Annotated in this window: 45 protein-coding genes; 18 read left to right on the forward strand and 27 right to left on the reverse strand. The window is 72.3% G+C overall.

The annotated features are described in order from the left end of the window. The 4 genes from AC27LF_RS09875 to AC27LF_RS09890 all read left to right on the forward strand — a co-directional run. The coding region (locus AC27LF_RS09875) for a gamma-glutamyltransferase family protein (protein ID WP_479665152.1) at nucleotides 1-1,405 on the forward strand (1,405 nt) is incomplete at its 5' end. Between the two features lie 17 nt (nucleotides 1,406-1,422). Continuing rightward, the gene (locus AC27LF_RS09880; protein ID WP_479665151.1) at nucleotides 1,423-2,403 is read left to right on the forward strand and encodes an amidohydrolase family protein; all 981 of its coding nucleotides are present in this window, start codon (nucleotides 1,423-1,425) and stop codon (nucleotides 2,401-2,403) included. Between the two features lie 10 nt (nucleotides 2,404-2,413). Continuing rightward, complete coding sequence (locus AC27LF_RS09885; protein WP_479665150.1) at nucleotides 2,414-3,004, forward strand: RraA family protein; 591 nt, start codon at nucleotides 2,414-2,416, stop codon at nucleotides 3,002-3,004. Beyond that, on the forward strand, nucleotides 3,001-3,888 hold the full coding sequence (locus AC27LF_RS09890; RefSeq protein WP_479665149.1) for an NAD(P)-dependent oxidoreductase: 888 nt from the start codon (nucleotides 3,001-3,003) through the stop codon (nucleotides 3,886-3,888). The genes AC27LF_RS09885 and AC27LF_RS09890 overlap by 4 nt, the downstream gene beginning before the upstream one ends. Nucleotides 3,889-3,911: 23 nt before the next feature. On the opposite strand, the gene AC27LF_RS09895 is transcribed toward AC27LF_RS09890, so the two are convergent. The 9 genes from AC27LF_RS09895 to AC27LF_RS09935 all read right to left on the reverse strand — a co-directional run bounded on the left by AC27LF_RS09895 (nucleotide 3,912) and on the right by AC27LF_RS09935 (nucleotide 23,280). Then, a complete protein-coding gene (locus AC27LF_RS09895) occupies nucleotides 3,912-5,006 on the reverse strand; it encodes an alpha/beta hydrolase (RefSeq protein ID WP_479665148.1) in 1,095 nt (364 codons plus the stop codon). After that, nucleotides 5,003-5,956, reverse strand: coding sequence for a MurR/RpiR family transcriptional regulator (locus AC27LF_RS09900; protein WP_487227796.1), 954 nt, complete (start codon nucleotides 5,954-5,956; stop codon nucleotides 5,003-5,005). Before AC27LF_RS09900 ends, AC27LF_RS09895 begins: the two co-directional genes overlap by 4 nt. A 198-nt stretch (nucleotides 5,957-6,154) precedes the next feature. Then, nucleotides 6,155-7,360, reverse strand: a complete 1,206-nt coding sequence (locus AC27LF_RS09905) for a Cmx/CmrA family chloramphenicol efflux MFS transporter (RefSeq protein WP_479664307.1) — start codon at nucleotides 7,358-7,360, stop codon at nucleotides 6,155-6,157. 271 nt (nucleotides 7,361-7,631) lie between these two features. Next, entirely contained in the window at nucleotides 7,632-8,714 is a 1,083-nt protein-coding gene (locus AC27LF_RS09910; protein WP_479664308.1) for a class I SAM-dependent methyltransferase, read from the reverse strand. Then, a complete protein-coding gene (locus tag AC27LF_RS09915) occupies nucleotides 8,711-9,949 on the reverse strand; it encodes a glycosyltransferase (protein ID WP_479664309.1) in 1,239 nt (412 codons plus the stop codon). Before AC27LF_RS09915 ends, AC27LF_RS09910 begins: the two co-directional genes overlap by 4 nt. After that, a complete protein-coding gene (locus tag AC27LF_RS09920; protein WP_479664310.1) occupies nucleotides 9,946-10,854 on the reverse strand; it encodes an alpha/beta fold hydrolase in 909 nt (302 codons plus the stop codon). The genes AC27LF_RS09915 and AC27LF_RS09920 overlap by 4 nt, the downstream gene beginning before the upstream one ends. 3 nt (nucleotides 10,855-10,857) lie before the next feature. Continuing rightward, nucleotides 10,858-11,112: an acyl carrier protein gene (locus tag AC27LF_RS09925; protein ID WP_479664351.1), complete on the reverse strand. Its 255-nt coding sequence runs from the start codon at nucleotides 11,110-11,112 to the stop codon at nucleotides 10,858-10,860. Nucleotides 11,113-11,273: 161 nt separating this feature from the next. After that, on the reverse strand, nucleotides 11,274-16,199 hold the full coding sequence (locus AC27LF_RS09930; RefSeq protein ID WP_479664311.1) for a type I polyketide synthase: 4,926 nt from the start codon (nucleotides 16,197-16,199) through the stop codon (nucleotides 11,274-11,276). 10 nt (nucleotides 16,200-16,209) lie between these two features. Beyond that, nucleotides 16,210-23,280, reverse strand: a complete 7,071-nt coding sequence (locus AC27LF_RS09935; RefSeq protein WP_479664312.1) for an SDR family oxidoreductase — start codon at nucleotides 23,278-23,280, stop codon at nucleotides 16,210-16,212. 766 nt (nucleotides 23,281-24,046) lie between these two features. Here AC27LF_RS09935 and AC27LF_RS09940 point away from each other — a divergent pair. From AC27LF_RS09940 to AC27LF_RS09960, 5 genes are all read left to right on the forward strand, one after another. After that, nucleotides 24,047-24,232, forward strand: coding sequence for a hypothetical protein (locus tag AC27LF_RS09940; RefSeq protein ID WP_470008856.1), 186 nt, complete (start codon nucleotides 24,047-24,049; stop codon nucleotides 24,230-24,232). A gap of 133 nt (nucleotides 24,233-24,365) precedes the next feature. Continuing rightward, the gene (locus AC27LF_RS09945; protein ID WP_479664313.1) at nucleotides 24,366-24,947 is read left to right on the forward strand and encodes a MauE/DoxX family redox-associated membrane protein; all 582 of its coding nucleotides are present in this window, start codon (nucleotides 24,366-24,368) and stop codon (nucleotides 24,945-24,947) included. A 51-nt stretch (nucleotides 24,948-24,998) separates the two neighbouring features. Further along, a complete protein-coding gene (locus tag AC27LF_RS09950; RefSeq protein WP_479664314.1) occupies nucleotides 24,999-25,553 on the forward strand; it encodes a thioredoxin domain-containing protein in 555 nt (184 codons plus the stop codon). 146 nt (nucleotides 25,554-25,699) lie between these two features. Next, entirely contained in the window at nucleotides 25,700-27,520 is a 1,821-nt protein-coding gene (locus tag AC27LF_RS09955) for an ABC transporter ATP-binding protein (RefSeq protein WP_479664352.1), read from the forward strand. A 54-nt stretch (nucleotides 27,521-27,574) separates the two neighbouring features. Then, the gene (locus tag AC27LF_RS09960) at nucleotides 27,575-28,252 is read left to right on the forward strand and encodes a S26 family signal peptidase (protein ID WP_479664315.1); all 678 of its coding nucleotides are present in this window, start codon (nucleotides 27,575-27,577) and stop codon (nucleotides 28,250-28,252) included. Here AC27LF_RS09960 and AC27LF_RS09965 read toward each other — a convergent pair. The 4 genes from AC27LF_RS09965 to AC27LF_RS09980 all read right to left on the reverse strand — a co-directional run bounded on the left by AC27LF_RS09965 (nucleotide 28,222) and on the right by AC27LF_RS09980 (nucleotide 32,226). Continuing rightward, nucleotides 28,222-29,310 (reverse strand): helix-turn-helix domain-containing protein, encoded by a 1,089-nt coding sequence (locus tag AC27LF_RS09965; RefSeq protein WP_479664316.1) that lies wholly within the window; start codon nucleotides 29,308-29,310, stop codon nucleotides 28,222-28,224. The genes AC27LF_RS09960 and AC27LF_RS09965 overlap by 31 nt on opposite strands. Before the next feature lie 134 nt (nucleotides 29,311-29,444). Beyond that, on the reverse strand, nucleotides 29,445-30,464 hold the full coding sequence (gene dmpG / locus AC27LF_RS09970) for a 4-hydroxy-2-oxovalerate aldolase (protein WP_479664317.1): 1,020 nt from the start codon (nucleotides 30,462-30,464) through the stop codon (nucleotides 29,445-29,447). Then, complete coding sequence (locus AC27LF_RS09975; RefSeq protein ID WP_479664318.1) at nucleotides 30,461-31,408, reverse strand: acetaldehyde dehydrogenase (acetylating); 948 nt, start codon at nucleotides 31,406-31,408, stop codon at nucleotides 30,461-30,463. The genes dmpG and AC27LF_RS09975 overlap by 4 nt, the downstream gene beginning before the upstream one ends. After that, nucleotides 31,405-32,226 (reverse strand): 2-keto-4-pentenoate hydratase, encoded by an 822-nt coding sequence (locus AC27LF_RS09980; RefSeq protein WP_479664319.1) that lies wholly within the window; start codon nucleotides 32,224-32,226, stop codon nucleotides 31,405-31,407. Before AC27LF_RS09980 ends, AC27LF_RS09975 begins: the two co-directional genes overlap by 4 nt. Before the next feature lie 188 nt (nucleotides 32,227-32,414). Between AC27LF_RS09980 and AC27LF_RS09985 the strand changes: the two genes are divergently transcribed. Further along, nucleotides 32,415-33,137 carry an IclR family transcriptional regulator gene (locus AC27LF_RS09985; protein ID WP_479664353.1) on the forward strand — a complete coding sequence of 241 codons (723 nt, stop codon included), beginning with the start codon at nucleotides 32,415-32,417 and terminating at the stop codon, nucleotides 33,135-33,137. Between the two features lie 164 nt (nucleotides 33,138-33,301). Here the strand turns inward: AC27LF_RS09985 and AC27LF_RS09990 are convergent, their stop codons facing one another. From AC27LF_RS09990 to AC27LF_RS10045, 12 genes are all read right to left on the reverse strand, one after another. Next, nucleotides 33,302-34,630, reverse strand: coding sequence for an MmgE/PrpD family protein (locus AC27LF_RS09990; protein WP_479664320.1), 1,329 nt, complete (start codon nucleotides 34,628-34,630; stop codon nucleotides 33,302-33,304). Further along, on the reverse strand, nucleotides 34,627-35,676 hold the full coding sequence (locus AC27LF_RS09995; RefSeq protein WP_479664321.1) for an LLM class flavin-dependent oxidoreductase: 1,050 nt from the start codon (nucleotides 35,674-35,676) through the stop codon (nucleotides 34,627-34,629). Before AC27LF_RS09995 ends, AC27LF_RS09990 begins: the two co-directional genes overlap by 4 nt. Next, complete coding sequence (locus AC27LF_RS10000; RefSeq protein ID WP_479664322.1) at nucleotides 35,673-36,530, reverse strand: alpha/beta fold hydrolase; 858 nt, start codon at nucleotides 36,528-36,530, stop codon at nucleotides 35,673-35,675. The genes AC27LF_RS09995 and AC27LF_RS10000 overlap by 4 nt, the downstream gene beginning before the upstream one ends. Nucleotides 36,531-36,583: 53 nt before the next feature. Further along, a complete protein-coding gene (locus AC27LF_RS10005; protein ID WP_479664323.1) occupies nucleotides 36,584-37,519 on the reverse strand; it encodes a DODA-type extradiol aromatic ring-opening family dioxygenase in 936 nt (311 codons plus the stop codon). Further along, nucleotides 37,516-38,868, reverse strand: a complete 1,353-nt coding sequence (locus AC27LF_RS10010; protein WP_479664324.1) for a M20 family metallopeptidase — start codon at nucleotides 38,866-38,868, stop codon at nucleotides 37,516-37,518. The genes AC27LF_RS10005 and AC27LF_RS10010 overlap by 4 nt, the downstream gene beginning before the upstream one ends. Continuing rightward, nucleotides 38,858-39,028 (reverse strand): hypothetical protein, encoded by a 171-nt coding sequence (locus tag AC27LF_RS10015; protein ID WP_351727503.1) that lies wholly within the window; start codon nucleotides 39,026-39,028, stop codon nucleotides 38,858-38,860. Before AC27LF_RS10015 ends, AC27LF_RS10010 begins: the two co-directional genes overlap by 11 nt. 40 nt (nucleotides 39,029-39,068) lie before the next feature. Then, nucleotides 39,069-39,938 carry an alpha/beta fold hydrolase gene (locus AC27LF_RS10020; protein ID WP_479664325.1) on the reverse strand — a complete coding sequence of 290 codons (870 nt, stop codon included), beginning with the start codon at nucleotides 39,936-39,938 and terminating at the stop codon, nucleotides 39,069-39,071. Beyond that, nucleotides 39,928-41,184: a Rieske 2Fe-2S domain-containing protein gene (locus AC27LF_RS10025; RefSeq protein WP_479664326.1), complete on the reverse strand. Its 1,257-nt coding sequence runs from the start codon at nucleotides 41,182-41,184 to the stop codon at nucleotides 39,928-39,930. The genes AC27LF_RS10020 and AC27LF_RS10025 overlap by 11 nt, the downstream gene beginning before the upstream one ends. A 67-nt stretch (nucleotides 41,185-41,251) precedes the next feature. Beyond that, nucleotides 41,252-42,217: a PDR/VanB family oxidoreductase gene (locus AC27LF_RS10030; RefSeq protein ID WP_479664327.1), complete on the reverse strand. Its 966-nt coding sequence runs from the start codon at nucleotides 42,215-42,217 to the stop codon at nucleotides 41,252-41,254. 120 nt (nucleotides 42,218-42,337) lie between these two features. Continuing rightward, a complete protein-coding gene (locus AC27LF_RS10035) occupies nucleotides 42,338-43,411 on the reverse strand; it encodes an asparaginase (RefSeq protein ID WP_479664328.1) in 1,074 nt (357 codons plus the stop codon). Beyond that, entirely contained in the window at nucleotides 43,408-44,760 is a 1,353-nt protein-coding gene (locus AC27LF_RS10040) for an MFS transporter (protein WP_479664329.1), read from the reverse strand. The genes AC27LF_RS10035 and AC27LF_RS10040 overlap by 4 nt, the downstream gene beginning before the upstream one ends. A 336-nt stretch (nucleotides 44,761-45,096) precedes the next feature. After that, nucleotides 45,097-45,801, reverse strand: a complete 705-nt coding sequence (locus tag AC27LF_RS10045; RefSeq protein ID WP_479664330.1) for a TetR/AcrR family transcriptional regulator — start codon at nucleotides 45,799-45,801, stop codon at nucleotides 45,097-45,099. Between the two features lie 377 nt (nucleotides 45,802-46,178). Between AC27LF_RS10045 and AC27LF_RS10050 the strand changes: the two genes are divergently transcribed. The 7 genes from AC27LF_RS10050 (at nucleotide 46,179) to AC27LF_RS10080 (ending at nucleotide 55,508) form a co-directional block, all read left to right on the forward strand. After that, the gene (locus tag AC27LF_RS10050) at nucleotides 46,179-46,976 is read left to right on the forward strand and encodes an alpha/beta fold hydrolase (RefSeq protein ID WP_479664331.1); all 798 of its coding nucleotides are present in this window, start codon (nucleotides 46,179-46,181) and stop codon (nucleotides 46,974-46,976) included. Nucleotides 46,977-47,209: 233 nt separating this feature from the next. Continuing rightward, the gene (locus AC27LF_RS10055; protein ID WP_479664332.1) at nucleotides 47,210-48,172 is read left to right on the forward strand and encodes an ABC transporter permease; all 963 of its coding nucleotides are present in this window, start codon (nucleotides 47,210-47,212) and stop codon (nucleotides 48,170-48,172) included. Continuing rightward, on the forward strand, nucleotides 48,169-49,059 hold the full coding sequence (locus AC27LF_RS10060) for an ABC transporter permease (protein WP_479664333.1): 891 nt from the start codon (nucleotides 48,169-48,171) through the stop codon (nucleotides 49,057-49,059). Before AC27LF_RS10055 ends, AC27LF_RS10060 begins: the two co-directional genes overlap by 4 nt. Before the next feature lie 70 nt (nucleotides 49,060-49,129). Continuing rightward, the gene (locus tag AC27LF_RS10065; protein ID WP_479664334.1) at nucleotides 49,130-50,710 is read left to right on the forward strand and encodes an ABC transporter substrate-binding protein; all 1,581 of its coding nucleotides are present in this window, start codon (nucleotides 49,130-49,132) and stop codon (nucleotides 50,708-50,710) included. Nucleotides 50,711-50,720: 10 nt separating this feature from the next. Further along, entirely contained in the window at nucleotides 50,721-52,652 is a 1,932-nt protein-coding gene (locus AC27LF_RS10070; protein WP_479664335.1) for a dipeptide ABC transporter ATP-binding protein, read from the forward strand. Beyond that, nucleotides 52,649-54,073 carry an amidase gene (locus AC27LF_RS10075; protein ID WP_479664336.1) on the forward strand — a complete coding sequence of 475 codons (1,425 nt, stop codon included), beginning with the start codon at nucleotides 52,649-52,651 and terminating at the stop codon, nucleotides 54,071-54,073. Before AC27LF_RS10070 ends, AC27LF_RS10075 begins: the two co-directional genes overlap by 4 nt. A 124-nt stretch (nucleotides 54,074-54,197) precedes the next feature. Further along, entirely contained in the window at nucleotides 54,198-55,508 is a 1,311-nt protein-coding gene (locus tag AC27LF_RS10080; protein ID WP_479664337.1) for a metal-dependent hydrolase family protein, read from the forward strand. Between the two features lie 54 nt (nucleotides 55,509-55,562). Here the strand turns inward: AC27LF_RS10080 and AC27LF_RS10085 are convergent, their stop codons facing one another. Both AC27LF_RS10085 and AC27LF_RS10090 read right to left on the reverse strand, forming a co-directional pair. After that, nucleotides 55,563-55,877, reverse strand: coding sequence for a hypothetical protein (locus AC27LF_RS10085; RefSeq protein ID WP_479664338.1), 315 nt, complete (start codon nucleotides 55,875-55,877; stop codon nucleotides 55,563-55,565). A gap of 38 nt (nucleotides 55,878-55,915) precedes the next feature. After that, the gene (locus tag AC27LF_RS10090) at nucleotides 55,916-56,773 is read right to left on the reverse strand and encodes a sulfite exporter TauE/SafE family protein (protein WP_487227795.1); all 858 of its coding nucleotides are present in this window, start codon (nucleotides 56,771-56,773) and stop codon (nucleotides 55,916-55,918) included. Nucleotides 56,774-56,804: 31 nt separating this feature from the next. Here AC27LF_RS10090 and AC27LF_RS10095 point away from each other — a divergent pair, with 31 nt between their 5' ends. Further along, a complete protein-coding gene (locus AC27LF_RS10095) occupies nucleotides 56,805-57,605 on the forward strand; it encodes an AraC family transcriptional regulator (RefSeq protein WP_479664340.1) in 801 nt (266 codons plus the stop codon). The last annotated feature ends 66 nt before the right edge of the window (nucleotides 57,606-57,671 follow it).

The raw sequence follows: 57,671 nt of genomic DNA on the forward strand, positions 1-57,671 counted from the left end.
CCATGAGCCGGCACCCGCGGTCCTCGACTTCGTCGGACCGGCACCGGACGCCGCACACCCCGACCGGTTCACCGCTCCCGGCAGCAAGGACGCCGGGATTCTCTCGGCGATGGTTCCCGGCGCGGCAGCGGGCTGGTCCGCCGCCCTGGAACGCTACGGGACCATGGACCTCGCCACGGTGCTGGCACCGGCCATCGCCTACGCCGAGCAGGGTTTCCCGGTCTCCCACTATCTCCACCACTACCTCGCGGCGGCCCGTCCCCGCCTCGAACTCGCCGCCACCAGCAGAGAGATCTTCCTCCCGAACGGACGTGTCCCGCGCCCGGGTGAACTCCTCGTCCAGAAGAACGCCGCCGACACCCTGCGGCTCATCGCCGAAGCCGGCGCCGAAGCCCTGTACCGGGGTCCCGTCGCCGAGGAGATCGTCCAGTACTGCGCCGACCACGGCGGCCTGCTCGCGGCGCCCGACCTGGCCGGCTTCACGCCCCGCTGGCAGAGCCCGATCTCCAGCACATATCGGGGGCTGACCGTCTACTGCCCGCCCGCGCCGAGCGCCGCGCTGGAATACCTCGTGAGCCTGCGCATGCTCGGTGAGTTCCCGCTCTCCACGATGGCGCCGGACAGCGACACATATCTGCACCTGCTGTCCGAGGTCTTCAAGGTGGCGATCGAGGAACGCAAAGCCCACCTGTTGGATCCGTCACCCCCGTACCAGGACCTGCTGTCCGGCGCACACATCACAGCGGCGACGAAGCGGCTGGACCTGCGGCGGGCAACCGCGTTCCCAGGGGAGCGTCACGAGTACAACCCCGCGCTGGAGTGGACCCGGGCCGTGTTCAACGGCCCGGAGAACACGACGCACTTCGTCACCGCCGACGCACAGGGCCATGTGGTGTCCTGCACCCAGACCCTGGGGGGCGCGTTCGGGTCAGGTGTGGTGGCCGGCACCACCGGACTGCTGCTGAACAGCTTCGCCTCCTGGTTCGACACCGATCCCACAAGTCCCAACGCGATCGGCCCCGGCAAGAAAGTGGAGGTCTGCCTGGCTCCCTCACAGATCTGGTCGGACGGCGAACCGTTCCTGGTCGTCGGCACACCCGGATCGCACGGCATCCTGCAGACCACACCCCAGATGATCATCAACGTCGTCGACCACCGCATGGGCATCCAGGAGGCGATCGAGGCGCCTCGGATCCGTGTCGGGCACGGCACCCTTCTGGGCGCCGAGAGCAGGATCAGCAGGGAAACCCTGGCCCGGCTGCGTGGCCGTGGACACCAGGTGCACGACCTGGGCGCCTGGAGCCGCGTGGTCGGCGGCGGACACGGCGTGGTCTTCGATCCGGACACCTCGACCATGTGGGGCGGGGCCGATCCCCGACGCGACGGCTTCGCGTTCGCCTGGTGAACGAGAGCCCGCCGGCTGTGAACCGACACGGCGGCATCGACGTTCACGCACACTTCCTGCCCAAGCGGTACCGGACGGCGTACCAACGCCTCGGCACACCTGGCCCGGACGGCCTGGCGGCATGGCCGGACTGGTCTGCCGGCCAGGCCCTCGCCACGATGGACGAACTCGACGTCGAGCTCGCCATCCTGTCCGTCTCGTCGCCGGGCGTCCACTTCGGCGACGACCGCGCGGCGACGGTGCTCGCTCGCGGCGTCAACGAGGACGGGGCAACGCTGGCCGCCCGGCACCCGGACCGGTTCGGGTTCTTCGCCTCCCTGCCGCTGCCCGACGTGGACAGCGCGCTGGACGAGATCGCGTACGCACTCGACCAGCTCGGCGCGGACGGCGTGGTCCTGCTGAGCAACTACCACGGGACATATCTCTTCGATCCGAGGTTCCGCCCGGTCTTCGACGAACTCGACCGCCGGGGCGCCGTGGTCTTCCTGCACCCCACGTCGCCACCGTGCTGGGAGCAGACCGCGTTCGGACAGCCCCGCAGCCTCATCGAGTTCCCCTTCGAGACCACCCGGGCGGTCACCGGTCTGCTGCTGACCGGTGCGCTGAACAGGTACCCGCGGCTGAGCGTCATCCTCCCCCACGGCGGTGGCGCCCTGCCCTCACTCGCCGACCGGATCCACACGCTCGGGCAACTGACAGCCGAGCGGCGCGGCGCCGACCCCGTCGACGCTCTGGCGCTCCTGCGTCGGCTCCACTACGACCTGGCGGGGTTCCCGCTCGACACCCAACTGCCCTCGTTGCTGCGGCTGGTGCCGCCGAGCCGGCTGCTGTACGGGACCGACTGGCCGTTCACTCCCCGAGCCCAGATCGCCGAGTCCGCCCGGCGCATCGCGCACACTCGCCTGCTGTCCGGCGACGACCGCCACATGATCCGGCACCGCAACGCGCGCCGCCTCTTCAAGCGCTTCACACCCTCCGGCACACCCGACCCTTCCTGAAGGAGTTCCCATGGCTACACCCCACGCCGACGACCTCGACCGCTGGCACGGGCTGACCAGCAGCACCGTCTGCGACTGCCTCAACCGGTTCCAGGCCATGCACGCGGCCATCCGGCCGGTCGCGGGCGGCACACTGCTGGGACGCGCATGGACCGCCCGGAGCATGCCGGGCGAGAACAACACCCTGCTGCGCGCCATCGAGACGGCACCGGCCGGCAGCGTTCTCGTCGTCGACGCCGGCGGCTTCGTGGACCGGGCCGTCTGGGGCGAGGTCCGCACCATGGAGGCCGTCCGGGCCGGTCTGATCGGCCTGGTCGTCGACGGCGCGGTCCGCGACGTCGAAGCGATCCGCCGGCGGGGCTTCACCGTCTACGCGCGCGGCATCTGCGCCGCCGGGCCGAACAAGGGATGGGACGGCGATGTCGGCGGCCAGATCCAGTGCGCGGGCGTCGTCGTCAACCCGGGCGACCTGGTGGTGGCCGACACCGACGGAGTCGTCGTGGTCCCCCGCGACCGGGAGGAACAGGTGCTCCTCGACGCTCGTCGACGTCAGCAGGAAGACGCCGACCTCATCGCCCAGGCCGCCAAGAGTCCCCGATGACCATCGGATTCGTCGGTCTGGGCATCATGGGCCTGCCCATGGCCGCCGCCCTGCTCGACGCCGGTCACCAGGTGATCGGATACAACCGGAGCACCGCCCGGACGGACGAACTCGTCCGCCGCGGCGGTGCCGCGGCCGGCGACCTCACCGAGGTGGCACGCCGCTGCGAGGTGGTGATCACCATGCTTCCGGACACCCCCGATGTCGAGGCGGTCGCCCTCGCTTCCGACGGGCTCCTCGCCACCATGCGTCCCGGGAGCCTGCTCATCGACATGAGCACCGTCCATCCGGACACCGCCCGCCGGATCGCGCAGGCCGGTCGCGAGCGCGGTGTGGACGCCCTCGACGCCCCGGTGTCGGGCGGCGAACAGGGCGCGATCGACCGGGTCCTGTCCATCATGGTCGGCGGTGAGGCGGCCGCCCTGGAACGGGCACTCCCCTGCCTGCGCGCCATGGGCCGCACCGTCGTGCATGTCGGCCCGGCCGGTTCCGGTCAGACCGTCAAGGCCGCCAACCAGCTGATCGTCGCCGGGAACCTCGCCGTCCTCGCTGAGGCGCTGGTGCTTGTCGACGCTGCCGGAGTGCCACTGCCGAGGGCGCTTGAGGTGCTGGGCGGCGGTCTGGCGGGCAGCCGAGTCCTCAGCCAGAAGGGCGCGAGCATGAGTGAGGGGGCATTCACGCCGGGATTCCGCGTCGCCCTGCACCACAAGGACCTCGGGATCGCGCTGGAGACCGCCCGGGGGCACGGTGTCGCGCTACCCGTTGGCTCGGTCGCCGCACAGCAGATGGCAAGCCTGGTCGCCATGGGCGCGGGTGCGCTCGACCACGCGGCCGTCGTCACTCTGGTCCGCCTGCTGTCCGGCGTCGACGCCGGACAGCGGTGACTCGCGGGCATATGTCCGACGCCTCATGGGACGTCATGGGGCGTCAGCGCACCGGAGACGACGAGGTGAAGATCCTCGGCGGCCAGCCACAGCTCCTCGATATGGCGTGCCGTGCGGCGGGCACCGGCGGCGCCGAGGAAGAAGAAGTGGTTGCCGGGCATGAAACGGACCAGGTCCGTGGACAACCGCCGGCTGTACGCTGTCAGGCCCGCCCAGGTGCCGGCCGGCAGGGCCGTCGCATCCGACAGGCGCCATCCCAGTGAGTAGGCGGTGATCGCCGGCCAGGTGAGGTGATCGCACAGGGCGTGCCGGGCGTCCTGTGCGCCCTCCGGGACGATGGCCGCGCAGAGGGGGAACTCCGCCCACCGCCCCACCCCGGTCTCCCGGATCGCGGCCTCGGCGTCATGGGTGTCGGCCTGCCCGTCCCAGTGCTGCGCCTCACCCCGCAGAGCGACCGAGTGCCGGCACAGGTAGTGCCGTACGTACTCGTCCCGCGACATGATCGGCCTGCCGTGTTCCGCCTGAGCGGAGATCTGCCCGTACCAGTTGTCCAGGCGCGTCGGCGGCTGCCCCAGGGCGGCTTCCCACAGACCGTCGGGGGTCAAGGGCTGCCCTGCCGGGGGGACCGGTACGAGGCCGGGCAGCGGAGCCGAAGCGGCGAGCGACACGAAGCACCGCAGATCGAGGCCGATGCGCCGGGCGGTCCTGGCGAACGGCAGGACGGATCGGCCGGCCATGCTCCAGCCGCACAGGATGGCTCCGGCCCCGAGCCGGTGCTCGGCGACGATCCGCTGGGTGAGCACCGCTGCCGCGGCACCCCACCGGTCGACGGTCAGCTCCGGGTGCGCCGCGGGAAGGGCCGGATGGTCCGACGGATACGACAGTGCGAGCACCGTGAACCCGCGTGCCGCCAGCCAATGCGCGAGAAAGTCGTCCGGGCGGCCGTCCGGGTGCCCGTAACTGATGCGGGCCAGGTGGCCGCCGCCCGGCAGGAACACGACGAGGGGCCGACCGGGGTCGCCCACCCGCAGATAGGTCAGGAGCGGGATCCCCTCGCTGTACTCGACGGACTCACCGCTGTAGGGAAGGGCCTCACCACGGCCCAGGTCTTCCCTCACAGCATGTGCTCGGCGTGGACGTCCGCGATCGCGTTCAGGTACGCCCTGGACCGATCCGGATCGCGCAGGGCGAGTCCGACGAACAGCGCGTCGGTGATCGCCAGGTGTGCCAGTCGGCTGGCCGTGGCCTCCAGCCGGAAGCCCTGCCCCGGGCTGCCCGCGATGAGCGGCGCGTCCGCGATGTCGGCCAGCGGGGAGCCGTGAAAGCTCGTCACCGCGATGACGTAGGCGCCGCCCGCCTTCGCGGTCTCCGCGGCCAGCACCGTCTCGCGTGTCGCGCCGCTGTGGCTCATCGCCAGGCAGACGCCGCTTTCGCCCAACTGCCGGGCGGCGATGTGCTGTGTGATCGCGTCCATCGGCGCTGCCGTGGCCAGCCCCAGCATCCGCATGCGGTGTGCCGCGTCTCGGACGGGTGTGGTCGACTGGCCGTTGCCGACGAAGAACACCTTCTGGCGGGTGCGCAGGGCGCTCAACGCACCGGCGAACGCGACCGGGTCGACCGTGCTGATCGCATCGGACAGCGCACGGCTGCTGGCCGCGAGGATGGTGTGCAGCACCGTATCCGGAGGCGAGTCGGTGTCCAGCTCGTCGGCGAACACCAGTTGGTCGGCGCCGCGCAGGGCCAGGTCACGGACCAGGGCCAGCTTCAGGTCCTGGAAACCCTTGAACCCGGCTTGCTGGCAGGCTCTGACCACGGTCGACGCCGCCGTGTCGGCGCGCGCGGCGAGGTCCGCGGCGGAGTACCGGGTGGCTGCCTCGGGGTCGGCGATGATCACCTCCATGGCCCGCCGCGCACTGGGCACGAGCGACGGCGCCGCGGCCTGAATCTGCGCGAGGACCGCGCCGCTGGTCAGCGGGCCGGTCGACCGCCCGGACGGGGGGGTGTGAGGACCCGAGTCCTGTGCGCCGTCCCCCTCGGCTCCCTGACGTCGGGCTGCCTTGGCCGTCATCCCCGCCCCTTCCTCCATCCAGGGAATGTTGTTGCGGCGCCAGTGTACCGCAGGGAACAACGTCTCCCGTGCAACGCTCGTGCCTCAATTTAACCGCGGTACGGAATACAATTCCACCTGAGCCACATGTTCCGTCTTCGCTGCGGCCGGACCACGGTCCCGCGGTCCGGCCTCGCCGTATGGGGCGTACCGGTTGTCTCACTTGGGCGGATGCGCGCGACACGTTGCGGATGCCGCCTTGGTGTTGCGGCCGGCCGCGACCACAGTGCGCAGGGGAAACGCGATGAGCAGGGTGATCGCGATGAGCAGGCCGCTTGCCCACAGCGGCCCGAGGTCTCCTGCCGCGGTACTCAGGGCGGTCGCGGCGATGAGGGAACCGACGGTGGCGCCGATGTTGAGTGCCGCGGTCGCATACGCCCCGGCCATGGTGGGGGCTCCCGCGGCCTCGTAGAGGATCCGTGTGATCAGTGTGCTGCCCACCGCGAACGACAGCGTGCCCTGCACGAACACGAGGGTGAACAGGGCGACCGGCTCGTCGGCCAGCGCCGCGAGGGCCGGCCAGCCGATGAGCAGCAGCGGGCCACCGACTGCGATGACCGGACCGGGACGCCGGTCGGACAGCCGGCCGGCGACGGTGACCCCGGTGAAGGAACCCGCGCCGAAGAGCACCAGGACGACAGAGATCCACAGCTCGCCCAGTCCCGCGGTGTCGGTCACGACGGGGGCGAGGAAGGTGAAGCTTGCGAACGTCGCCGCGTTCACCAGGGCGCCGAGCAGCATCACCAGGATCAGTGGCGGCCTGGTGAGCTGGGCAAGCTCCGCGCGCAAGGCCGGACCGCCGGCCGTCTCCTGCCTCGGACATGCCGTTGGGATGCCCTTCAGGATGCCGAGGGCCGCAGGCAGGCACAGAGCGGCGACGGCCCAGAATGTGGCTCGCCAGCCGAGCAACGTGCCGAGCACGGACCCGCCGGGGACGCCGGCGATCGTGGCCGTCGTGGTGCCTGACAGCAGCACGGCCAGCGCACGTCCCTTCTTGTCCGGCGAGACCAGTGTGGCGGCGGTCGTCAGGGCGACGGCGAGGAACCCCGCGTTCGCGAGCGCGGCGACGATCCGGGTGGCGAACAGGACCGGGAAGTCGGTGGTGCCGGCGCCCACGGCATGAGCTGCCGCGAAGGCGAGAACGAAGCCGAGAAGGCCGGCGCGCCTGGGCCAGTTGCGGGCGAGTACGGCCACAAGGGGGGCGCCGACGGCCATGCCGACCGCGAAGGCCGAGGTGAGCATGCCTGCCGTCCCGACGGTGACGTCGAGATCCGTGGCGATGTCCGGCACGAGGCCGGCGAGCATGAATTCCGAGGTGCCCATGGCGAAGACGGCCAGGGCAAGCAGGTACAGCGGGAGAGGCATCGGGTGGCTCCGGGGTGAGGAGAAGCACGAGGAGGTCGTCTCGTCACCGCGGCCAGCCCCAGCACACCCTCGTCGCACCTCACAGTGCGGTGTGACGACAGGGCTGTGTTCAGTGGGTCAGGGGGCTGACGGCGTGACCGAAAGCCCCCACCTCGCTCGCTTCAGGGCTCACCATGATCCGCACGCTACGTGGCCGAGGTGCGCTGGTGCAACCGGCTTTGCCGGCGGCCCTCGACGTACGCCGTGGGTGTGTCACCGGGCGCCGGTGGCGTCAGTCGCGGCGGGCCACGATGCGGTAGGCGTTGGACAGACGCCACCGGTGGGCGAACGGCTTGATCGCGAACCGGTCCAGCAGGGTGGCCAGCAGGAAGACGGGGACGCCGGCCAGCAGCAGCCCGGTGCGCAGGGCACGGCGCAAGGCGCCCGGTGGCCGCGGCAGCCAGGGAAGGTCCTCGCGCGGGGCCACGGCGTCGAGCGCCAGCCAGACGGCGGCGAGCAGGTCGACCGGGTCGTGCGGGCCGGCGTGCTGTTCCGCCACGACCGTGAAGCCACGCTCCGTCAGTCTGCGCCGCAGATTGGCGGCCGGCATGAGGTGGAGGTGCTGCGGCTGGAGCCAGGGCAGCCACCAGCGGCCGAGGAGGCGGGCGTAGCGGCTGTCGGGGTCGGGGACCTCGATCAGCAGATGACCGCCCGGGCGCAACGCCTGGTGCGCTGCGGCCAGTTCGCGGTCGGGCCGTGTGCAGTGCTCCAGGTAGTGGAACATGCTGACGACGTCGTAGTGGCCGGGCAGTCGGGGGGCGAGATCGGGCAGGCTCCCCCGGTAGCCGCGCTCCACCCGCCCTGCTCGCTCGGCGAGTTCGGCGCCGTCGGTGAAGTCCAGGCCGTCGAAGGCCGTACCGGGCAGGACGGCGCGGGCCGCCTCGCAGAAGTGGCCGTGGCCGGTGCCGACGTCCAGCCACCTCTTGGGGTCCGGCGCGTACGGCAGCAGGGACTGGGCGCGCCGCCGGTACATCCTCGTGCGCCCGGCGAAGGCCGTACCGCGGTCCTTCTCGCCGAGGCCGTCGTAGAAGTCGCGGTAGTAGAACTCAAGTCCGGCCGCGGTCAGCCGCGGGTTCTGGAAGACGTGCCGGCAGTCCTGGCACCGGTCGAGCAGGAAGCGGCCCGGTTTGTGCTGGAGCAGATCGGTGGTGCTCAGCCGTCTGGTCAGCCGGTCGGAGCCGCACCAGGGGCAGTGGGTACGGCGGGGTTCGAAGAACCGCTCCGTGCCCTGGTCGAGGCAGGCGCGGTAGTGGGGGCGCAGTGCGGCGACCCGCCGGCTGCGCGGTGGCGCCGGAGGCCGGGTCTTGTCGCTCATCGGGGCTCCTTCGCGGGCGGGCCGGCGGCGAGTTGTTCGAGGTGCGAGGCGGCTGCTCGGGCGCCGCCCGCGGCCCGGAACGCGGCGCCGATCCGTTCGGCGGCGGCCCGGTGGCCCGGCTCGTGGAGCACGGAGTCGAGCGCGTGGCCCAGCCCGGTGGCGGTGACGCGGCCGAACCGGACCCGGATGCCCGCTCCCGCCGCGGTCACCTGCCCGGCGATCACGGGCTGGTCGTCGCGGATGGGCGCCACCACGAGGGGGACGCCGTGCCACAGCGCCTCGCAGACGGTGTTGTGCCCGGAGTGGCAGATCACCGCGTCGACCCGTTCGAGGAGCGGGAGTTGGGGGACGGAGGGGACGATCAGCACGTCCTTGTCGAGTGTGTTGTCCAAGGGGCGGCCCGTACCCGGCGGGCCCGGTTCGTCCGGCTCTTCCAGCACGCCGCCCGGGTCCACGATCACCGCCTGGAGCCGGTCCGTTCGGCGGCGCACCGCCGTCAGGCACGCGGTGAGGAAGCGGGACCCGACATCGGTGTTGGCCGTGCCGAGGGTCACGAGCACGGTGGCCCGGCCGGGGTCGAGCCAGTCCCAGGGGAATCCGGAGCCGGTGGGGCGAGCCGCGATGGACGGACCGATGTAGCGGATGTGCTCGCCCTTGCGGGCCGTGGGACCGACGAGTTCAGGAGTGCTGAACGCCAGCGTCAGGTACGGGGAGAACCGCGGGTCCAGGATGCCCGACGGATCGCCGATGCGGGCGCGCAGTCGGCGCAGCAGTCCGTCCATCCAGTGGGAGATCCCTGGTGTGCCGTCGAGCGCGTCGGTGAACTCGGCGGAGGTGGTGGCCGAGGTGGCCCAGGGCAGCCGTAGCCGCTCGGCGACCAGCCCGCCGGCGAACGCCTGTTGGTCGGCCACGACCACGTCGGGCCCGAACTCCCGGGCCGCCGTGGCCACTCCGGGCGCCATCGCCTCGGCGAGCGGCACAAGGAAGTCCTCCCACAGGAACTTCAGCGCCGCCGGGCCCCGCAGGTCCGATGGGCGCGCCGTGGCCGCCTCATCGAGCAGCGGCCCGGCGCACGGGAACACCGTGGCGTCGTCTGCGGTGAGCCGTCGTACGAACGCGGGGTCGACGGACGCCCAGGCCACCCGGTGTCCCCGCGAGGTCAGTTCGGCCGCGACCCCGACGGTGGGATTGATGTGGCCGACCAGCGGCGGCACGACGAAGAGGAATCGGCTCACCCTGCCTCGCCTCCCGACAGGCGTGACACGGCCGCGGTTGCGGGCCCCGGGACAGGTGACTTTCCGGTTTCAGCGGTGGGTTCGCGGCCTTCGAAGCCGGTGAGGTCGGTGGTCCGGGCCGCTGTCTCGTGGATCAGGGCCAGGATGTGGGCGCCGACCGTGTGCGGCGCCTCCACCAGGACGGAGTGTTCGTGTCCGGGCACCACCACGGTCCGGCAGTCGGGCAGCAGCGACTCCAGCCATGGTGCCTGTTCGGTGAGCGCCGAGTCACCACCGTAGACGACGAGCACCGGGCAGCGTACGGAGCGGATCTGCTCGTCGGTCAGGACGCTGCTCGCGGGGATGTCGCGGGCGACGGTGGTGGCCCGTACGAGGCGGGCCGCGCTCTTCGCCAGCCGGGCGGTGTTGTGGCCGCGGTGGGCGCTGATCCATGCCAGCGCCTCGGTCTCGTGCCGCGCCAGTTCGTCCGTCGCGCGCCGCAGGACGCCGCCCATGGTCGCCGCCCAGGCCGCGGTCGCCGGGCCGGATTCGATCACACTGACGCTCGCGGCGCGCTCGGGGTGGCGTTCGGCGTAGCCGAAGGCGACGGTGCCGCCGTAGGAGTTGCCGACCAGGTGGACCGGGCCGGTGACCTCCAGCCGGTCGAGCAGCGCCGTCAGGTCGTCGAGGGTGTCGTCGAGTGTGTAGCCGTCGGCCGGACGCTCGCTGCGGCCGTGGCCCCGCTGGTCGTACATGACGACGTCGATCCCGGACGCCGTGAACGAAGGCGCCACGGTGAGGTAGTAGCTGGCCAGGCTGTCGGTGAGCAGACCGTGGACGAGGACCGCGGTGGCCTTGACGCGGCCGTCTGTGGGCCTCAGCCGCTGGACGTGCAGCCGGACGGCGCCGATGTCGACCATCGCCATGCGTCAGCCCGCCTCAGCGGCCTTGAGGCTCTGTACGACATGCTCGACGAGCCGGCCGACGGTCAGTTCGATGATCTCGTCGAACTCCATGCCCGCCACGAACTCCGCGAAGTTGATCCGCCTGCCGTACCGCTCGTCCAGCAGGCCCGCCAGGGTGACCAGGTCGATGCTCTCCAGCTCCAGATCCCGGTTGAACGTGGTCGTCATGCCGATTTCCACGTCGTCCTCGCCGTACTCGTCGAGGATCGTCGCGAGCATGCCGGCGATCACGGCGAGCACCGCTTCTTCGGTCACGGCGTCATCGGTCACTTCGTTTTCGGCCACGGCGTCATCGGCCACTTCGTTTTCGGTCACCGGCTCTTCGGTCACCGGTGCGTGCTTCTGCGGCTCTTCGGCCGGGGCCGTCGAAGGGTTCGGGGTCATCGGTCGTTCTCCTCTTCGTCCGTCATCGGTGCCGTCGTGGGTGCCGTCGTGGGTGCCGTCGACCGGGCCGTGTCAGGGGTGTTGCCGGGGCGTCGCCCATGGCGGTTCGAGGGGGTCGTCCGCGGCCCCGTCGTCCAGGCCACGACGTACTGCCGGTCCGGGAGGCGGGGTGGGTTGCCGACCCGCTCGCAGTGCACGGTGTAGGCGGGCGCGAGGCGTCCGGAGACCAGCAGCCGGCCGGGGTCCGCCGCCTCCAGGACGGCGAAGTCGCGCGGGCGTCCGCCCAATCCGGTGCCCTCCGCCTTGGCGACCGCCTCCTTCGCGGCCCAGAAACGTGTGAACCACAGCGCCTCGGGCTCACCGGTGGCGGCGCACCGGGCGCGCAGCAGACTCGACTCGTCCTCGCCGAGCGCGACGGCGAGGGTTTCCGGGGAGCGGTCGACGACCTCTTCGATGTCGATGCCCGGTCCGGGGCCCGGGGTGCGCGGCCGTACGATCGCGACCGCGGCCTCCGCGCGGTGGGCCGACGAGACGTCGAGCGGGGGCAGGCTGCGGCCGTGCAGCCCGGTGACGTACGGGCGGCCGTGCTCATCGTTGTGCACCCGGATCTCCGCGGGGAAGACCGGGCCTTCGCCGTGGTCCCAGAGCCATTGCCGTACGGCGTCCTTGACCGCGATACGGCCGAGCAGCCACTGCCGTCGGCCGCGCGGGGGATGCCGCGCGTACTGGGTGCGTTCCGCACCGCTCAGGGAGTTGCGCATGATCAGTTCGCGGGAGGCGAGGTCCGGCCACCGTTCGTGCAGCAGTGACCAGCCGCCGGGCCGGGTCCGGGAGAGGGTGTTGCGTTCGGGGAACCGCTCCGCGGGCCTGGTCTGCGGGTCGTTGTCGAAGCGGCGGTCCTGCCAGCCGGTCAGCTCCGCCCAGACCTCGCCGGCGACGGCGAGTTGGACGTCGGCTTCGAGCAGGGTGTCCGTGAGGGAGCCGATCCGGACCAGGCACTCGACCCGCGTTCCGGGACGAGGGTGCGGTCCGTAGAAACTCATCTTGCGCATCTGGACGGGGAACACGACGGTCCGCTCACTGCGGGTGGCCATGATCCAGTAGCCGAGGAGCTGGCCCACGTTGTCCAGCAGCGCGCCGGGCGCCGGTGGTGTGGTGATGACACCGCGTACGTGGTGGTCGCCGATCGCGGTGAGTTCGGTGACGCCTTGGTACTGCGGGCCGTGGAACATCCAGCGTTCTTCGTAGAGTTGCGTGGCGATGTGGGCGGGGGCGCTCTCCGACGCGGTGTCGGTGCGCCAGCGGGCGGGCCTGGGGGTCGGGTAGGCGTCGGCGAGTTCGACCACGGCGCGGGCCCGGGCGCCGAAGGACACCTTGAGGCGTCCGGGCCCGTCCGGTGTCGCGGTGACCGTGACGTGGACGGGCGGCACGGCGGTCAGCCACTCGTCGAACCGGGCACCGTGCACGGCGACGGCCTTCGGCCCACAGCCGGTCCGCGGTCGCGTGCCGGCCTGCGTCCTGCGGGCGGTCGGCGACTCCAGGGCCGCCTGCTGGGCCGCCTCCATGAGGTGGTGGACGATCGTGGTGGCCGGTACGACGGGCCAGCGGTCGCCGATGTCGGGCCAGCCGGGCCGCTGCGGGAAGAAGCAGTGGTCCAGCAGGTACGGCATGGTGTCCGGGGAGACGTGGACGACGGTCTGCCACTGCCGGGTGCCGGGTGCCACGCCGGCCGGTGCCTCGGGCGTCCGGTCCTGCGCGGTCGACGGAATCGAGGGGGCTGATGGGGTCGCCGCGGCCGGTGGGAGCGTGGCCGGTGAGGGCGTGGCCAGGGAGGACGTGACCGGTGGGAGGGGTGGCCTCGGCCGGGTGCGGGCCGCGGTGAGCAGTGCGGCGGCGGTGTCCGCGGTGTCGCGCAGCAGTGCGCTCAGTTCGGCCGCGACCGGGAAGCGCGCGACGAGCGCGTCCAGTTGCGACGAAGCCCCCGTGGCGGCGTCGCCCCCGACGGCCGCCGGCGGCCTCACGGTGGCAGGGACCGCACGGGGTTCGGTACGGGGTCCGGCGGAAGGTCGGGCACGCAGTTCGGCGCGGAGTTCGTCCAGGACCGGACCGGCGAGCGACACCAGCGCACCGCCCAGGTCGAGCCGGACCGGGGGCCGCCCGGCCCGCCCGGCGCCGGAATTCCGGGCGGGCACGGCGGCGGTGGCCGCTTCCCGGGGCGGCCGCGGCAGCGCGGGCGCCACCGGTGCACCCGCCGTCCACAGCGCCGTCGCCACCCGGCGCAGCTGTGCCAGACCGGAGCGGTGCGGCGAGTTGGCGGCCACGGCCAGGTGGTCGCGGCCGCCCAGGATGTCGCCGATGAGCGAACCGAGCCGGCCCGTGCCGACCTGGACGAAGACACGGTGGCCCGCGGCGTACAGGGCTTCGACGAGTTGCCGGAAGCGGACGGGTTCCAGCAGGTGCCGGACGAACAGGTCACGCACCGCCGACTCGTCCTCGGGGAACGGTGCCGCGGTGGTCCCGGACCATACGGGCACACTCGGCGGACGCAGCCGGAACCGGCCCGCCGCCTCCTTGATGGGCGTGAGGTAGGGCTCCAGCATCGGAGTGTGGAATCCGGAACGGAACGGCAGGACCTGACCGATCACTCCGCGTTCCCGGAAGGAGCGGACGAACCGGTCGACGGAGGCGTCCGGGCCGCACACCATCGACTGGCCCGGCGCGTTGTCGTGCGAGAGCACGAGCCCGGCCCCGGCCCATTCCTGATCGGCAAGGGCGGCCAGGACCCGTTCGGCGGGCGCGCCGACGGCGCCGAAGGCGAGGCCCGCAACGGTCACCGTGTCGGGGTCGAACGACTCCATGAAGGCGTTCACCTCGTCCGCGGCGTACAGACCGGCCGCCGCCATGGCGGTCCACTCCCCCACGCTGTGCCCGGCCACCGCGTCCGGGACGAGCCCGATGCGACGCAACGCGCCGTCGAGCAGCAGGCCGACGCCGACGACACCGAATCCGTGCCGGCCCACGTCCGAGACGCTGACGCGTTCGCCGCAGGGGTGGGGGCTCGCAACGGCGGGCAGGGCGAAGTGCGCGGCGACGTCGTCCACGCGGGGCTCGAAGTCGCCTTCCAGGCCGGGGAAGACGAAGGCGAGTCTCCCGGGGTCCGGGGCCCCGTGCCCCAGGAGCGGTCCGGGGCGGAACCAGACGTCGCCCCGTCCGTGCCAGGGGCGCTGCCTGGCGACCGCACGGCGGGCCAGGGCGAGCCGTTTGGCGGTCGGGTCGATGAGGCCGAGCCGGGCCGGGCCCGCGTGCGAAGGGGGCTGCCGGGCGTTGAGCCCCGAGCCGAGCAGGGTGGCGTCGTCCGCCTCCAGCAGGGCGGCGAGTTGTCCGGGGCCGTCGGCGGCGAGCAGCAGAATCCGCTCCGGTTCGGCGACGACGGTGGCGCGGGCGACCGCCGGTGGGGGCGGGGAGTGGGCCGCCGAAGTGGCCGTGCGCCGGGCCGGTGCCTGTTCCAGTACGACATGGGCGTTGATGCCGCCGAAGCCGAAGGCGTTGACCGCGGCCCGGCGGATCGGCTGGGCGGGAGTGGTCCGCCAGGGTGCCGCCCGGTCCAGTGGGCGAAAGCGGGTGGCGGCGAGCGCGGGATGCGGGTCGTCGCAGTGCAGGGTCGGCAGGAGCGTGCCGTGGTGGACGGCGAGGGCGGCCTTGATCAGACCGGCGATGCCGGCGGCGGGCATGGTGTGGCCGATCATCGACTTCACCGAACCGATCACCGCGTGGCCGGTGCCGTCGCCGTGTCGTGCCTCGTCGGGCCCGAAGACCTCGGTGAGGGTGGCGAGTTCGGCGGCGTCCCCGGCCGGGGTCGCGGTGCCATGGGCCTCCAGGAGGCCGACCGATCCCGGCCGCGCGGGGTCGAGACCGGCGGCCTGCCATGCCTGGCGCACGGCGTGTGCCTGGCCGGCGGGGTCGGGGTTGACGAGGCCGGCGGCGCGGCCGTCGCCGGCCACGCCGGTGCCGCGGATGACGGCGTAGATCCGGTCCCCGTCGCGTTCGGCGTCGGCCAGTCGTTTGAGGACGACGACGCCGGTGCCCTCACCGATCAGGATGCCGTCGGCGTCGCGGTGGAAGGGACGGATCCGCTGGCTCGGGGAGAGCGCGCGGAGTTGGGAGAAGACGCTCCACAGGGTGATGTCGTGGCAGTGGTGGACGCCTCCGGCGAGCATCATGTCGCAGCGCCCGGCGGTGAGTTCGCCGACGGCCTGGTCGACGGCGACCAGCGACGAGGCGCAGGCGGCGTCCACCGTGTAGGCGGGGCCGCGCAGATCGAGCCGGTTGGCGACGCGTGAGGCGGCCAGGTTGGGCACGAGTCCGATCGCGGAATCCGGGCTGTCGGAGCCCAGCCGCTCGGTGAACGCCGCTCGCACACGCTCTAGTTGACCCTCCGTCAGTTCGGGCAGGAGTTCGCCCAGGGTGCGCACGAGCTGCCCGGCGGTGCGGACCCGCTGGTCGAGCCGGGCCAGTCCGGGGGTGAGATAGCCGCCCCGGCCGAGGACGACGCCGACGCGGGGCCGGTCCGGCAGCCGTTCGGTGCCGCCCGCGTCGGCGAGGGCGGCGGCGGCCACGTGCAACGCGATGAGCTGGTCGGGCTCGGTGCCGGCGACGGAGTTCGGCATGATCCCGAACCGGGTGACCTCCACCTCGGCCAGGGTGTCGACGAACCCGCCACGCCGGCAGTACACCCGGTCGGCGGCGGCCGGGCCCGCCGCCGCCTCCGGACGGTAGTAGTCGGCGTCCCACCGCCCTTCGGGTACGTCGGTGATGGCGTCGGTTCCGTCGAGCAGGTTCCGCCAGTACGCGTCCAGGTCCCCGGACCCGGGCAGCAGCACGGCCATGCCCACGATGGCCACCGGTGTCTGACGCCTCGTCATGGCGTTCATGTCACCAGCCCGAGGCGGTGTAGACGACGGCGCGGGTGGACTCGTCGCCCCAGGCGAGTTCGCGCAGCAGGGCCGCGGTGCCCTCCTCGGGATCGATCAGCGTGATTCCGCGCCGCGCGTACTCGCGGGCGAGTTCCGGGCTCACCATGCCGGTGTGGCCGCCGGTCGGTGCCCAGGGACCCCAGTGGACGGTCAGCGCGCGCCGTCCGGTACGGGCGGCCCAGGCGGACCCGATGCTCTCCAACGCGTCGTTGCCGGCCGCGTAGTCGGCCTGGCCGCGGTTGCCCAGGACGGCGGAGACACTGCCGAACAGCACGGCGAGACCGGGGCCGTTCGGCAGTTCCTCGACGGCGGTGAGCAGTGCCGCGGCGCCGTCCGTCTTCGTGCCGTAGACCCGCTGGAAGGACTCGGGGGTCTTGTCCGCGATCAGCTGGTCCTCGATGACGCCGGCCGCGTGGACGACGGCGTCGAGGCGGCCGTGTTCGGCGTGGATCTCCTTCACCGCCTGGCGTACCGCGTCCTGTTCGCGCAGATCCACGCAGCGGTAGCGGGCCTGGCTGCCGAGCGCTGCGAGTTCTTCGAGTGTGGCGGTGATCTCCCGTTGCGCCAGCAGGAGTTCCGCCTTGCGGTTGAGTTCGGCGGGGGTGGAGCCGCCGTCCGCGCGCAGGGCGAGGGCCGTGCGCAGTTCGGCGCGGGTGCGGGCGCCGGCCGTCTCGGGGTCCTCGGGGCCGGCGGGTGCGGGGGTGCGGCCGAGCAGTTCGACACGGCACCGGGAGGCGGCGGCGAGCGCGGCGGCCACCTTGGCGGTGATGCCGCGTGCCCCGCCGGCCAGGAGGACCACGCTGTCGCGGTCCAGGCCGAGGGCGGCGGCCTCGGCGGCTCCGTCACCGGCCGGTCCTGCGCCGGTGGTGCCGAGTGCGCCGAGCGGCGTTTCCACGAGGTCCAGCCGGTGCCGGCCGGCCGCCGTGCGCACCACGACCGGGGCCGGTCCGGCGGTGAGGAGTTCGGCGAGCAGTGCCTCGGCCACCGCATCGGGTGCCATGTCGTCGAGGTCCACGATCCGGGTGACGGTCTGCGGGTACTCGCGCGCGACGGTGCGGAAGAATCCGTGCAGCCCGGCCGACCGCACATGCGGTACGGGTCCGTCGGCGGGCCGGGCGGCGAGCAGCCAGGCCGGGCGCGGTCGCAGGGCGGCCCGGAGCACCGGGAAGGCGTCGGGCAGCACCGGCTGCCGGGCCGGCGCGAGGGCGTCGAGGTAGAGCACGCCGTCCACGGGCCCGTCGGCCTCGGTGAGCAGGTGTTCCGCGGGACGGACCACGACGTGGGCGCCGTACTGGACGAGCCGGGCCGCGAGGTGGTGGGCCACGCCCTGGTGGGCCGCGTCCGCGCCGCCGCCGCCGGGACCGCCGCCCTCGCCGCCGTCCCCGTCCCGGCCTCGGTCCCCGTCTCCGTCGTCTCCGTCCCAGTCTCCGTCTCCGTCTCCGAGGACGACGAACCGCTTCTGGGAGAGCAGGGACGCGGGGTCGGCCGCGTCACCGGCCGGTTCCAGGAGCGTGGGCCTGAGCTGGTACCGCTTCGGGGCCCGGCCGGGCGTCGGCGGCTCCGCCACCGGCTCGGGCCCGCTCGTCCGGGCGGCCGGTGCGGTCAGTCGCGCGGCGAGCCAGTCGGCGACGGAAGCGGCCGTACGCGCCTTGGCCAGCTCCTCCAGCTCCCCGTCGCCGAGCCCCGTGGGCCCGCCGTCGCCCCTGGCCCCCAGGCGTCGCGCCAACTCGCCCGCGATCTCGGCCCGTTTGATCGAGTCGATGCTGAGATCCGCCTCCAGATCCAGGTCCGGCTCCACCATCTCCGCCGGATATCCGGTCCGTTCGCTGACGATCTCCACCACCAACCGCAGCACGTCACCCCGTGACACCGCCGCGGCGGGATCCGCGGACGGCGCGTCCTGTTCGGGCATCGGCTGCCGGGGCGCCTCCGGGACGGCAGGCCGCGGCACCGATACGGCGGGTGCGACGGGTGCGACGATCGCCTCCCCCGTCGCCGTACCGAAATGGGTGAGGAGCACGTCGCGTTGGGCGGCGACCATCTCCCGGCTGGTGCGCAGGAATTCGGCGATCAGCGCGTCCCGTCCGGCCAGGTGACCCGGGTCGCCGTCAGGGTGGTTCGTCGTCACAGTCGTCTCCACGACGCGTCGGGCCGGTGCCAGAGCACCGGGCAGAAGGTCTCCGGCGGCGGTGCGGACCAGGTGTCCGTCGACCGTCCAGCCGGGTGGGCGGGGTGCCGTCGTACGGCAGGCGTCCACGGCGTCGCGCCCGTGCAGCAGCCATCCGGTGCGCACCGGCCGGCCGGCGACGGCGATCCGGGCCAGGGCGTCGAGCCAGCCCCGCAGTCCGCTGTCGGGGCGCGGTTCACAGGCGATGACGCGGTGCGGGCGGTCTTCGAGGATCTGCCCGACGAGCCGGGTCAGCACGGTGCCGGGGCCCGCCTCGACGAAGATCCTCGCCCCGGCCTCGTACATCGCCTCGATCTGCGTGACGAAGCCGACCTGGGCGCCTATCTGGGCGGCCAGTTCGGCGCGGACCGCGTCGGGGTCGGCGTCGTACGGGGTGGCCGTCCGGTTGCTCCACACCGGGAACTCGGGCGGCCGCACCCTGCGGCGGGCGAGTGCCGTGGCGAACCGGTCGGCGGCGTCCGCGACCAGCGGGCTGTGGAAGGCGCAGGCCACCGGGAGGAGTCGGGCGCCGAGTCCGGCCGCGCGCAGCATCCGGACGGCGCCGGTGACCTCCTCGGTCGGGCCGGATATCACGGTCTGCCGGGGCGCGTTGTGGTTGGCGACGACGACCGTGGCTGGTGCGCCCGCGCCGTGCAGGGCCCGCCGTACCTCATCGGGGTCGGCCCCGACGGCGGCCATGGTCCCGGGGTCCGTACCGGCGGCCGGGAGGATCGCCTCCGCCCGCTCGGTGCTCAGCTCCAGCAGGGTCTCCGGGTCGATCGCACCGGCCGCGCACAGGGCGACGAGTTCCCCGTAGCTGTGTCCTGCGGCCATGTCCGGGCGGATGCCGGCGCCGGTGAGCAGGGTGTGGGCGGCGAGCCCGGTGAGGCCGAGGGCCGGCTGGGCGACCCGGGTGTCGGTGAGCGCGGCCCGCTGCCGCTCGCGTACCTCGTCGTCGAAGGCAGCGGGCGGGAACAGCGTGTCGACGTGGTCGCGGCCGAGTTCCAGGTAGTAGCGCAGCTCGGGGAAGGCGATGAACACGTCCGCGAGCATTCCGGGGCGTTGGCTGCCCTGCCCCGGGAAGAGGAACGCGACCTTCCCGCCGGTCACCGTGTCGGCATCGGTCCCGGGCGCGGACTCTTCGCTGCCGTCGGCGAGATGGATGCCGGCCGCCGGATCGTGCTCGCCCGCGAGCACCCGGCGCAGCTGTCGGATCAGTTCCGCCACGTCCGTGGCCACGACGGCCGCCTGGACCGGTTCGTGGGAGGTGTCGGAGCGGCGGGCCGCGCCCAGCGCGAGGTCGCGCAGCCGCCACGGGCGGCCGTCGGCCTCGGCGGCGGTCAGCACCTCCTCGACGGCGTGCCAGGCCGCCGCCCGGTCCCGGCCGCGGAACGTGAACAGTTCGGCGGGCCAGGCGTCCTGGGCGGGGGCCGGCGCCGTGGCGTCCGCGTGGCCGCTCAGCACCACATGGAAGTTGGTCCCGCCGAAGCCGAACGCGCTCACCCCGGCGATCCTTCGGTGTGCCGGTGCCGCCCAGGGCCGGGCCCGGGTGTGGAAGGCGAACGGGCTCTTCCCCTCCTGCCAGGCCGCGTTCGGCCGCTCCAGGTGCAGGGTGGGCGGTCGTACCCCGGTGTGGACGGCGAGGGTCGTCTTGATCAGTCCGGCCAGCCCGGCGGCGCACTTGGTGTGCCCGATCTGCGACTTGACCGAACCGAGCACGCAGCCGCCCGGTGCGGCGCCGGACTCGGTGAACACCTCGCTCAGGACGGTCAGTTCGGTGCGGTCACCGACCACGGTCCCGGTGCCGTGTGCCTCGATGAGGCCGATGTCGGCGGGTGAGAGGTGAGCGTTGCGGTAGGCCCGCTCCAGCGCGGCACGTTGTCCCTCGGGGCGGGGTGCCGTCAGGCCGAGCGAGCGGCCGTCGCTTGAGCTGCCGATCCCCTGGATCACGGCATAGATCCGGTCGCCGTCGCGTTCGGCGTCGGCGAGTCGTTTGAGGACGACACAGGCGACGCCCTCGCCCAGGGCGATGCCGTCGGCCGATGCGTCGAATGCCCGCGACCGGCCGGTCGGGGACAAGGCGTGCACCGAGGAGAAGAGCACGTAGTCGTTGATGCCGTTGTGCAGATCGGCGCCCCCGCACAGAACGATGTCGCTGGTGCCGCCGACGAGTTCCTTGCAGGCGACGTCGAGCGCGGCCAGTGAGGATGCGCAGGCCGCGTCGACGGTGTAGTTGGCGCCGCCGAGGTCGAGCCGGTTGGCGATCCGGCCGGAGATCACATTGGCGAGCATGCCGGGGAAGGAGTCCTCGGTGAGCCGGGGCAGTTGGTCGTCCAGGCCGTCGGGCAGCTTGGCGACGTACGAGGGGAGCACCGCGCGTAGAGTCGCGGCATGGGAGAGGTCGCTGCCCGCCTCGGCGCCGAAGACGACGGAGGTGCGCGCGCGGTCGAAGCCCCGGCCCGACTCGCCGTACCCCGCGTCCTCAAGGGCACGCCGGGCGGCTTCCAGGGCCAGCAGCTGTACGGGTTCGACGCTGCCGAGCGAGGCGGGCGGGATGCCGTAGCGCAGCGGGTCGAAGGGGATCGGCGGCAGGAAGCCGCCCCACTTGGAGGCGGTGGATCCCTCGCCGTCGTCGCTGTAGTGCACGGCGGGGTCCCAGCGTTCCGGCGGTACCTCGCCGACCGCGTCGTGGGCGCCGACGACGTTGGCCCAGAAGGCGGCGAGGTCGGGTGCCTGCGGGAACATGCAGGCCATGCCGACGACGGCGATGCCGAGCGGTGCGGGCGCCGTGGGGGCCGCGGCCGGCTCCGGGCCTGCGCCGCCCAGGCGGTCCTGGAGCGCTGCCGCGCGCTCGGTGAGGAAGGCGGCGCCGCCGTGGGTGACGCTGTGGTGCAGCGCGCCGATCGTGGTGGTGGCGGAGCGCAGCGCGGCGACCTGCCCGGCCATGAACAGGCCGTCGGTCAGCTGGCGTTCCTCGCCGAGCGCGGTGAGGGCACCGGCGGTGTCCCGTTCGACGCCCTTGCTGGCGATCCGCAGCCGTCCGACGTTGAGCCGTTCCAGTTCCTCCCAGATCCGCCGGTCCGCCGCGCCCCCGGCGCGCAGCCGTGCCTCGTGCGCGCGGAAGTCCCGGGTGAAGGGGCTGGGCAGGCACCGGGTGGCGTGGCCGGGCGCCGTCTCCAGCAGCGTGGTCCGTGACGCGGCGACGACCTGCCGTTGGAACAGCGGCCGGATCGCGCCGTGTTCCACCGCTTCCTCGGTGAACAGGTAGGCGGTGCCCATGAGGAGGCCGACGGCGACGCCCCGCGCGGTCAGTGGGGCGGCGAGGGCGGCGACCATCGCCGCGGAGCGCTCGTCGTGGACGCCGCCCGCGAAGAACACCTCGACGCTCGCCGCGGTCCCGTCCTCCGCGTTCGCCAGGAAGTCCTGCAGAACCGCGAGTTGGGCCTCCCACAGGGGAAAGCTGCCGCGGGGCCCGACATGGCCGCCGCACTCGGAACCCTCGAAGACGAACCTGCGGGCCCCGTTGTCCAGGAACTGCCGGAGCAACCCGGGCGACGGCACATGGAGAAAGGTACGGATCCCGGCCCGTTCCAGCGCCTCGGCCTGGGACGGCCGTCCGCCCGCGATGACCGCGTGGCTGGGCCGTAGCTCTCGTACGGCGTCGAGCTGGGCGTTTCTGACGTCCTCGGGGGCGAAGCCGAGCACACCGACGCCCCAGGGCCGTCCGGCCACCGCCTCGCGGGTCTCGGTGAGCAGGGCGCGGGTCTGTTCGCCGTTCGCGAGGGCCAGGGCGAGGAACGGCAGGCCGCCGTCGGCGGCGACGGCGGCGGCGAACCCCGCCTGGTCGCTGACTCTGGTCATCGGCCCCTGGGCGACGGGCAGCCGGGTGCCGAGCGCCCTGCTCATCGGGGAGCCCTCGCGCAGCGCCCGCGCGGGCCCGTCGTCGCCCGCGGCGTCCCGTACGACGTCTGTGATCGCGTCGGTCAGGGCGTTGACGGTGCGGCCGACGTCACCCCAGCGTTCGGCGAACCGGGCGGCGAGGAAGCCGTCCTGGCCCACCGGCAGGAGTTGGGTGCGCGGGTCGTCGGCGCCGAGCAGCGCCGACAGCGCCGCCGGATCACCGACCGGCGCGCGTGGGGCGTCCGGGCCCCGGCGGTGCAGCACCCGGTGGCCGGCGACGACGACGGTCTCCGAGCCGTCCATGGAGCGCAGGACGGCGGCCGTGGCTTCGGGCAGCCGGGATTCGGCGAGCAGCGCCAGTTGGCTGTCGAGGACGACACCGGCCGCCCCGCCGGCCACGGCCGCCGCCGCGGTGCGCGGGCCGATGCCGCCGCAGGCCCAGACGGGAAGGCGTGCGCCGAAGGCGCGCAACAGGTGCTGGAGCAGCACGAAGGTGTTCAGTTCGCCGGTCCGGCCGCCGCTCTCGCCGCCCCGGGCGATCAGCCCGTGGGCTCCGGCGGCAACCGCTTGTTCGGCCTGCTCCAGGTCCGTGACCTCGGCCAGGACCCGGTGGTGTGCGGTGATCTCCTCGATGCGCCAGGGCGCGTCGGGGGCGAGCACGACGGTGCCGGGCCCGCCGCCGTCGCCGTCCCGCGCACGCACGCCGGGCACTGCCCGAGGCGCACCGTCCGGCGCGAGGTCCGCGGGGTCCATGCGGCAGGATCCGCCGACCCGGACCCCGTACGAGACCGGCGCCAGGTGCCGTATCCGTGCCAGCGCCTCGTGGGCTCTTCGGTCGCCGGCGCCCAGGTCGAGCACCCCGAGTCCGCCGGCGCGACCGACCGCGGCGGCGAGTGCGGGGTCTGGTTCACCGAACGGGGTCACTCCAATGATCAGATCGACGGCGCGCAGGGCATGCGTCATGTCTCTCCGCCTCGTGAGGGAGATTGCACGGTGGGGGAACGCGGCAGGCACGGCCCGTCGATACGCGGGCAGGCTGTCGGCCTGGAATGCCGCCGTAAAGTCTTGCGCGAAACCACCGGGAAGCTAGCGCTCTGGTTACTGACGGGTCAATGCGGCCGGGTCATTCCCTCATCCCATTCACGCCGATCCGGTCGGCTCCCAGCTCCGGGCTCAAAAGCCGAAAAAACGAGCAATCCGCCGTGAGTCGCGGTGCCCCCCGGGCCGCGCCGCGGGACGACTCCGCGCGACGGAACCGTCGTACCCAGTGGCCTCACTCACGCCGCACGCTGGGGAAACATGGCGAGCGGCGCGCTACGGAGCTGATGAACGGCATGTCCATGCCATGATGGCCGGATCGCTTCCAAGCCCGGTCCCATCGAGGCCCATAACCTCCTTCGGCCCCGCCGACGGATCTGATTCCTTTCTTTTCCTTTCATTGCCAGGGGTTTACCCGAATTCTTGAAGAGGCAATTACTGACCTCGGTTCAACATGGGTCGTTTTCAAAGGTCTATGTTTTTGAAACGGCGGATGGGACAAGGGCAGAGTGTCCCGGACTGTCCGGGACGCGTCCCGGACGGCGGGACGCTGGAGCAACCGGTCCTGGCCTCCCTAGGATCCTCAGACGTCGCCAGCCGAACACGGCGAGAACCAACGGCTGTTCGCCGCTCCCGTGGAGCGGTTCGCGCGACGTTTTCCCGACGCACTCATCCCACGAGGAGGAGAACCATGTCCAAGGTGCTGGAAACCATGGGCGGCAGGCTGCTCGGCCTGTTCGTGCCCAAGGTGGAGGCCGCCGCTTCCGCCCAGGCGTGCCAGTGCTTCAACGAATGCTGGCAGTGCGCGCGCAGCGCGTGCTGCGTCAACACCTACTGCGGCTCCATCAACTGCTGGCGCAGCTGTCCGGGTTGCTGATCCCGTGACGTGACGGGGAACCGGCCGGGGGCACCGGCGTTGGGCACCGGGCGGACCGCCGTGCCGTCGTCCACCGGTGTCCCCGGCTCCCGGTTCCCGGTTCGTTCCCGGTTCCCGCTCGCAGGAGGTCCCCGTGCAGTACCTCGAATTCGGCATCCGCTGCCTGATCGGCACGGTGTTCCTGGCCGCCGCGGCCGGCAAGGCGGCGCGGGGGCGTTCGTTCGCCGCGTTCACCTCGTCCCTCAGCGACCTGGGGCTGGTGCCGCTTTGGGCCGTCCGCCCGGTGGCGGTGGCCGTCGTCACGGGCGAGGGGCTGGTCTGCCTGCTGCTCGCCGCGCCGTGGGCGCGTCTGCCGGCGCTCGGTCTGGCCGGGGCGGCGGTCCTGCTGCTGGCCTTCGCGGTGGCCATCGCCTGTGCCGTGGCCCGGGGCACCCACGCGGTGTGCCGGTGCTTCGGGGGGACGTCCGCCAGCCCGCTCGGCGTGCGCCACATCGTACGCAACGTCCTGCTCGCCGGGCTTGCCCTGGCCGCGGCCGGAACCATGCTGCGCCAGGACCTCGGCCCCGCACGGCCGGCCGGGCTGCTCGTGGCGGCGCTCGCCGGGCTGCTCGTCGGCGGCTGCGTCGCCGCGCTCGACACCATCGCGGGTCTCTTCCGGCCCATGAACCCCGTACCTGCCTCCCGGTCCCGGCACCCCGTCCGCCCGGGACGGTGACCCGGGCCCCGCGCCATCCCCTGCCCCCCGCACAGAAAACGGAGACCCACCGTGCCCATCGTCATCGCCGCCCTTGTCCTCGTCGGGCTGCTGTGCCTCCTCGATCTGGTGCTCACCGTCGGCGTCGTCAAGCGGCTGCGGGAACACACCGAACTGCTCGCCACCCGGGGCGGCGGCCGGCTCTCCCTGGGAACCGGGGACGAGGTCGGGGAGTTCTCCGGAGCCACCGTGGACGGTGAGCGGGTACACGACGGCATGATCCACAGTGAGACCGTCGTCGCCTTCTTCTCCCCGACCTGCGGCCCGTGCAAGGAGAAGCTGCCGAAGTTCGCCGAGTACGCCAGGAGCGTGCCGCGCGGACGCGAACAGGTCCTCGCCGCGGTGATCGCCGACAGCCCGGAGGAGGCGGAGGCCGCGGCCCCGATGCTGACCGCGCTGCGCCCGGTGGCGCGCGTACTGACCGGCCGGGACGCCGACGCCGTCGCCGAGGCGTGCAAGGTGCAGGGTTTTCCCGTCGTCCTCAAGGTCAACCGGAGCACGGACGGCCGGCTCCTGGTCATGGCCGACCAGGTCGACGTGGACCGTCCCGCCGTCGCCGCCCGCTGACCGGCGTCGCCGTCCACCGCGCCATGACGCGCAAACACCCCGCCGTGACGCACCCACGACCCGCCTCCCAGGCCACCGCCCCCGAGCGCCCCGACGACCGACACACACACCGCCTGCGGCCGTCCCATGTCCTGGACGCGGTACGGATGGTGGCGCGGGCGGCACCCGGCACCCTCGCGCTGTACACGGGGCCCGCGCTGGCCATGGGGTTCTTCCCGGTGGCGGCCGCCTGGTCGCTGAAACTCGTCATCGACCGCCTCGCCGCCGGTGCCGCCGTGGGCGCCCTCCTGCTCCCCGTGGCCGTGTTGACCGCGACCGGGGTGGCGACCACGGCGCTGCCGCATCTGGCCCACTATCTGCGCACCGAGATGGACCGCCGGGTCGGGCTGTACGCCCAGGACCGGCTGTTCCTGGCCGTCGACCGGTTCCCCGGGCTCGCCCGCTTCGAGAACCCGGTCTTCCTGGACCGGCTGCGCCTCGCCCAGCAGACGGTGGTGGCCAAACCGGTCGCCGGACAGGCCGTCGAAGGAGCCCTGGGCGTCATCCGGTCCGTCCTCACCGTCGTCGGCTTCCTCGGCTCCCTGTTCGTGATCAGCCCGCCGGCGACGGCGCTCGTCCTGCTCGCCGCGCTGCCGGTGCTGGCGGCCGAACTCCTGTTGTCGCGCAGGCGTGCCGCCACCGTCTGGGAGATCGGGCCCGACGAGCGGCGCCAGTTCTTCTACATGGGCCTGCTCGCCAACGTCGAGGCGGCCAAGGAGATCCGCCTCTTCGGCACCGGCGCCTTTCTGCGCGGCCGGATGCTCGACGGGCGGCGGAGCGCGGACGCCGCCCGCCGGACGGTCGACCGGCAGGAGGTCCGGATGCGCGCCGGACTCGGCCTGCTGTCCGCGTCGGTGGCGGGCGCGGGGCTGCTGTGGACGGTCGCGGGCGCCCGGGGAGGCGCACTCACCCCGGGCGATGTGGCGGTCTTCCTGGCCGCCGTGGCCGGGGTCCAGACGGCCCTGACGGCGCTCGCGGGCGACGTCGCGACCACCCACCACGCGCTGCTGCTGTTCGGGCACTACCTGGCTGTGGTGCGCGCCGGGCCCGAACTCTCCGCGCCCGCCGACCCCCGCCCGCTGCCGGAGTTGCGGCGCGGCATCGAGCTGCGCGATGTGTGGTTCCGCTACGCGCCCGACCATCCCTGGGTGCTGCGCGGTGTCGACCTGTGGATCCCCGCTGGATCGTCACTCGCCCTCGTCGGCCTCAATGGCTCGGGCAAGTCCACGCTGGTCAAGCTGTTGTGCCGGTTCTACGACCCGGTCCGGGGCAGCATCCGGTGGGACGGCGTCGACCTGCGCGACGCCGACATCGCCGAGCTGCGCCGACGCATCAGCGCGGTGTTCCAGGACTACATGGACTACGACATGACGGCTGCCGAGAGCATCGCGCAGGGCGACCTCGACGCCCTCGGCGAACCGGAGCGCCTGCGCAGGGCGGCGCGGCGTGCCGGGATCCACGAGGTGGTGGCGGCGCTGCCGCACGGCTACGACACCCTGCTCTCCCGGATGTTCTTCGCCGAGGCGGACAAGCGGAACCCGGCCACCGGAGTCATGCTCTCCGGAGGGCAGAGCCAACGGCTCGCGCTGGCCCGGGCGTTCGTACGCGACCGCCGCGATCTGATGATCCTCGACGAGCCGTCCGCCGGGCTCGACGCGGCGGCCGAGCACGAGATCCACACCTCGCTCAGGACCCACAGGCAGGGGCTCACCAGCGTCCTCGTCTCGCACCGCCTGGGCGCCGTACGGGAGGCCGACATCATCGTCGTGCTCGACGCGGGACGGGTCGCCGAGCACGGCAGCCACGGCCAACTCCTGCGCGCGCAAGGGCGGTACGCGGGGCTGTACGCCCTCCAGGCCGCCGGTTACCGCCAGGAGGCGGCCCCGGACCCGGCCGCCACCCCCGACACCTCGCCGCACATCGCCTGAGCGGATCCCCGAGCGGTCCTCGTCCCGACGCACCCCGCAGAGGAGAACACCACGATGAGTCCCGGCAGCGGCCCCGACATCTCACCGGCCCAGGCGTCCTGGGCTGAGACCGCCCCCGACCGGGCCCGGGTCCGCGCCCGGCGCGCACGCCGCACCCGGACCGCTCTGCTCACGCTGGACGTGGCCCTCTGGGCGGGCACCGCCGCGCTCCTGTGGCCCCAACGCAGCCCCGGCTGGGGAGCCGGGTGCGGGGCCGCCGCCCTGCTCCTGACCGCCGGGCTCGCCCTCGCCCGGGCCGCGGAACGGCGGCTGGTGGCGGTCGGCGTCTCGGGCCGGAGCATGGAACCGGCCTACCACGACGGGGACAGCGTGCTGGTCCGCCGCGGCCGTACCCCCGGGCGCGGGGCGGCCGTGGTGGTGGAGCGTCCGCCGTACCGGGCGCCGTGGCCGGACCCGCCCCTGTCCAGGACCGCGCCCGCGCACCGGATCTACGCACGGCAGTGGTTCATCAAACGGGTCGCGGCCGTACCGGGCGATCCCGTGGCCCGGTACGGGCTGCCCGCGCTCGGGGACACCCCGGACCTGACCGTCCCCGAGGGCATGCTGATTCTGCTCGGGGACAACAGCGAGCAGAGCTACGACTCGCGCCACGTCGGCTACTTCCCGGCGGAACGCGTCCTGGGCGAGGTGGCGGGCCCGGATCAGCCCGCGCGCCGGATGAGGAACACCTGACGGCCCTTGCCCTCACAGCGCTGCATCACCGCCTCCGCACCGTGGACGGAGCTGGAGCCCGCGATGCCCACACAGCCGCGTCCCTCGACCCGGAGCACATAGCTGCCCCGCCTCAGCTCGCCCGACGGCTCGATGGTGAACAGGCTGCCGTCCGAGCAGACGTCCACCGGCTCCAGCAGTCCCGCGCCGTCTCCGTCGGCGAGCGCTTTCAGGCAGCCCCTGCCGTAGTCGGGGTGATACCACACGATGTGGTACCTCCCGTCGCCGGCCGCCTCCAGCAGGGTGCTCTGCGGCGCGGCCTCGGCACAGGGGCGCTGCACCGCGACGAGCGGTGTGTACCGCCAGTCGCGGACCCGGCCGTCGGTCAGACACAGCTCCGGGTCCTGCGCGATCCTGATCGTCACCCAGCCGCCGGGCGGTGTCGGCCGGCCCCCGGCCGGTGCGCCGGACGGCACACCGGCCGACGGGTCCGCGGCGCGGGACTGCCGCCACGGCACCTGATCCTGGCGGAAGGCCACGACGGCCCCGAGGGCGACCGTCAGCACAGCGGCGGCGACGGTCAGACCCCGCCGGTGCCGGCCGAGGCGCGCCCGCCGCCCGCCCGTCCCCGGTCCTGGCCCCGTCCGGGGACCGGGCTGCGGCACGGGAGGCGCGGCACCACCGCTCCCGCCGTCCGGCGCGCCCTGATCCCCCTGCGGCCGATTCCCGGCGCCCACCGTGCCGGACGACGGCGCCGACGCCTCCGCCGGCCCCCATGAAGCCTCCTTGGCCGGCGCGGGCAGTCGTGCGACCCGGTCCCTGGCCGCGCACCACCGCGCGGCCCGCTCCCCGTCCCCGCATGCCCGCACGAAGGCCACCAGCAGGTCCGGCCTGGGCGGTTGGTCACGGCTCAGCATGGTGGAGACGCTGCTGCGCGGGAGTACGTCCCCCACGGCGGCGGCCCGTTCGGCGAGCCGCCGGTACGACAGCCCGGAGCGGGCCTTGAGTTCCCGCAGCAACGCCATGAAGTGGCCTACATCCTGGACATCCTCAAGATCACCGGCCTTGTCACGTTCCATGGGCGGAATCGTCCCGGCGGTCACTGATCGCCCACAACGCCCATGTCCGCCATTTATTGACATCCACACAAGGGGGCGTCGACGCGTCGGCGTACCTGCTCGCCGTCCGGCCGGCCGTCTCGCGGGCCGGTGATTCAGCCCGTGGGGTTCGCCGACGCGAGGTCGAGGGCGATGTCGGTGATCATGTCTTCCTGGCCGCCGACCATGCCCCGGCGGCCGGCTTCCACGAGGATGGTGCGGGTGTCCAGGCCGTGGCGGCGCGCGGCGGCCTCGGCATGGCGCAGGAAGCTGGAGTACACGCCCGCGTAGCCGAGGGTCAGCGTCTCGCGGTCCACCCGCACCTCGCGGTCCTGGAGGGGACGCACGATGTCGTCGGCCGCGTCCATCAGCGGGAACAGGGCACAGCCGTGCTTCCACCCCATGAGATCGGCGACGGCGACGAACGCTTCGAGCGGGCAGTTGCCCGCCCCCGCTCCCTGGCCGGCGAGCGAGGCGTCCACGCGGGTGACGCCGTTCTCGACCGCCACCACCGAATTGGCCACGCCGAGACCGAGGTTGTGGTGGGCGTGGATGCCGAGTCGGGTGGCCGGGTCGAGGGCGTCGCGGTAGGCCCTCAGCCGGTCTCGGACACCGTCCATGGTGAGCCGCCCTCCGGAGTCGGTGACATACACGCAGTGGGCGCCGTAGGACTCCATCAGTGCGGCCTGACGGGCGAGTTCGGCGGGCTCGGCCATGTGGGACATCATCAGGAAGCCCGCGACGTCCATGCCCAGCTCGCGGGCGGCCGCGATGTGCTGCGCGGCGATGTCGGCCTCGGTGCAGTGGGTGGCGACGCGCACCGAGCGGATGCCGAGGGCGTGTGCCTGCCTGAGGTCGTGCACGGTGCCGATGCCGGGCAGCAGCAGGGTGGTGGGCACCGCGTTGCGTACGGCGTCGGTGACGGCTTCGATCCATTCCCAGTCGGTGTGGGCGCCGACGCCGTAGGTGATGCTGGAGCCGGACAGGCCGTCGCCGTGGGCGATCTCGATCGCTGCGACGCCGGCGGCGTCCAGGGCGGCGGCGATGGTGCGGGCCTGTTCCACGGTGTAGCGATGGCGGACGGCGTGCATGCCGTCCCGCAGGGTGACGTCCTGGACGTAGAGATCGGCAGTCATGCGGTCACCGCCTCGGTGGTGTGGTGGGCGGCCATGCGTTCGGCGGTGCGCAGGGCGGCCGAGGTCATGATGTCGAGGTTGCCCGCGTAGGCGGGCAGATAGTGTGCGGCGCCCTCCACTTCGAGGAACACCGAGACCTTGGCGGCGGCGCCGGACCGGGCGGCGGCCGGCAACAGGGAACGCAGCGGGTCGTCGGTGGCGACGGGGTCGAACTGGACCTTCTGCTTGAGCCGGTAGCCGGGGACATAGGTCTGGACGCGGGCGACCATGTCCTCGACCGACGCGGTCACCGCGGCGTCGTCGCAGTCGCCGACCAGGCAGTGCACGGTGTCCCGCATGATCAGCGGTGGTTCGGCCGGGTTGAGGACGATGATGGCCTTGCCGCGGGCCGCGCCACCGACCCGTTCGATGGCCGCGGACGTGGTCTCGGTGAACTCGTCGATGTTGGCCCGGGTGCCGGGGCCGGCCGAGCGCGAGGAGATCGAGGCGACGATCTCGCCGTAGTGGACGGGGGTGACCGCGGCGACGGCGGCGACCACGGGGATGGTGGCCTGGCCGCCGCAGGTGACCATGTTGACGTTGGGCGCGTCGAGGTGTGCGGTGCCGTTGACCGGTGGCACGACGTAGGGGCCGAGCGCGGCCGGAGTCAGGTCGACGACCGTGCGCCCGAGGGAGCGCAGCACCTCGTCGTGACGGCGGTGGGCGCCGGCGGAGGTGGCGTCGAAGACGTAGCGGACGTCGGCGAACTCGGCCATCCGCACCAGGCCGGCCACGCCCTCGTGGGTGGTGGCGACCTTCAGCCGGCGGGCCCGGGCCAGGCCGTCGGAGTCCGGGTCGATGCCGGCCATCGCGGCGATCTCCAGGGTGTCGGACAGCCGCAGAACCTTGATCATGAGATCGGTGCCGATATTGCCGGATCCGATGACGGCGACCTTGGTGGTCATGCTCGCCTTCCTTCCTCGGCGGAGGCCGCGAAGGCGACTCCGACCGTGCCGAGACCTTCGATGTGCGCGCTGAACTCGTCGCCCTCGGCGGCGACCGCCATGGGTCCGAGCGCGCCGGTGAGGACGATGTCGCCGGCCCGCAGCGGGTCGCCCAGCCGCGCGAGCGTGGCGGCGAGCCAGAGCGCGGCGGTGAGCGGGCTGCCCAGGCAGTCGGCGCCGGCGCCCCGCGAGACGGTCTCGCCGTTCCTGGCCAGGGTCATCCGTACGGCGCGCACATCGACCCGGTCCAGGGGCACGGGGGTGCCGCCGAGGACGAACAGACCGCTGGAGGCGTTGTCGGCCACGGTGTCGACGATGGTGATGTCCCAGTCGGCGATGCGGCTGTCGACGATCTCCAGGGCGGGCAGGGCGAACGCCGTGGACAGCAGCAGGTCGGCGACCGTCGGGTCGCGGTGCGGCAGATCGGCGCCGAGCACCAGGGCGACCTCGGCCTCGACCTTGGGCTGGAGCAGTCGGCCAGGTGTGACGCGCCTACCCTCGGGCACCGCCATGTCGGCGAAGAGGGCCCCGAAGTCGGGCTGTTCGACGCCCAGTTGGGCCTGTACGGCGGGCGAGGTCAGGCCGATCTTGCGGCCCACGAGGCGGCGGCCGGCCGCGACGGCCCGTTCGACGTACAGCCGCTGCACGGCGTAGGCGGCCTCGATGTCGCCTTCCGGGAGGAGCGAGCGCACCGGAGGGCAGGCCAGGCCGGTCCGGGCGGCCTCGTCCAGGGCCTCGGCCGCCTTGGTCACGGCGCCGGCCGCGTCATGGGCGCTCATGCCGCCTTCCTTCCCGGAACGGTTCGGCGGCGGTGCGGTACGGGCATGCTGGTTACCTCCGGGAGCGGTGTACGGGCGGGTGTGCGGTACCGGACGGCGGTGGTCGCGGTCGCGCACCCCACGTATAGAGGCAGGGCTTGCGGCGAGGCAAAATATGTTCCATGACACGGAACAGCGCACAGGGCAACATGCTCGACAAGGCGGCAGCGGTCCTTGACTGCTTCCGTCCGGAGGGCGGGTCGTTCCGTCTCACAGAACTCGCGGAGCGCGCGGGCCTGGCCAAGACCACCGTGCACCGTCTGTGCGCCGATCTGGTGCGCCTCGGTCTCCTCGAACGCGACGCGGACAGCTACCGGCTCGGCGGAGTCCTGTTCGAGCTGGGTTCGCTGGTGCCCCGTCGACGTGATCTGCGCGAGGCGGCCCTGCCGTTTCTGCAGGACCTGTTCGAGGCCACGCACGAAACGGTGCACCTCGGGGTCCGCGAGGGCCATGAGGTGGTGTACGTCGAGCGCATCCACGGCCATGAGGTTCTGCGGTTGCCGTCCCGTATCGGCGGGCGGCTGCCGCTGACCTGCACCGGCGTCGGAAAGGCACTTCTGGCGTTCTCCGGCGCCGAGTTGACCGAGGAGGTTCTTGCCGCACCGCTGCCCCGCCTCACCGCGCACTCGATCACCGATCCGGAGCGGCTGCGCACCGCCGTCGAGCAGGCCCAGGTCGCGGGCCTCGCCTACGAGGAGGAAGAAGCGGCCCCGGGTGTCAGCTGTATCGCGGCCCCCGTCTTCGACGGGCCCGTCGCGGTGGCCGCGCTGTCGGTGGCGGTGCCCCGGGGCCGGTTCAGGCCGGCGCAACTCGCCCCGGCCGTACGGACGGCGGCACTCGGTCTCTCCCGCGCGCTGCGCTCCGGCACATGACCGCACCGCCCGGCGGGCCGCACGGCCGGCCGGCTTCGCGCGGCGTTGCTCAAGGGCCTCGGCACCATCGACGCGCCCGCGTCGACGCCCGCACGGCGCGCGAAGCCGGCGGCCGTGTCCCGGGCCCGCTCGGCGGACCTCGGTCCGACGTGACATGCGGGGCGCTACCGCCCGACGAGCCGGCACAGTTCCCGCCGCAGGCCGCCGACATCCGTCACGGTCTCCAGCGTCAGACACCGGGTGATCCACCGCTGCCAGTCCGGGTCGTCGCGTCCGGCGCCGGTCTGACCGCGGAACTTGGCCGTGACCGGCTCGGCGGGCGCGGACCGGGCGGTGTCGCGTCCTGCGCCGGTGACCTTCTGCTCCGCCTGCCGTCCATCGGCGAGTTCGACGGTCACCCGGGCACCCCAGTGGTCCGGCAGCCCCGGGTCCAGGCCGGGGTCGTGCCCCAGGACCACCTCCGGCGTGTCCTCGGGTAGGGCGCCCCGGAAGAAGGCGACGTCTCCCGCGGCCGCGTGGAGCCAGGCCGCGACGGCGAAGGCCGCGCTGGCCGCGGCCTCCGTCGGCCCGGCGGGCGCACGGTCGGCCGTGACGAAACGCAGCAGTGCCGCGGGCAGGAGAACCCTCAGCCGACGAGCCGTATGTACGGGCACTCCCCCGTCCGCCAGGGCGTCCAGAGCCTCCAGCGCCGCGTGCAGGGGCCGGGCGCACGGGTACGCCTTGAACACACAGTCGTCCAGGTGCGGCGTCCGGCCGCCGGTGGGGGCCGTGGCGCTCGCCCCCAGCGCGGCGGCTCCCGGCGCGTCCAGCAAGGTGCGGCTGGCCCGGGCTCCGGCGCGCGCCAGGTAGGCGGCCTCCATGCCGTCGGCCGCCGCGCGTCCGGCGAGCAGGTAGTGGCCCGTGGCCAGTTCGTCCGTGCTGAGCAGCCCGCCGAGTCCGGCCGCCGCCATGCCCAGGGCCGCGAGTGTCTGCTCGTCGTCCAGCCGCAGCAGGTGCGCCACGGCCGCCGCCGCGCCCAGCGCGCCGAAAACGGATGTCGGCCACCAGGCCCTGCCGTACAGGTTCGGCCCGCCGAAGCGCAGCCCCGCCTCGACCACCACCTCGTAGCCGACGATCACCGCGTCGGTGACGGCACTGCCCGGCAGCCCCTCGCGGTCGGCGACGGCCAGGGCGGCCGGGACCACCACGGCCGACGGCACCACCGCGGCGGCGGGATGCAGGGCGTCGTACTCGTCCACGTGGGCCAGCACCGACTCCATGAGCACCGTGGTGCGCAGCGCATGCGTCCCGGGCAGGGCCGGTGTGCACAGCTCGCCGGTGTCGCCGGTCCGCGTCACCCAACGCGCCAGCTGTGTCGCCAGGGGGTGAGAAGATCCGGCCACCACACAGCCCAGTGTGTCCAGGACGTGCAGCGCCGCCGTCGACCGTGTGGCCGCCCCGGCCACGCGAAGGCCGCGTCGGCCGCGCTCGGCCAGTTCCTCCAGCACGGTCACCGGGTGTCCCCGCTCCGCAGGGCCGCAAGCACCGAGGAGCCGACGGTCTCGACCAGTTCGGTGGGCGGCTCGTAGGAGCCCACGTGTTGCAGGAAGACATGGGTGACTCCGTCGGCGTGCAGCGCCCTGAGCCGTTCGGTGATCTGCTGCGGCGTGCCGAACAGGCAGAACTCCTGTGCGAAGCGGAGGGCCGCCTCGTCGCTCACCCACTGCGAGCAGATCTTGACGGCGGCGGCCCAGTCCTCGGCGTGGACGAGGTCCGGGTAGACACCGTCCACCCGCGCGGGAACGTCCAGTTCTATCCCGGCGAGCGCGAGGAACGGGGCTCCGCCGTTCTGGGCGATCGACGCGCAGATCGGCTTGAGCTGCCGGGCCTCGGCCGCCACGTCGTCGGTCACCGCGCAGTACGCCGAGACGGTCAGCGGGATCGAGGCGGCGCTTCGGCCGGCGGCCTCGGCCCCTTCACGGACCCGGGCGGTGGCACTGGCCAGCGTCGTGCGCGAGACGCCGCTGAGGAGGATGACGCCGTCGGCGATCTCCCCGGCGAGCCGCAGGTTCCGGGGGCCGCTCGCGGCCAGATGGATCGGCACATGGGGGCCCGGGTCCCGAAGGCGGGACCGAACGCCGCCGAAGTCCCACTCGCGTCCCTCGAACAGTGCGCGCAGCATCGCGCATCCCTCGCGCAGCTGCGCCCCGGTGCTCTGGCGCATGCCGATGGGGCCGACCGAGCTGTTGCCCACGCCGAGACCGAGGGTGAACCTGCCCGGGGCGATCTCGGCCACGCTGCGTGCGGCCGAGGCGACGACGGCCGGGTGCCGGGTGACCAGGTTGGTGACGGCGCTGCCCAGGCCGATCCGTTCGGTGGACAGGGCGGCGGCGGTCAGCACCGTGAACACGTCCCGCCACAGCAACTGCGAGTCGGGGAACCACACCTGGTCGAAGCCGTGTCCCTCCGCCCGCCGTACGGTCTCGACCAGCCGGTCCACTCGGTCGCACGGCGGAACGCGGACGCCGACCCGAAGGCCGCTGTGCTCCGACGCGCTCACGCCTGCCCTCCGCGCAGGAACTGAAGGTGCAGGGCGTTGAACCGGTCGGCATGCTCGTGCTGGGGCCAGTGGCCGCACTCGGGGAAGATCTCCAGGGTCGAGCCGGGGATGCTCCGGTGCAGGGCGTGGGCCTCGGGGACGTCGCCGAAGGGGTTGTCCGCGCCCCAGACGATCAGGGTCGGGGCGCTGATCCGGGCCATCTGCTCGGGGCTGAGCAGGTCCTCCAGGCGGTTGTCCATCTCTTGCAGGCACAGCAGGTTCGGCAGCGCCTTGACGAACTCCGGCTGGTGGTAGATGGCATGCCGGACCGCGACCAGTTCGTCGCTGACGCTTTCGGCGGGGTCGTACATGAGCAGTTCGAGCCGCTTGCGGGTGAAGGCGATGTCGTCGCTCTCCACCGCCCTGCGGGTGCTGGTTTTGATGCGTTCCATCACTTCGGGGTTGGCGACGGTGCCTCCGGGTGCCACCAGGGTCAGACGGCCCACCCGGTCGGGGTGGTCGGCGGCCAGCCGGCCGGCCACCCAACCACCCAGGGACTCCCCCACGAAGTGGGCGCGGTCGATGCCGCAGGCGTCCAGGTAGGCGAGCACATGCTCGACGTAGCGGGGGATCCGGTAGGGATAGTCGGGGCCGGCGGTGTAGCCATGACCGATCATGTCGATCGCGTGGCAGGCGTATCCGGCCGCCGCATGGGCGGGAATGTTACGGACGAATGCCTCCAGGTGGCCGCTGGTGCCGTGCAGGAACACCACGGCCTCGCCCGCCCCGGCCCGCAGGGTCCGGGTGCGGATCCCTCCCGCGTTCACATGTCCGAGGCGGAAGTCGACGCCGGTCAGATCGGTCCAGATGCTCATGTGGGATGTCTCCAGTGACAGGGTCAGGCAGGGGTGGACAAGGTCAGGCGTGGTCAGGAGCGTGGTTCGAGTACGGCGACGGCCATGCCGGTGAGCCAGTCGTCCATGGCGGCGTAGGCGAGCGTGCGTCCGGTGCAGGGGCCGAGAGCGGCGGCCATGGCGATCCATGCGCGGATCTCCTGGGCGCCGTTGCCCGCCTGGGCCGCCACCTCCGCGGAGCTGAGGCCGAGCAGCGGGCCGAGGTCGCCCGCCTCGGTCATGGCGAGGAAGCGCCGGTCGAACTCCTCGTTGATCCGCGGCCGGGCGGCCCGGATGATCTGCCGGCGCCGCACCTCGTACTCGGCCCATGAGTGCCGGCCGTTCAGCCATGCCTCGACCAGGAACCGGTCGTCGTCGCTGAGCGCGTCGAACCAGGCGGGCCACGGCAGTTGGTGGGACAGCCCGCCGGAGGCGATCACGGCGACCCGCTTGTCCGCGCCGTCACGGCCGACCGCGGAGGCGATGGCCCGGCCGAGGGCGTGGCAGCGGGCCAGCGCGGGCAGGGGCGGCGCGAACATGTTGATGACCACGGGAACGATCGGCACACCCGGCTCCGGCACCAGGTATTGAAGGCTGTGGGTGATGCCGTGGTCCACCGTCAGCCTCAGCGAGAACGCGGGGTCGAACCCGTCGTCGACCAGGGAGTCCACCAGATGGCGGGCGAGTTCCGTGTCCACGGCAAGCGGTCCGGACGGCGTCCCCGCCTCGCCCGCGCCCAGGACCTCGCCGACGCCGACGGTGAACGCGGGCATCAGGTCGAGGAAGAAGCCACGGAAGTGGTTGGAGCCGATGATGACGACCGTGTCCGCGCGGGCCTCGGCCAGCATGCGACGGGCCGCCAGCAGTCCGTCCCTGAACCGGTGTGCCCCCGGCAGGTGGTCCACCTCGTTCCAGTGTGTGTTCATCAGGGTGCTGTGGGAGGCACCCACACCCAGGACCACAGAGCTCATGACGGGGCACTTCCTTCCGCGGCGGTCACGTCCGCCCTGGTACGGGTGCAGGTGTTGACCACGGCGTGCACCAGGCACCGGGTCAGGCGATGCGCCTCGCGGAGGTCCACGACGTTCATTCCGGCGGGGAAGTCCAGCGCCAACGGGGCGTTGCCGTCGATGCGGTCCATGCCGATCCGGGCCGTGGGGATGCCCCGGTTGCGCAGGATGTTGGCGTCGGTGGCGCCGCTGTTGCGAAGGATCGGCTCGTGCGGCCTCCCCTCCAGTTCCTCCCAGGCGGCCTTGCCGGCGCGGACGATCCAGCTGTCCTCGGGGGTGGACGTGCCGGGGATGGCGAGCGTCATCTCCCAGTCCAGGTCGATTCCCGGGTGGGCGGCGCGGATCGCGTCGATCGCCGCGGCGAACTCCCGCCGGGCCTCGGCGGGGCTGGTCCGGGGGCTGATCCGCAGGTCGACGGCGAACCGGCACAGGGCGGGCGACAGTGAGGCCGTCCGGGGCCAACCGCCTTCGATGGAGCCGATGTTGCCCTGCGGGGCGACCAGCCCGTCGGTGTGCCGCGCGGTGTACTCGGGCAGCCACCGCTCCAGCGCGGCGATCACCGAGCCCGCGTCCACAATGGGATTGCGGTACGTCATGCGGTGCCGGCTGCCCACATAGCCGTAGGTCCCGTGCAGCCGGACCTCGAACCAGCACAGGCCGACCTCCTCCCAGGCCGTCGTCCAGCCGGGTTTGGCGATCAGCGCGTAGTCCGCCCAGGTGCCCTGCTCCAGCATGAAGGAACAGCCGTTGCCCTGACCGGCGTTGTACCGGGCGCCCGCGACGGGCCGCCGGTTGGTCGGCATACCGCCCGCTCCCAGGCCGATCAGCACATCGCCCCGCAGCGGCACCCCCGCCCGCCGGACCGCCTCGACGGCGGCGATCAGACAGGCGCCGTGCCCCTTGGGGTTGCTCGCGCCGAGGCCGAGGACGTAGTCGCCGTCGACGGTGGGTTCCGGGCGCATGTCCGGGCGCAGCACCGGGCCGGCCCACGGCAGGTCCTCCTGCGGGGTGCCGACGGTCAGCGTGTCGATCGGGGCGTACAGCAGCAGATCGACGCCGGTGCCGTCGCCGCGCAGCCGGCCGATCGCATTGCCTTGGGCCTCGTCGATCGGCTGGTAGCGGCCCTCGGCGCCGGACTCGACGAGTCGGTCGGCCAGCCAGGCGGCCAGTCGGCCCTCCTGTCCGGTCGGGCTGGGAATGCCCACCATGCCGACGATCAGTTCGGTGAGCCGACGGCTGTCGATCTGTTTCCATGCGGCTTCCAGCCAGGCCCGTCGCCGCGGGTCGAGGCCGACGGTGTCAGCGGCCATCGGGGGTGACACCTGCCGTGTGGGCCCGGGGCCGCTCGTCGCGGACCACGGTGCCGGTGGTCTTGAGGATCAGTGCGGCTCCGGCCCGCCGAAGGGGTGCGGCGGCGGCGAGGGCGACGAGGGCGCCGACGAGGCCCGTCAGAAGTGCGGTACGTGGCATGGGGGGTGAACCTCCTCTTGTTCTGGGCGCGGTGCGCCGATCACGGATGGGCGGACGGGGGGCCGTCGGGGCCGTCCGTCAAAAAGGCGTCGACCGCGCGGGCGTAGTCCGCGGGGCGCTCTTCCTGCGGGTGGTGCGAGGTCCGGCCGAGGACGAACACGTCGGCGCGCGGCAGCCGTTGGGCCAGGGCGAGGGCGTAGTCCGGGCCGCAGAACGGGTCGTGCGCGCCCCACAGCAGCAGGACCGGCGCGGTCACCTGGGCGAGCGCGTCGCACAGGTCCTCGGGTGTGCCTCGCCGTACGGGGTCCATGCCCAGTTCCAGGGCACGCCGGGTGGTGCTGTGGGCGTGGCGCAGCGCGACCGTCCGTGCGGCCGGGCCGGCCGGGCCGTACCACTCAAGCCTGGTCATCAGGGCGCGCATCTTGTCCGGGCTCGGCCCGCCGTTGCCGTAGTACTCCTCACGGGCCCGCGCGGCGAGCGAGGCGTCGTAGCGGTGTGGCTCCGGCGGAGGGATCGGCTGGCTTCCGGTGACCACGAGGCGGCCGACGCGGTCCGGGTGGTCCGCCGCCAGGCGCAGGGCGACCGAGCCGCCGAGTGACTGGCAGACGAAGTCGGCGCGGGCGATCCCGAGGGCGTCCAGCAGCCCCGTCAGGTGTGTGGCGTGGAAGGTGAACAGCGGTCCGGTGATGTCGGGGCTGTCGGAGTCACCGTACTGGAGCAGGTCGACCAGGATCAGCCGGCGCCGTTCGGCCAGTGGTCGGGCGACGGCGGCGAAGTCCGTCCAGGCCGAGCAGCCCGGCCCGCCGCCGTGCAGCAGCACGGTGGGTGTGCCGCGCGTGCCGAGTTCGGTCACCCGCAGTGCCAGTCCGTCGACGTCGATGTGTCGGCCGCGGGGACGGTCAGCGGTCATCGGCGCGCGCCTTGGGTGAGGGCTGGACGGTCGGGTTGCTGCGTTCGATGTGGCGGCGCCAGGCGGTCAGGGACAGGTCGGGGCGGTACAGCCGCTCCGGCGGGGCGTCCATGACGTCGACCATCCAGGCGTCCTGGCCGGTGAACTGTCCGTGGAAGAGCCATCGGACGGCGGCCAGATACTTGGCCTTGAACACGGTGGCCCTGGCTCCGGTTTCATAGCGGACCATGATCTGCACATAGCGGACGTGGTCGGCGTCCACCGGGACGTACCACTCGTAGTGGATGAAGTGGGGGTAGGCCACCCGGAGCAGCCCGGGAAGGCGCACCGAGACAAAACCGGGGAGGTCCATCGCGGCGATGACCGGGTTGACGCTGTCCGACTTGCCCGGGTGGTCCGGCAGCGGGGCCCGCTTCCACCAGCGCTTGTTGGTCCAGGTGCCCAGACCGGGGAACTCGGCCTCCCAGTGCACCTCGTCCTGGACGCGGATGAGCCACGGCCCGGACTCCACGATGCGGGTCTTGTTCCAGGCCGGCATGACCTTGAACAGCCTCCACAGGGCCGTGTTGTGCAGGTACTTGGCGTGCCCCTCGTCGAATCCGTTCTCGGCGGCGAAGCGCCAGTTGCCCGGGCGGATGTCGGTCCTGCCGCCCATCACGAACGGCTCGCTGAGGAGTTCTTCGGGTATGTCCCGTTCCACCGGCGGGGCCTCGCCGTCCCCCACGTACACCCAGATCAGTCCCAACCGCTCCGCGACCGGGTAGGTGCGGACCGCCAGCTTGCCGCAGATCGGCGAATCGGGGCCGTCGGTGAGGACCGCGCACAGCTTGCCGTCGGTCAGGTCGTAGGTCCAGCCGTGGTAGGGGCAGCTGAGCGTGCCGGGGTACTGGCGCCGGCCGAGGGACAGGGGCACCCCGCGGTGCGGGCAGCGATCGTGCAGCGCGCGGACCACACCCTTGTCCCGGACGAGCACGATCTTCTCGCCGAGCAGAGTGATCGGGACGGGTTTCTCGCCGACCTGGCCGGTCCACTGCACGGGGTACCAGTAGTTCCGGAAGCCGAGGGTGGCGCTGTTGTAGACGGGCCAGGCGGACCAGTCCTGCCCCTCGGGGTCCGACACCGGCCGTTCGGCCGCCGCGGCGACGGTGGGCCGCGCGGTGGCCGGGGTGCGCGGCCTGCGCCGGGCCACGGGCGGTTCCTCGGCGGGGCCGGAGCCGTGTGCCGCGTTGTTCCGGCTGTTCACCATGGCTGATCTCCAAGTTCGTTTGCTGGCTGCGATACCGGTTCGGCGGGGAGCCGGGCGGGGCGGTGCTTCACAGATCGAGCACCAGTCGGTCGCAGGCGGCCCGGGAGACGCAGAGCATCATGGTGTGCCCCGACTCCCGCTCGCTCGCCGAGAGCAGTGAGTCGCGGTGATCGACCTCGCCGGCCAGTACCTTGGTCTCGCAGCTTCCGCAGACGCCTTCCCGGCAGGCGCTCGGGACGGCGATCCCCGCCTCCTCAAGGCAGTCGAGGACCGACCGGCCCGCGGGTATGCGCACGGCTGTCCCGGTCCGTTCGCAGACCGCCTCGAACTCCCGGTCGTGCGCGGGCCCGTTGGCCGGCAGGGCCTTCGCCCTGAACCTCTCGACGTGCAGGCTGCCCTCGGGCCAGGACGCGCACCGCTGCTCGACGGCCGAGAGCAGGCCCTCGGGGCCGCAGCAGTACACCGCGGTGTCGTCCCGGGGTGTGCCCAGCAGGGCGTCCAGGTCGAGCGGGCCGTGCTCGGCCTCCACCACGATGTCGGCCTTGTCGCCGTAGGCGGCCAGTTCGCCGAGGAAGGCCATCGACGCACGCCGCCGGCCCCCGTAGGCCAGCGACCATTGTGCTCCGCCCGCCTCGGCAGCCGCGACCATCGGCAGCACGGGGGTGATGCCGATGCCGCCCGCGAGGAACAGATAGCGCTCCGCGGGCACCAGGTCGAAGCGGTTGCGGGGTCCGCCCACCTCGACCAGGTCGCCGACCCGCAGGGTGTCGTGCACGAACCGGGAGCCGCCCCGCGAGCGTTCCTCGCGCAGCACCGCGATGCGGTACTCGTATCGGTCGTGCGGGTCGCCGCACAGCGAGTACTGCCGGGTGACGCCGGGGAGCACGAGGTCCAGATGGGCGCCCGGGGTCCAGGCCGGCAGGGCCGCGCCCTGCGGGTCGGCGAGGGTCACCGAGACGACTCCCTCCGCTTCCCGGCGGATCTGCTCGACCCGCAGATCGAGGACGCCGTCGTCGTCCAGTGGTTCGTTCACGGTCTCCTCCTAAGCGGCCGACTCGGTTCGTACTATGTACGGTACGTCGCACGGACGTCAATGCCCTTGAGCCCCGGCCCTCGGTGTCCGCGGGCCGTGGGGTGGGGTGGGGTGGGGTGCCTACCGGGGAACGTCCGTGACCGGGACGTCGAAGAGGTGCTGGATCGCCGCGCGTGGCCGCCGGTCGGCCAGGGCGAGGCTCAACAGGAGCCTCGCCTTCCACGGGCTGAGGTCCGCGGCGGTGAGGAATCCGCCGGTCCTCGTTCCGGCGTGCGGCACGACCCTCCCGGAGCCGACGCGTGACGCCTGGCACACCACGATCCCGTCGCGCGCCGCGCGCTCCAGGGCCCGTTGTTCGGCCGGTGTGGGATATCCCGCGCCCAGGCCCGCGCTGACGATCCCCGACGCCCCTGCGGCGACCGCCGCGTCGACCAGCGCGCCGTCGGCGCCGAGGTACGACACCACGACGTCGACCCGTGGCAGTACGGCGGGAAGTGCGCCCAGGTCGAACGGCGGCCCTATGCCCTGCCGTTCGGTGCTCCGGTGGAACGCCACCTCGCCGTCCGGGCCGGCGAAACCGATCGGGCCGAGTTCAGGGGAGCCGAACGCGCCGAGCCGATACGTGGCCGTCTTGGCCACGTCCCGGGCCGGCAGGATCGCGTCGTCGAACACCACCAGCACGCCGCGACGGGCCGAGCGCGGATGCGCGGCCACCCGGACCGCGTTCAGCAGGTTCAGCGGGCCGTCGCCGCCCAGCGCCGACGCCGGACGCATGGCCCCGGTGACGACCACCGGGGTGTCGTCGCCGATGACCTGGGAGAGGAAGAACGCCAGTTCCTCAAGGCCGTTGGTGCCGCAGCTGACCACCACACCCGTCACTTCGGGATCGGCCGCGGTACGCGCCACCGCATGGGCGAGGCCGAGCAGGTCCCCCGTCGTCCAGGCGTGGCTGGGCGGTCGGGGACGCTCGACCCCGGCGGGGGCGACCCATCGGACGTCGGCGGTGGACGCGAGTTCCGGCAGGTCCGCCAGGATGTCGCGCGGATGCCTCCACCGACCGCTTTCTCCATACGCCGTACGGTCGAGCCGGTCGTGCCCGCATGCCTCGACGGTCCCTCCGGTGGCGATCCACGCGACCACCGGCCGGACGCGAATCTGCCCGCCGGCCGCCCGCGAGGTGCGCGGGACGATCACGGCTCGCCCCGCATCAGCGCCGTGCCGCCGTCGGTCACCAGCGACGGCCGGGCGGGCGGCGCGGTGGTGTCCGCGGCCGGCTCACGCAGGAACAGGGCCGCGATCAACGAGACCACCGACATGGCCGCCATGTACACCGCGATTCCGAGCCATCCGCCCGTCACATGCAGCAGATACGCGGCGATGTCGGGGGCGAACGCGTTTCCGGCGATCAGCCCGACGGTGAACCCGATCGACATACCCGTGAACCTCAGACGGGCCGGGAACACCTGCGAGAAATACGCCGGCACCACTCCGTAGTTCGCGGAGTAACCGATGAACAGCAGCGCGAAGCCCAGCAGCATCAGCCCGTACTGCCGTGTCTGCAGCAGCGCCAGCCACGCGAACGGCAGGACGATCAGCGACGCCGCTCCGGCGAGGAAGACGGTCCGGTTCCCGAACCGGTCCGCGAGTTTCCCGGCGAGCGGCACACAGACGATGATGACCACCGTGGCCGGGAGGAGCACGGAGATCATGGTGTCCTTGCTCAGCCCGAGACCGGTCTGGCCGTATCCCAGGCTGTACACCGTCGCCAGTGTGAAGGCCACCCCGGCGCTCAGAATGCCGAGGGCCACCAGCAGAACTCGTCCGCCGCACTCACGGAACACGTCGACCACCGGAAGCCGGCCGACCGCGTTCTCCGCCTTGACCGCCTCGAACTCGGGGCTCTCCTCCAGGCTGAGACGCACGAAGAGTCCTACGCCGACGAGCACCGCGCTCAGCAGGAACGGCAGGCGCCATCCCCAGGCCAGCAGTTGGTCGTCCGGCAGCTGGAGCACGCCCAGGAAGACGAGGTTGGCCAGCAGGAGCCCGGCCGAGGTCCCGGTGTTGACCAGTGATCCGCGGAAGCCGCGCTCATGCCCCTCGGCGTGCTCGACGGTCATCAGGATCGCCCCGCCGTACTCGCCGCCGACGGAGAATCCCTGGGCGAGCCTGGCGATGATCAGCAGGACGGGGGCCAGGCTCCCCGCCTGGCCATAGGTCGGCAGCAGCCCCACCGCGAACGTCGCGAGGCCCATCAGGCCCAGTGTGGCGACCAGAGTGGACTTGCGGCCCATCCGGTCCCCGAAGTGCCCGAACACGACCGCGCCGACCGGACGGGCGATGAAACCGATGGCGAAGGTCGACAGCGACAGGAGTGTGCCCACGAGCGGGTCCGAGTGGGGGAAGAAGAGCTGCGCGAACACCACCGACGACGCCAGTCCGTAGATGGAGAAGTCGTAGTACTCGACGGTGGTGCCGAGCCAACTGGCCACCAGCGCCTTGTTGCGCTGGCCCCGGCGGGATGCACGAACATCGGTAGCTGTCATGAAGGTCCTTTGTCCGTAGGGACGGCGAAGCGTGTGAACGAGATGCGCCGACGCCACCGCGGCAGCCGGAGCGTGCATCGCCACGCCGGGGCTGCGTCGTCCCGTGCGGCGGCAGGAAGAAACGAGGAACCTGCGGCCCGATCGAGGCGTCGGTCCATGACCCTGTGATGCCTGCCTCGTCGGGCAGTCACCCGGCCCAGGCGCCACAAGTGCTCGTACTATGTACCGTTGGTCGTACGTCGTCAATACTCCCGGCCGTGCCCATAGCGGCACACCGACCGGGCGACGCCGACCATGACGGCGCCGAGAAGGACCGGGGCGGCTGCGCGCCGCGGGTCAGGACGCCGTCGGCGCCGCGTCGCCCGCCGGACGGGCCGGGACCCGCCGCAGCACGCCTTCGATGAGGCACTCAAGCCCGAAGAGGAATTGTTCGTCGCTGGGCAGCGCGGTCAACTCCCCGGCCAGTTCCACCATGTTGGGAAAGCCACCCTGCGGCAGGGCCGCGTAGAAGTGCCGGCGCTGACGCCGCAGCTCCTCGACGTCGGGCAGATCCGGCCTCCCCCATGGCCGGGGCGCCTGGTAGCTGGCGAAACCCAGGCTGTACTGCACGATCAGACCGTAGACGCGCACCGCGTCCCCGTCGGTGAAACCCGCCTCGCGCAGCCGCCCGATGACCGCTTCGAACGCGCCCCGCATGGACTCCGGGGTGGTGTTCACACGGGTGGAGAAGAGCCGCACGATGCTGGGGTGTTCCCGCATCATCTCCAGGAAGGCGAGCGCCAGGTCCCGCACGACCGCGGCGGGCGAGGTCTCCTCGGCGGCGGGAAGACGGAAGGCACCCATGACGTGGTCGGCGATCGCGTCAAGGATCTCCTCCTTGCTGCGGAAGTAGCTGTAGAGCGTCATCGCGCCGACACCGAGATCCGAGGCGAGCCGCCGGATCGTCAGCACCTCGATGTCCTCCTCGTCGCAGATCCGGGTGGCCACCTCGATGATCCGCTCGGACGTGAGCGTTCTCGTGCGCGACCGCGGACCCGCCACGGGGGATCTCCTCTCCCTAGCACCGCCGAATCCCGGCGGCAGCCGTCCTCGTACGGCACACCGTACAGCCGTCCTGAGTCTACAAAGGCCGCGCGGGGCGAATGCCACCGCGCCGCACACCCGGCCGGCCGGACCCCTTGACGCGGATCCAGCCATCCGTACAAAGTACGACGAGAAAGTGAACGAACGCACTGCCGCACACCTCCGAGCATGTGCGACGGGCTGACCCGCCCGCGCGGTGCCCCGTCGTCTCCCAGCGTCTGGCCTGGCTGCCGCAAGCCGGGGAATCGCCCGTGGTGACCGCCCGGCGAGCCGGACATCGCCCCCGACCCGAACACCTCGGTCCTCGCCAATCTGTCCACGTCAGGAGAGTTCGCATGCTGACCGCCCATTACGTCTCCAGCCGGTTCGGGCAACTGCACTACGTCGAATGCGGCGAGGGCGAGCCCGTGCTGCTGCTCCACCAGACTCCACGGTCATGGACCGAGTACCGGGACGTGCTGCCGCTGATCGGCGCCGGTCACCGGGCCATCGCGATGGACACCGTCGGATACGGGGCCTCGGCGAAACCCGCTGAGGACCAGAGCATCGAGATGTTCGCCGACGGGGTCGAGGATCTGGTGGACGGGCTGGGACTCGGGTCGTTCCATCTGGTCGGCCACCACACCGGCGGAGTGGTCGCCGTGGAGGTGGCGGCACGGCTCGGCCCCCGGGTGCGCAGCCTGGTGCTCTCCGCGGTCCCGTTCATCACCGCGGACAAACGTGCCCGGGCGGCGTGGCGGCGCCCCGTCGACTGGGTGCAGCCGAAGCCGGACGGCTCCCACCTCCTGGAGCTGTGGAACCGGCGCCGGCACTTCTACGAACGGGGGCAGGAAGCCGCGCTGAACCGCTTCATGGCCGACGCCCTGCGTGTGCTGGAGCGCGTGGAGGACGGCCACATCGCCGTCCGGCTGTTCCCGATGGACGAGCGGCTGCCGCGGATCACCGCCCCGACGACGGTCATCTGCGGGCAGGACGATCATCCGTCGATGCCCAGCTTCGAACCCATGGTGAACGCGCTGTCGGCCAAGGGACACATCGTGCCCGGCGCCGGTGTGCCCCTGCCCGAGCAGCGGCCGGAGGAGTTCGCCAGGCTCGTGCTGGAAGCCGTAGCCGCAGGGGCGACATCTCACTGACGGCAGCCGAGGCCCGCGAACCGGCCTGCTGGTTGCGGCAATCGGATGCGGTCGCGGCCATCGCATGCGCGGGTCCGCCGAGCGGATACGCCCCTGCCCCGCAGGAGAAAGTACCGGCCACTGTTCACGATCCCCATGACGGATCTCAACCGAGAGGTCTGGCAATGCTCCATGTGACCGGGCTGGGCCCACCCAGCCGCCCCCTCGCCGCCGTGGGGCGGGCAAGACGGGTGATGAGCCCGCCACCGCTGCTACGGTTCCTCGCCGGCCGGGTCCTTCGTGGACTCGCCGTCCTCTTCGTCCTGTCGATCCTCGCGTTCGGGCTCGTCCGTATGCTGCCCGGGAATCCCGCGGAGGTGCTGGCAGGACCGTACTCCGACGCGGCCACCCGGGCACGGCTGGCCCAGGATCTCGGGCTCGACCGGCCGATGGCCGAGCAGTACCTGATGTGGCTCGGCAGGCTGCTGCACGGGGACTTCGGACTCTCGGTCTACAACGGACTGCCGGTCCTGGACCTCATCAGGCAGAGACTGCCGAACACCTTGGAGCTGGCCCTCGCCGCGACGGTGGTGTCGCTCCTGTGGGGCGTGCCCGCCGGCGCGATCGCGGCCCTGCGCCAGGGCCGGATCTTCGACCGGCTGGCCCGCGCGTCGGCCTTCCTCGGCCTTGCCACACCGGTGTTCGTCTTCGGTCTCGGTCTGATACTGGTGGCCTCGTTCGCCCTGCCGAACTGGCCTTCCGTCGGGTTCGTGCCCCTGACGGACCACCCGTTGAAGAACCTGCAGAGCGTCGTCCTGCCCGCGCTGGCTCTGGGGCTCCCCCTTGGTGCGACGCTGTGCCGGTTCATGCGTGCCTCGATGATCGAGGTCTACGAACAGGACTACATGCGCACCGCGCTGGCGACCGGGGCGACCCGTCTGGGGGCGACGCTCCGGCACGGGCTGCGGAACGCGTCGGGCCCCGTGGTCACGGTCGCCGGGCTGCAACTGGCCGGTCTGGTCGGCAACTCCATCCTGATCGAGAACGTCTTCGCGATCCCCGGTATCGGCCAGCTCACCGTCAACTCGCTGCTACAGAAGGACTACGCGGTGACGCAAGCCTGCATCCTGCTGCTGGGCCTGACGTACATCCTGATGAACCTCGTGGTGGACCTCCTCCACCGGATGATCGACCCCAAGGTGGGTGAGGCGCGATGAGCGAGTCGTCGTTGCTGCCGGACGCACATGCGGCCCGGACACAGCCCGCGGCCGACGCACCCGCCGCTCGCCCCGCACGACGCAGCCGCCGGCTTGGCGCCGGGGTCGTCTGCGGACTGGGCATCCTGGTCGTGCTGTTCGCCATGGCGTATGTGGCCCCCTTGATCCGGCCCTTCTCGCCGAACGACGTGGCAGGACCGCCCTTCGCCGCTCCCAACGGGACCAACTGGCTCGGCACGGACGACCTGGGCCGCGACTATTTCGTGCGGCTGTGCGTCGCCGGGCGCACCTCGCTGTCGATCGCGCTGGCCGGTTCGGTGCTCGCGCTGGTGGCCGGTTCGGTCATCGGGTTCGCGGCCGGCGTCGGCGCCCGATGGCTGGACACCGTGCTGATGAGCGGGGTGGATCTGCTGCTGTCCTTCCCCTCTCTGCTGCTCGGGCTCGCGGCGGTCACCGTCCTGTCCCCCTCGCTGACGACCCTGATCGCGGTGCTGTCGTTCGTGTCACTGCCGCACTTCGCCCGGATCGTCCGTGCCAAGTGCCTGGAACTGCGTGATCTGGAGTTCGTGCTCTCGGCGCGGATCTCCGGGGTGCGCTCCCCCGTGATCGTCCTCAAACACCTGCTCCCCAACGTCTTTCCGCTGATGATGGTCCAGCTCGCCAACTCGGCGGCCATCGTCATTCTGCTGGAATCGGCTCTCAGCTATCTCGGCCTCGGAGTTCAGCCGCCGACACCGAGCTGGGGCCGGATGATCGCCGAGTCCCAGATCTACCTGACGATCTCCCCATGGCTGGTTCTCGGAGCCGGCGGGGCCCTGCTGCTGTCCTCGATCGGCTGGGGACTCATCGGCGAAGGTTTCGCGACGTCACGCCGCTCCGTCGTCTGACCGGAGCGTCACACACAGGGCCGTGGTCACCTGTCCCCTCCCCGGGGCGCGGAACGGAGGAACCCACACCATGGCATCACCCAGGCCGGTCAGACGACTGGTACTCGCCCTGGCGGCGATACTCACCGCCTCGATGTCCGTCACCGGTTGCGGAGGCGGCGCCCAGGCGCAGCCGGGTGGCTCGGACGGCACCCCGCATCGCGGCGGCACCCTCACCATCGGCGACGAGAGCCAGCCGCTGAACGGGCTCGATCCCGTGCTGGCCCAGGCGTTCGACGCGAAACGCATGGCCGCGCAGTTCTACGAGGGACTGCTCTGCCTCGGACCCGACGGCAGCACACTGCGACCGTCGCTGGCCACCTCGTGGAAACAGACGACGCCCACCACTTACGTATTCACACTCCGCGAGAACGTCACCTTTCACGACGGCCGGCCGCTGACGGCCGACGACGTCGTCTTCAGCCTCGAACGGATCGTCGATCCCGCGGTCCACTCGCCGTACGCGTCGCTCTACCACATCCGGGAGGTGACCGCGCCGAGCGACCACACGGTCGTGGTGAAGCTGACCAGACCGCAGGCGTCGCTGCTGCATCTGCTCGCCCAGCCCTGGAGCGCCGGCATCGTGAACGAACGATGGGTCCGCTCCCACTCGGCCGACCACCTCAAGACACACGAGAACGGGACGGGGCCCTACCGGCTGGCGGAGTTCCGGGAAGGCGCCCTGATCAAGACCGTACGGTTCGCCGGCTACTGGGACCGGCCGAAGCCGTACATCGACCGCATCAACTATCAGGTCATGCCCGATGAGTCCACCCGGGTCCAGGCGCTGGAGTCGGGAACCGTGGACGCCATCCAGGTGACCCTGCCGAAGATCGCGACGATGCTGAAGCAGCGCGGGTTCTCGGTGGGCCCCGGATACGACGTGGGCGCCTACTGGCTGGGCCTGAACACCCTGGACGGCCCACTGGCGAACGAGAAGGTGCGCGAGGCGGTCAGCATCGGCATCGACCGGAAGCAGCTGATCGGCATCGGGGCGCAAGGGGCCGGTGTCGCCTCGGGGATCATCCCGCCCGGCGACCCCTTCGTCTCCGAACCGGCGGGGAGCCTGCCCCACACCCAGTACGACCCCGCCCGGGCCAAGCGGCTCCTCGCCGAGGCGGGGGCGCCCGCCGTGCGGCTCAGGCTGGCGATCCGCTCGAACCGGCCGGACAAGCTCGCCACCGCCCAGCTCATCAAGGAACAGCTGTCCAAGATCGGGGTGACGGTGGACATCACCCAGGTCCCCTTCGAGCAACTGGTCAGCAATCTGCTGTCCGGCAACTGGAACGCCGACATGATCCAGCTGACCTCCGCCCTCAACGCGGACGCCAGTCAGTACCCGAGTCTGTGGTTCGAGAAGAACGCGAAGGCGACGAAGGTCGACGACCCGGAACTGTGGCGGCGGATGTCCCAGGCCGTGGAACGGGCGGCCGGCGACCAGGACCGCCGGCGGATGTACCGGGATCTGAACCGGTACGTGGCCCAGCGGGTGTACATGATCGTCCCGTATGCCACACCCACGGTGTACGACGTGTGGTCCGGCAAGCTCGCGGGATTCAGGACCGAGGCGTCGAACAGCCGGATGTTCCTCAAGGACGCCTGGATCTCATGAGGGAGAGACGATGAACTCCGCAGTTGTGGACGGCTCGGGCCCGACAAGGAAGGACGCGGAGCGGCGCGCGGAAACCGTGCTGCGGTTCCGTGATGTCAGTGTCCGCTACGGCGCGGCGCCGGCCAGTGTCCGGGGAATCGACCTGACGGTCAGGAGCGGGGAGATCGTCGGCCTGATCGGCGAGAGCGGGAGCGGCAAGACCTCGCTGGCGATGGCCTGCCTGGGACTGCTGCCGAAGCAGGCACATGTGTCCGCCGAACGTTTCGAGGTGTGCGGCACCGACCTGGCGGACGCGGACGACAAGGCGCTGACGCGGTTGCGCGGCGGTGAGGTCGCGATGGTCTTCCAGGACGCCATGGGAGCGCTGGACCCGAGCATGCGGGTCGGGCGGCAGATCGGGGAGGTGGTGGCGCGGCACCGGGGTCTGAAGGGCGAGGAGCGGCGGCAGGCCGTCCGGGAGCTGTTGCGCCGGGTGCGGGTGCCGGAACCGGAGCGCAGGGCACGTCAGTATCCGCATCAGCTCTCCGGCGGGCTGCGGCAGCGGGTGGCGATGGCGCTCGCGCTGGCCGGCGAGCCGCGGCTGCTGCTGGCCGACGAACCGACGACGGCCCTGGACGTGACCGTGCAGGCGGAGATCCTGCGGCTGCTCAGGACGATCCGCGACGAGTTCGGTGTGGCGATCCTGCTGATCTCGCACGACATCGGTGTGATCGCCCAGACCGCCGACCGGGTGGCGGTCATGCGGGACGGCGAGATCGTCGAAACGGGCACCGCCGAGGAGGTGCTGGTGAGACCTGACTCGCCGTACACGAAAATGCTCCTCGGCTCGGTGCCCACCGTGGGCAGGCGCATCCGGCACGATCCGGCCGAACCAGCGGATCCAGCCGAACCGGCCGATGCAGCCGAACCGGCCGACGCAACCGAACCGGCACGAGGAGAGGCCGGTCCGCGGCGAGGAGAAACCGGTCCGCACAGTCCCGTGCTCTTTGCGATGGACGGCCTGAGCCGCAGTTTCCGCTCGGGTGGCCATGCCGTGCACGCGGTCCGCGATGTCTCGCTGCGGGTCGGCAGAGGAGAAGTACTGGGTGTCGTCGGTGAGTCCGGTTCGGGCAAGAGCACCCTCGCCAAGATGCTGGTCCGGCTGGACCGGCCCACTTCGGGCCGGCTGGAGATGGACGGAGCCGACTTTGGCACGCTGCGGGGCAAGCGGCTGAAGGCCTTCCGGCGGGCCGTGCAGATGGTGTTCCAGCATCCGGCGGGTTCGCTCAACCCGAAACTGCGGGTGGCGTCCTCGGTTCGTGAGCCGCTGGCCGCCGCCGGCGTGAGCGGAGACACGGCGCGGCAGCGGATCGACGAAGTGCTGGCGGAGGTCGGCCTGCCGGCGCAGGCCGCGGACCGGCTGCCGCACGAGTTCTCCGGCGGCCAGAAGCAGCGCATCGCCATCGCACGTGCGATCGCGGCCCGGCCCGAGGTGGTGGTCCTCGACGAACCCACCTCGGCCCTCGATGTGTCCGTACAGGCCCAGGTGCTGGATCTGCTGCTCAGGATCCAGCGGGCGCAGGCATTGACGTATGTCTTCATCTCCCATGACCTCGCGGTGGTGCAAGCCGTCTCCGATCGGGTGGTGGTGATGTACGCGGGCCGGGTCGTGGAGATCGCCGAGGCGCGGACCCTGTTCGCGTCGCCCGCGCACTGGTACACCAGGGCGCTGCTGGAAGCCGTTCCGTCTCCCGATCCACGTGCCCGGCCGGAAGCGGTGGCGGTGGACCCCGCGCAGGACAGGCCGGGCGAACACCGGGCGGACGCCGGGGGATGCCCCTTCGCCGCCCGCTGTCCCAAGGCCCGGCCCCGTTGCCGCGAGGAGGCACCGGAACTCGTCCCGGTACGGGCGGGGCACGCGGCGGCCTGTCACTTCCCCGCCACCGAGGAGATGTCCCTATGACGAACCTGGCCACCCTGGATGCCGTGGCGCAGGCGGATCTGGTCCGGCGCGGTGAGGCATCGGCGACAGAGCTGGTCGAGGCGGCCATCGAACGGATCGAGGCGACCGATCCGCGGATCAACGCCCTCACCCACCGCAGGTACGACCGGGCTCTGGACGAGGCGGGCCGCATCCGCGGCGACGCGCCCTTCGCGGGAGTGCCCGTACTGGTGAAGGCGCTGAGCGACAGCGAGGGCGACCCCGCGAACTTCGCAAGCGCCTGGGTGGCCCGGCACGGCCGCACCGCCCGCCAGGACGCCGTCATCGTCCGGCGTCTCAAGGACGCCGGCTTCCTCGTCGTCGGCCAGACCTCGGCGCCGGAATTCGGCCTGGCGTCTGTCAGCGAGAGCGCGGTCCACGGGGTGACACGGAATCCCTGGGACACCGGTCTGACACCCGGCGGCTCGTCGGGGGGCGCGTCGGCTTCCGTCGCCGCGGGCATGGTGCCCGTGGCCCAGGGCGGCGACGGCGGTGGTTCGATCCGGATGCCGGCCGCGTTCTGTCACCTGGTGGGTCTGAAGCCGAGCGTGGGGCGCATCAGTGCGGGCCCGGGCCGGAACGACCGCTGGGGGCACAGTGTCCCGGCGGTGGTCACCCGGAGCGTACGCGACACCGCGGCGGTCCTCGACGCGGTGAGCGGGCCCGCCCCGGGAGACCGGGGCGGCCCCGCCCCTCTTCCGGCGGGCGGCCTGGCCGCGATGGCCGGCCGTGACCCCGGGCGGCTGCGGATCGGAGTCCTCGCGCACGCACCCGACCACGCACCCCAGGTCGCGGCCCCGGTGCGGGACGCCGTACTGGAGACCGCCCGGATCTGCGAGCGGCTGGGACACGAGGTCGAGTACGCCCATCCGGAGCTGATGCTGGATCCGAGGTGCCTGAAGGCGTTCTTCGACGCGCTCAGCGTCACCGCGGTCCAGACCCTTGAGGCACTGATCACGGAGCTGGGTGAACGGCCCGGTCCCGACGACCTCGACGCCGTCACCCGGTTGTGGGTGCGGCGCGGACGGGAGATCACGGGACTGGAGCTGGCCGACGCCTTCGTGTGGCAGGGGCGGCTGCGGTCCGCCATGGCGCACTGGTGGCAGGAGTTCGACCTGCTGTTGAGCCCGGTGTTTGCCACACCTCCGAAACCGGTGGGCTGGCCGTGGCGGGAAGCCGACGGCCTGCGCCAGACGGTGGATGTGCTCACCTTCACCGCGCCGTTCAACACCACCGGGCAGCCCGCGATCGCGGTGCCCGCCTCGCTGACCGAGTCCGGTGTGCCCATCGGCGTCCAACTGGCGGCGGGCTACGGACGCGAGGACCTGCTGGTCTGCGTGGCGGCACAACTGGAGTCGGAACGCCCCTGGGCGTCGCTGCGCCCGCCCGTCTTCGCGGGATGAGGCGCTGCACGGCGGATGGGCCATGGCGGCGCTGCACTGCGGCCGGCCGACGCACGGCGGCCGGCCGGCCATCCGACGCACCGGACCGGCCGGTCCGGGCCCCCTCTTGGGAGAGGAGAACACCATGACCGAGGACCGCACAGGCCGATCACCAGGCCCGACCGTCTTCACCGGCGCCCGGGTCGTCGACGGCACCGGGGCCGCCCCGGTCGAGTCGGTTGCCGTGGTGGTGCAGGACGGCCGGTTCACCTACGTGGGGCCGGACAGTTCAAGGCCGCGGATCGACGCGGCGACGGTCATCGATCTCGGCGGACGGACGCTGCTTCCGGGGTTCTTCGACTGCCATGTGCACTTCCTCATGGACAGCAACGCCGACTTCACGGGAAGGCTGCTGACCAATCGGCCGATCGTCACCGTCTTCGAACGCGCACGGCGTATGCGCGAGACGTTGCATGCCGGGATCACGACGGCGCGCGACCTCGGCGGTATCGACGCCGGCTACCGGGACGCGGTGGCCCTGGGCCTGATCGAGGGGCCCCGGCTGCATGTCGCGTTGCGGCTGATGAGCCACACCGGTGGCCACGCCGACTTCCGTATGCCCAGCGGTTACGACCCGTCGGCCCTGCTTGAGCCGTTCAGCGAACTGGCCGACGATCCCGCCCAGGTACGGCTGGCGACGAGGAAGCTGCTCCGCGACGGCGCCGATGTCATCAAGGTCTGTGCGACCGGTGGCGTCAACAGTCCGAGCGACCAGCCCGAGGACGAGGGCCTGACCACCGAGGAGATCGCGGCGGTCGTGGACGAGACACGCCGCCATCGTGGCCGGCCGGTCGCCGCGCACGCGCAGGGCGCGCAAGGCATCAAGAACGCCCTGCGCGGCGGGGTGAGCAGCATCGAGCACGGCTATCTCATCGACGACGAGGGTATCGACCTCATGCTGGAGAACGACGCGTTCGTGGTTCCCACCCTGTCGACCTTCCACGGCGACCGGGAACGCTTCACGGCCGCGGCCTACGAGAAGAAGATGCGCATGGCCGACGCCGCCATGGAGCGACTGGGCGAAGCGGTACGGCGCGGGGTGAAGGTGGCGCTCGGCACGGACGCGGGTGCCGGCCCCCATGCGCAGAACCTGCGCGAACTGGGCCATCTGACGGAGCTGGGCCTGACACCGCTGGAGGCCATCCGCGCCGGCACCCTGAACGCCGCCCGCCTGCTGCGACTGGACGAGACGCTCGGCACCGTCGAAGCGGGCAAGACCGCCGACCTCGTCGTGTGCGACGGCGACCCGGTCACCGACATCGAAGTGCTCGGCGACCCAGCGAACGTGGTCCTGGTGATGCAGGAAGGCCGCATAGCCAAACACACCCTGCGCACACCCGCCCACCGGGAGTTGTCCTCGGATGTCACACCCGCAGCAGGAGCGAAGCGAGGGTGATGCTGCCTGGGCCGACGATGCCCGCGACGGCAGGGACGTCGCATCAGTCCGCAATCAGCTGAGGGGTACGACGATTCCGGTGCCGTGCTTGCCCGTCTCCGCCTCCTCCAGCATGAGAGCGGCGAGGGTGGCCCGGGAAATCCTGGGCGGCAGCAACGGGCGCCGCAGTTGTGCGAGCGGCACGATGTGGCGGGTGGGGCTGAGAGGGCCGTCCGTGACATCGGGGGCGTGGAACACGGTGGCGCCCCTCTCCGGCACAACGGCAGCCGGCGGTATCGCCCGGCGTCGCAGCCGGCGGAGGCCACTGAGCCGCTGCCCGATGTCGTCGCGGTCGAGGTGGGCGACGACGGCCAGGGCGGTGAAGAACATGCGCGCCCGGTAGGCAGCCGGGCCGCCGCGGTCCCCCGTCAGACCGAGAGCAGCATCGCGACGGTCACCACGGCAAGCAGCCCTGTGTACGCCCAGGCGTAGATGCGGTCGGGGATCCGCGGTGGGCGCCGCCGCAGCACCGCGATCACCGGCAGAGCACCGAGCAGCAGCGCCGAGGCGGCGCGAAGGTCGATGAGACCCACCAGGTGCACATGCGCGTCAGCGGCAGCAGGGACCGCGGCGCCGCCCAGAGACACCACAGTGGCCGGCAGCGCGATGGCAAGGGTGAGGGGGTTGGCCAGCGCGGTGGCCACACGCATGGTATGCCCGGCCCGCCGCAGCGCGGGAACGGTCATCACGCTGCCACCCACGCCGAGGAAGGCCGCGACCGCACCGGCCGGCACACCGAAGAGGGCCGGTAGTGGACGTGGAACACCGCGGGTCGCCTCGATCCGGGGGCTCGGGCGCAGAAAGCCAGGGCGCAGAAGCAAGTCGACGAGGGTGAGAGCGACGTACACCACGAAGGCCCAGCGGGCCAGATCGGCCGGGGCGAGGCGCGTGGCAAGCGCGCCGACCGAGGCACCGGCCGCCAGCAGGAGGAGCAGCGTGCCACTGCCGCGGAGGGCGAGGAGCACCCGTCGCGGTGTGACGGCAGTCGCGAAACCCGCATTGACCACCATCACCAGGGCCGAGGTGGCAGTCGCCACCGGCATCGCGTCCGCGCCGAGCGCGGCGTCCGCCCACACCACGACCGGCACCGTGACGAACCCGCCGCCGAACCCGAACAACACCGTCGTCGCCCCGGTGAGGAGCCCGATCCCGATCAATGCCGCACCATCCACACCCCCCACTCCACCAGGCGGGACGTGTTTCCCGCATGCGATATCCGGCACCATTCCTTTGCGTCTCAGCCAGTAGGGTGGCCGGGTGAAGAACGTGTCCCTTGCCGACGTCGACCACGCCGACCGGGTCGTCCTGCCCATCGGCACCGACTACCCTCCCGGCCACGTACTGGACTGGCACGAACACCGGCGCGCCCAGTTCCTGTACGGCGCCACGGGGGTGATGGTCGTCGACACCGCCGAGGGCACCTGGACCGTGCCGCCCGAGCGCGCCGTACTGATCCCGGCCGCCACCAGGCACCGGGTCCACATGCTGGGCGTGAGCACCCGGAGCCTGTACATCGAGCCGAGTGCCATTCCCTGGTGGCCCGTCACCTGCACGGTCGTGAACGTTCCCCCGCTGTTGCGCGAACTGCTCCTGGCCGCTGTCGAATTCGAGATCGACTACAGCCTCTCCGGGCGGGAGGGATGCATTGCCGCACTCCTCCTGCACGAGATCGCTGAGCGCACCCCGCTCCCGTTCCACGTCGGGATTCCCGCCGCCGCCGATCTCGCGAGACTCTGCCGCGCATACCTGGCATCCCCAGATGCCGGCGTCACCAACGCCGCATGGGCCGCCAGGACGGCCATGAGCGAACGGGCCTTCACCCGGCGCTTCCGCTCGGAGACCGGTGACAGCCCGGCCGTCTGGCGGAACCGCGCCCGCCTGCTCGCGGCCATCCCGCTGCTGCGCACCGCGTCGGTCAGCGAGGTCGGTGCCCGTCTCGGCTATGCCTCTCCCGCCGCGTTCACCGCCGCCTTCACGCGCACCTTCGGCACACCCCCGTCGCGCTTCGCCACACGTGGCGCCGCGCCCGCTCGCCCGCCCGTCTCGCCCCCGAACTGATCGGTGAGCCGGGCCCTGACAGCACGCGCTGGGCGCCGTACGGATCGACCCTCCTCGCCGGATCCC

It is taken from the genome of Streptomyces diversicolor, from assembly GCF_057537855.1.

What these genes read in the sequence shown, in the direction of transcription:
- AC27LF_RS10010 (WP_479664324.1), bottom strand. Translation starts at nt 38,868, where the DNA reads ATGGCCGCTGACACCGTCGGCCTCGACCCGCGGCGACGGGCCTGGCTG.
- AC27LF_RS10080 (WP_479664337.1), top strand. Translation starts at nt 54,198, where the DNA reads ATGACCGAGGACCGCACAGGCCGATCACCAGGCCCGACCGTCTTCACC.
- AC27LF_RS10070 (WP_479664335.1), top strand. Translation starts at nt 50,721, where the DNA reads ATGAACTCCGCAGTTGTGGACGGCTCGGGCCCGACAAGGAAGGACGCG.
- AC27LF_RS09975 (WP_479664318.1), bottom strand. Translation starts at nt 31,408, where the DNA reads ATGACCACCAAGGTCGCCGTCATCGGATCCGGCAATATCGGCACCGAT.
- AC27LF_RS10060 (WP_479664333.1), top strand. Translation starts at nt 48,169, where the DNA reads ATGAGCGAGTCGTCGTTGCTGCCGGACGCACATGCGGCCCGGACACAG.
- AC27LF_RS09910 (WP_479664308.1), bottom strand. Translation starts at nt 8,714, where the DNA reads ATGAGCGACAAGACCCGGCCTCCGGCGCCACCGCGCAGCCGGCGGGTC.
- dmpG (WP_479664317.1), bottom strand. Translation starts at nt 30,464, where the DNA reads ATGACTGCCGATCTCTACGTCCAGGACGTCACCCTGCGGGACGGCATG.
- AC27LF_RS10090 (WP_487227795.1), bottom strand. Translation starts at nt 56,773, where the DNA reads ATGGTGCCGGATATCGCATGCGGGAAACACGTCCCGCCTGGTGGAGTG.
- AC27LF_RS09965 (WP_479664316.1), bottom strand. Translation starts at nt 29,310, where the DNA reads ATGGAACGTGACAAGGCCGGTGATCTTGAGGATGTCCAGGATGTAGGC.
- AC27LF_RS09885 (WP_479665150.1), top strand. Translation starts at nt 2,414, where the DNA reads ATGGCTACACCCCACGCCGACGACCTCGACCGCTGGCACGGGCTGACC.
- AC27LF_RS09955 (WP_479664352.1), top strand. Translation starts at nt 25,700, where the DNA reads ATGGTGGCGCGGGCGGCACCCGGCACCCTCGCGCTGTACACGGGGCCC.
- AC27LF_RS09905 (WP_479664307.1), bottom strand. Translation starts at nt 7,360, where the DNA reads ATGCCTCTCCCGCTGTACCTGCTTGCCCTGGCCGTCTTCGCCATGGGC.
- AC27LF_RS09985 (WP_479664353.1), top strand. Translation starts at nt 32,415, where the DNA reads ATGCTCGACAAGGCGGCAGCGGTCCTTGACTGCTTCCGTCCGGAGGGC.
- AC27LF_RS10015 (WP_351727503.1), bottom strand. Translation starts at nt 39,028, where the DNA reads ATGCCACGTACCGCACTTCTGACGGGCCTCGTCGGCGCCCTCGTCGCC.
- AC27LF_RS10000 (WP_479664322.1), bottom strand. Translation starts at nt 36,530, where the DNA reads ATGAGCATCTGGACCGATCTGACCGGCGTCGACTTCCGCCTCGGACAT.
- AC27LF_RS10085 (WP_479664338.1), bottom strand. Translation starts at nt 55,877, where the DNA reads ATGTTCTTCACCGCCCTGGCCGTCGTCGCCCACCTCGACCGCGACGAC.
- AC27LF_RS09960 (WP_479664315.1), top strand. Translation starts at nt 27,575, where the DNA reads ATGAGTCCCGGCAGCGGCCCCGACATCTCACCGGCCCAGGCGTCCTGG.
- AC27LF_RS10055 (WP_479664332.1), top strand. Translation starts at nt 47,210, where the DNA reads ATGAGCCCGCCACCGCTGCTACGGTTCCTCGCCGGCCGGGTCCTTCGT.
- AC27LF_RS09900 (WP_487227796.1), bottom strand. Translation starts at nt 5,956, where the DNA reads ATGACGGCCAAGGCAGCCCGACGTCAGGGAGCCGAGGGGGACGGCGCA.
- AC27LF_RS10040 (WP_479664329.1), bottom strand. Translation starts at nt 44,760, where the DNA reads ATGACAGCTACCGATGTTCGTGCATCCCGCCGGGGCCAGCGCAACAAG.
- AC27LF_RS09935 (WP_479664312.1), bottom strand. Translation starts at nt 23,280, where the DNA reads ATGACGCATGCCCTGCGCGCCGTCGATCTGATCATTGGAGTGACCCCG.
- AC27LF_RS10065 (WP_479664334.1), top strand. Translation starts at nt 49,130, where the DNA reads ATGGCATCACCCAGGCCGGTCAGACGACTGGTACTCGCCCTGGCGGCG.
- AC27LF_RS09920 (WP_479664310.1), bottom strand. Translation starts at nt 10,854, where the DNA reads ATGGCGATGGTCGACATCGGCGCCGTCCGGCTGCACGTCCAGCGGCTG.
- AC27LF_RS09890 (WP_479665149.1), top strand. Translation starts at nt 3,001, where the DNA reads ATGACCATCGGATTCGTCGGTCTGGGCATCATGGGCCTGCCCATGGCC.
- AC27LF_RS10050 (WP_479664331.1), top strand. Translation starts at nt 46,179, where the DNA reads ATGCTGACCGCCCATTACGTCTCCAGCCGGTTCGGGCAACTGCACTAC.
- AC27LF_RS10025 (WP_479664326.1), bottom strand. Translation starts at nt 41,184, where the DNA reads ATGGTGAACAGCCGGAACAACGCGGCACACGGCTCCGGCCCCGCCGAG.
- AC27LF_RS09980 (WP_479664319.1), bottom strand. Translation starts at nt 32,226, where the DNA reads ATGAGCGCCCATGACGCGGCCGGCGCCGTGACCAAGGCGGCCGAGGCC.
- AC27LF_RS10075 (WP_479664336.1), top strand. Translation starts at nt 52,649, where the DNA reads ATGACGAACCTGGCCACCCTGGATGCCGTGGCGCAGGCGGATCTGGTC.
- AC27LF_RS10020 (WP_479664325.1), bottom strand. Translation starts at nt 39,938, where the DNA reads ATGACCGCTGACCGTCCCCGCGGCCGACACATCGACGTCGACGGACTG.
- AC27LF_RS10005 (WP_479664323.1), bottom strand. Translation starts at nt 37,519, where the DNA reads ATGAGCTCTGTGGTCCTGGGTGTGGGTGCCTCCCACAGCACCCTGATG.
- AC27LF_RS09940 (WP_470008856.1), top strand. Translation starts at nt 24,047, where the DNA reads ATGTCCAAGGTGCTGGAAACCATGGGCGGCAGGCTGCTCGGCCTGTTC.
- AC27LF_RS09925 (WP_479664351.1), bottom strand. Translation starts at nt 11,112, where the DNA reads ATGCTCGCGACGATCCTCGACGAGTACGGCGAGGACGACGTGGAAATC.
- AC27LF_RS09930 (WP_479664311.1), bottom strand. Translation starts at nt 16,199, where the DNA reads ATGACGAGGCGTCAGACACCGGTGGCCATCGTGGGCATGGCCGTGCTG.